General features: G+C 72.7%; 54 protein-coding genes (2 of these 54 only partly in view). 19 read left to right on the forward strand and 35 right to left on the reverse strand.

Going from position 1 to position 56,784, the window contains the following annotated elements; all coding sequences use genetic code 11:
• The 5 genes from ADL05_RS25240 to ADL05_RS25260 form a co-directional block, all read right to left on the reverse strand.
• Positions 1–12: the start of an HAD-IIA family hydrolase gene (locus tag ADL05_RS25240; protein ID WP_053619499.1), read on the reverse strand. It extends 795 nt beyond the left edge of the window; only the first 12 of its 807 coding nucleotides appear in the window; its start codon is at positions 10–12; the stop codon falls past the left edge of the window.
• 55 nt (positions 13–67) lie between these two features.
• Entirely contained in the window at positions 68–700 is a 633-nt protein-coding gene (locus ADL05_RS25245; RefSeq protein WP_053619500.1) for a hypothetical protein, read from the reverse strand.
• An 18-nt stretch (positions 701–718) separates the two neighbouring features.
• Positions 719–1,465 carry an SCO1664 family protein gene (locus tag ADL05_RS25250; protein ID WP_053619501.1) on the reverse strand — a complete coding sequence of 249 codons (747 nt, stop codon included), beginning with the start codon at positions 1,463–1,465 and terminating at the stop codon, positions 719–721.
• 8 nt (positions 1,466–1,473) lie between these two features.
• Positions 1,474–2,055 carry a DUF3090 domain-containing protein gene (locus ADL05_RS25255; protein ID WP_053619502.1) on the reverse strand — a complete coding sequence of 194 codons (582 nt, stop codon included), beginning with the start codon at positions 2,053–2,055 and terminating at the stop codon, positions 1,474–1,476.
• Positions 2,056–2,270: 215 nt separating this feature from the next.
• Entirely contained in the window at positions 2,271–3,119 is an 849-nt protein-coding gene (locus ADL05_RS25260) for an MSMEG_4193 family putative phosphomutase (RefSeq protein WP_082376888.1), read from the reverse strand.
• Between the two features lie 143 nt (positions 3,120–3,262).
• Between ADL05_RS25260 and ADL05_RS25265 the strand changes: the two genes are divergently transcribed.
• Complete coding sequence (locus ADL05_RS25265) at positions 3,263–4,210, forward strand: aldo/keto reductase (protein ID WP_197285928.1); 948 nt, start codon at positions 3,263–3,265, stop codon at positions 4,208–4,210.
• Positions 4,211–4,227: 17 nt separating this feature from the next.
• On the opposite strand, the gene ADL05_RS32200 is transcribed toward ADL05_RS25265, so the two are convergent.
• Entirely contained in the window at positions 4,228–4,359 is a 132-nt protein-coding gene (locus ADL05_RS32200; protein ID WP_255351866.1) for a hypothetical protein, read from the reverse strand.
• Between the two features lie 59 nt (positions 4,360–4,418).
• Between ADL05_RS32200 and ADL05_RS25270 the strand changes: the two genes are divergently transcribed.
• Positions 4,419–6,149: a helix-hairpin-helix domain-containing protein gene (locus ADL05_RS25270; RefSeq protein ID WP_053619504.1), complete on the forward strand. Its 1,731-nt coding sequence runs from the start codon at positions 4,419–4,421 to the stop codon at positions 6,147–6,149.
• 278 nt (positions 6,150–6,427) lie between these two features.
• Here the strand turns inward: ADL05_RS25270 and ADL05_RS25275 are convergent, their stop codons facing one another.
• The 5 genes from ADL05_RS25275 to ADL05_RS30815 all read right to left on the reverse strand — a co-directional run bounded on the left by ADL05_RS25275 (position 6,428) and on the right by ADL05_RS30815 (position 9,794).
• Positions 6,428–7,015 carry a Uma2 family endonuclease gene (locus ADL05_RS25275; protein ID WP_197285929.1) on the reverse strand — a complete coding sequence of 196 codons (588 nt, stop codon included), beginning with the start codon at positions 7,013–7,015 and terminating at the stop codon, positions 6,428–6,430.
• A gap of 117 nt (positions 7,016–7,132) precedes the next feature.
• Positions 7,133–7,894 carry an SDR family NAD(P)-dependent oxidoreductase gene (locus tag ADL05_RS25280; protein ID WP_053619506.1) on the reverse strand — a complete coding sequence of 254 codons (762 nt, stop codon included), beginning with the start codon at positions 7,892–7,894 and terminating at the stop codon, positions 7,133–7,135.
• Positions 7,895–7,978: 84 nt separating this feature from the next.
• Entirely contained in the window at positions 7,979–8,743 is a 765-nt protein-coding gene (gene fabI / locus ADL05_RS25285; RefSeq protein WP_053619507.1) for an enoyl-ACP reductase FabI, read from the reverse strand.
• Positions 8,744–8,824: 81 nt separating this feature from the next.
• Positions 8,825–9,529 (reverse strand): beta-ketoacyl-ACP reductase, encoded by a 705-nt coding sequence (locus ADL05_RS25290; protein ID WP_053619508.1) that lies wholly within the window; start codon positions 9,527–9,529, stop codon positions 8,825–8,827.
• Between the two features lie 121 nt (positions 9,530–9,650).
• Complete coding sequence (locus ADL05_RS30815) at positions 9,651–9,794, reverse strand: hypothetical protein (RefSeq protein WP_156366029.1); 144 nt, start codon at positions 9,792–9,794, stop codon at positions 9,651–9,653.
• Between the two features lie 24 nt (positions 9,795–9,818).
• On the opposite strand from ADL05_RS30815, the gene ADL05_RS30820 reads away from it, so the two are divergent.
• Positions 9,819–9,965 carry a hypothetical protein gene (locus ADL05_RS30820; RefSeq protein WP_156366030.1) on the forward strand — a complete coding sequence of 49 codons (147 nt, stop codon included), beginning with the start codon at positions 9,819–9,821 and terminating at the stop codon, positions 9,963–9,965.
• Positions 9,966–9,987: 22 nt separating this feature from the next.
• Here ADL05_RS30820 and ADL05_RS25295 read toward each other — a convergent pair whose 3' ends face one another.
• Positions 9,988–10,647, reverse strand: a complete 660-nt coding sequence (locus ADL05_RS25295) for a response regulator transcription factor (RefSeq protein ID WP_053619509.1) — start codon at positions 10,645–10,647, stop codon at positions 9,988–9,990.
• Complete coding sequence (locus ADL05_RS25300) at positions 10,644–11,891, reverse strand: sensor histidine kinase (RefSeq protein WP_053619510.1); 1,248 nt, start codon at positions 11,889–11,891, stop codon at positions 10,644–10,646. Before ADL05_RS25300 ends, ADL05_RS25295 begins: the two co-directional genes overlap by 4 nt.
• Before the next feature lie 339 nt (positions 11,892–12,230).
• Between ADL05_RS25300 and ADL05_RS25305 the strand changes: the two genes are divergently transcribed.
• The 3 genes from ADL05_RS25305 (at position 12,231) to ADL05_RS25315 (ending at position 17,602) form a co-directional block, all read left to right on the forward strand.
• Positions 12,231–12,995 (forward strand): ABC transporter ATP-binding protein, encoded by a 765-nt coding sequence (locus ADL05_RS25305; protein ID WP_053619511.1) that lies wholly within the window; start codon positions 12,231–12,233, stop codon positions 12,993–12,995.
• Between the two features lie 4 nt (positions 12,996–12,999).
• Positions 13,000–15,702, forward strand: coding sequence for an ABC transporter permease (locus ADL05_RS25310; protein ID WP_053619512.1), 2,703 nt, complete (start codon positions 13,000–13,002; stop codon positions 15,700–15,702).
• A 292-nt stretch (positions 15,703–15,994) separates the two neighbouring features.
• The gene (locus ADL05_RS25315; RefSeq protein ID WP_053619513.1) at positions 15,995–17,602 is read left to right on the forward strand and encodes a DHA2 family efflux MFS transporter permease subunit; all 1,608 of its coding nucleotides are present in this window, start codon (positions 15,995–15,997) and stop codon (positions 17,600–17,602) included.
• Between the two features lie 11 nt (positions 17,603–17,613).
• Here ADL05_RS25315 and ADL05_RS25320 read toward each other — a convergent pair whose 3' ends face one another.
• From ADL05_RS25320 to ADL05_RS31325, 4 genes are all read right to left on the reverse strand, one after another.
• Positions 17,614–17,907 carry a hypothetical protein gene (locus ADL05_RS25320; protein WP_053619514.1) on the reverse strand — a complete coding sequence of 98 codons (294 nt, stop codon included), beginning with the start codon at positions 17,905–17,907 and terminating at the stop codon, positions 17,614–17,616.
• 82 nt (positions 17,908–17,989) lie between these two features.
• Entirely contained in the window at positions 17,990–18,808 is an 819-nt protein-coding gene (locus tag ADL05_RS25325; protein WP_053619515.1) for a polyprenol monophosphomannose synthase, read from the reverse strand.
• A 173-nt stretch (positions 18,809–18,981) separates the two neighbouring features.
• Positions 18,982–19,788: a DeoR/GlpR family DNA-binding transcription regulator gene (locus ADL05_RS25330; RefSeq protein ID WP_053619516.1), complete on the reverse strand. Its 807-nt coding sequence runs from the start codon at positions 19,786–19,788 to the stop codon at positions 18,982–18,984.
• Between the two features lie 59 nt (positions 19,789–19,847).
• Entirely contained in the window at positions 19,848–19,997 is a 150-nt protein-coding gene (locus ADL05_RS31325) for a hypothetical protein (protein ID WP_197285930.1), read from the reverse strand.
• 102 nt (positions 19,998–20,099) lie between these two features.
• On the opposite strand from ADL05_RS31325, the gene ADL05_RS25335 reads away from it, so the two are divergent.
• The gene (locus ADL05_RS25335) at positions 20,100–20,870 is read left to right on the forward strand and encodes a 4'-phosphopantetheinyl transferase superfamily protein (RefSeq protein WP_053619517.1); all 771 of its coding nucleotides are present in this window, start codon (positions 20,100–20,102) and stop codon (positions 20,868–20,870) included.
• Between the two features lie 18 nt (positions 20,871–20,888).
• Here ADL05_RS25335 and ADL05_RS25340 read toward each other — a convergent pair whose 3' ends face one another.
• Positions 20,889–22,040, reverse strand: a complete 1,152-nt coding sequence (locus ADL05_RS25340; RefSeq protein WP_053619518.1) for an acyl-CoA dehydrogenase family protein — start codon at positions 22,038–22,040, stop codon at positions 20,889–20,891.
• A 226-nt stretch (positions 22,041–22,266) separates the two neighbouring features.
• Here ADL05_RS25340 and ADL05_RS25345 point away from each other — a divergent pair, with 226 nt between their 5' ends.
• Positions 22,267–23,193, forward strand: a complete 927-nt coding sequence (locus ADL05_RS25345; protein ID WP_053619519.1) for a LysR family transcriptional regulator — start codon at positions 22,267–22,269, stop codon at positions 23,191–23,193.
• A 243-nt stretch (positions 23,194–23,436) separates the two neighbouring features.
• Complete coding sequence (locus ADL05_RS25350; RefSeq protein ID WP_053619520.1) at positions 23,437–24,765, forward strand: ABC transporter substrate-binding protein; 1,329 nt, start codon at positions 23,437–23,439, stop codon at positions 24,763–24,765.
• Positions 24,766–24,799: 34 nt separating this feature from the next.
• Here the strand turns inward: ADL05_RS25350 and ADL05_RS25355 are convergent, their stop codons facing one another.
• The 6 genes from ADL05_RS25355 to ADL05_RS25380 form a co-directional block, all read right to left on the reverse strand.
• Entirely contained in the window at positions 24,800–25,480 is a 681-nt protein-coding gene (locus ADL05_RS25355) for a TVP38/TMEM64 family protein (protein ID WP_053619521.1), read from the reverse strand.
• Positions 25,481–25,487: 7 nt separating this feature from the next.
• Positions 25,488–26,543 (reverse strand): AI-2E family transporter, encoded by a 1,056-nt coding sequence (locus ADL05_RS25360; protein WP_231640904.1) that lies wholly within the window; start codon positions 26,541–26,543, stop codon positions 25,488–25,490.
• Between the two features lie 17 nt (positions 26,544–26,560).
• On the reverse strand, positions 26,561–27,907 hold the full coding sequence (locus ADL05_RS25365; RefSeq protein ID WP_231640905.1) for a HAMP domain-containing sensor histidine kinase: 1,347 nt from the start codon (positions 27,905–27,907) through the stop codon (positions 26,561–26,563).
• A gap of 293 nt (positions 27,908–28,200) precedes the next feature.
• Entirely contained in the window at positions 28,201–29,055 is an 855-nt protein-coding gene (locus tag ADL05_RS25370; protein WP_053619524.1) for a TIGR03943 family putative permease subunit, read from the reverse strand.
• Positions 29,052–30,113, reverse strand: coding sequence for a permease (locus tag ADL05_RS25375; RefSeq protein WP_197285941.1), 1,062 nt, complete (start codon positions 30,111–30,113; stop codon positions 29,052–29,054). Before ADL05_RS25375 ends, ADL05_RS25370 begins: the two co-directional genes overlap by 4 nt.
• A 265-nt stretch (positions 30,114–30,378) precedes the next feature.
• Positions 30,379–31,941 carry a sodium:alanine symporter family protein gene (locus ADL05_RS25380; RefSeq protein WP_053619526.1) on the reverse strand — a complete coding sequence of 521 codons (1,563 nt, stop codon included), beginning with the start codon at positions 31,939–31,941 and terminating at the stop codon, positions 30,379–30,381.
• Between the two features lie 263 nt (positions 31,942–32,204).
• On the opposite strand from ADL05_RS25380, the gene ADL05_RS25385 reads away from it, so the two are divergent.
• Entirely contained in the window at positions 32,205–33,560 is a 1,356-nt protein-coding gene (locus ADL05_RS25385; RefSeq protein ID WP_156366031.1) for an MFS transporter, read from the forward strand.
• A gap of 92 nt (positions 33,561–33,652) precedes the next feature.
• Here ADL05_RS25385 and ADL05_RS25390 read toward each other — a convergent pair whose 3' ends face one another.
• From ADL05_RS25390 to ADL05_RS25415, 6 genes are all read right to left on the reverse strand, one after another.
• Positions 33,653–35,197: a DEAD/DEAH box helicase gene (locus ADL05_RS25390; RefSeq protein ID WP_082376891.1), complete on the reverse strand. Its 1,545-nt coding sequence runs from the start codon at positions 35,195–35,197 to the stop codon at positions 33,653–33,655.
• 355 nt (positions 35,198–35,552) lie between these two features.
• On the reverse strand, positions 35,553–36,392 hold the full coding sequence (locus tag ADL05_RS25395) for an enoyl-CoA hydratase/isomerase family protein (protein ID WP_053619528.1): 840 nt from the start codon (positions 36,390–36,392) through the stop codon (positions 35,553–35,555).
• 252 nt (positions 36,393–36,644) lie between these two features.
• Entirely contained in the window at positions 36,645–36,851 is a 207-nt protein-coding gene (locus tag ADL05_RS25400; RefSeq protein WP_082376892.1) for a helix-turn-helix domain-containing protein, read from the reverse strand.
• Between the two features lie 207 nt (positions 36,852–37,058).
• Positions 37,059–38,657: an ABC-F family ATP-binding cassette domain-containing protein gene (locus ADL05_RS25405; protein WP_053619529.1), complete on the reverse strand. Its 1,599-nt coding sequence runs from the start codon at positions 38,655–38,657 to the stop codon at positions 37,059–37,061.
• A 238-nt stretch (positions 38,658–38,895) separates the two neighbouring features.
• Positions 38,896–40,212 (reverse strand): AI-2E family transporter, encoded by a 1,317-nt coding sequence (locus ADL05_RS25410; RefSeq protein ID WP_082376893.1) that lies wholly within the window; start codon positions 40,210–40,212, stop codon positions 38,896–38,898.
• 124 nt (positions 40,213–40,336) lie between these two features.
• Positions 40,337–40,744 (reverse strand): YccF domain-containing protein, encoded by a 408-nt coding sequence (locus ADL05_RS25415; RefSeq protein WP_053619530.1) that lies wholly within the window; start codon positions 40,742–40,744, stop codon positions 40,337–40,339.
• Between the two features lie 775 nt (positions 40,745–41,519).
• On the opposite strand from ADL05_RS25415, the gene ADL05_RS25420 reads away from it, so the two are divergent.
• Positions 41,520–41,819 carry a WhiB family transcriptional regulator gene (locus ADL05_RS25420; protein WP_017588640.1) on the forward strand — a complete coding sequence of 100 codons (300 nt, stop codon included), beginning with the start codon at positions 41,520–41,522 and terminating at the stop codon, positions 41,817–41,819.
• A gap of 120 nt (positions 41,820–41,939) precedes the next feature.
• Here the strand turns inward: ADL05_RS25420 and ADL05_RS25425 are convergent, their stop codons facing one another.
• Both ADL05_RS25425 and ADL05_RS25430 read right to left on the reverse strand, forming a co-directional pair.
• A complete protein-coding gene (locus ADL05_RS25425) occupies positions 41,940–43,241 on the reverse strand; it encodes a phosphoribosyltransferase family protein (RefSeq protein WP_053619531.1) in 1,302 nt (433 codons plus the stop codon).
• 138 nt (positions 43,242–43,379) lie between these two features.
• Positions 43,380–43,940, reverse strand: coding sequence for a GNAT family N-acetyltransferase (locus tag ADL05_RS25430; RefSeq protein WP_053619532.1), 561 nt, complete (start codon positions 43,938–43,940; stop codon positions 43,380–43,382).
• Between the two features lie 378 nt (positions 43,941–44,318).
• Between ADL05_RS25430 and ADL05_RS25435 the strand changes: the two genes are divergently transcribed.
• Positions 44,319–45,500, forward strand: a complete 1,182-nt coding sequence (locus tag ADL05_RS25435) for an MFS transporter (protein ID WP_369800998.1) — start codon at positions 44,319–44,321, stop codon at positions 45,498–45,500.
• 96 nt (positions 45,501–45,596) lie between these two features.
• Here ADL05_RS25435 and ADL05_RS25440 read toward each other — a convergent pair whose 3' ends face one another.
• The 3 genes from ADL05_RS25440 to ADL05_RS25450 all read right to left on the reverse strand — a co-directional run bounded on the left by ADL05_RS25440 (position 45,597) and on the right by ADL05_RS25450 (position 49,437).
• A complete protein-coding gene (locus tag ADL05_RS25440) occupies positions 45,597–46,526 on the reverse strand; it encodes a hypothetical protein (RefSeq protein ID WP_053619534.1) in 930 nt (309 codons plus the stop codon).
• A gap of 29 nt (positions 46,527–46,555) precedes the next feature.
• Positions 46,556–48,022, reverse strand: a complete 1,467-nt coding sequence (locus ADL05_RS25445; protein ID WP_053619535.1) for a hypothetical protein — start codon at positions 48,020–48,022, stop codon at positions 46,556–46,558.
• A gap of 404 nt (positions 48,023–48,426) precedes the next feature.
• Positions 48,427–49,437, reverse strand: a complete 1,011-nt coding sequence (locus ADL05_RS25450) for a YihY/virulence factor BrkB family protein (RefSeq protein WP_053619536.1) — start codon at positions 49,435–49,437, stop codon at positions 48,427–48,429.
• Between the two features lie 395 nt (positions 49,438–49,832).
• Between ADL05_RS25450 and ADL05_RS25455 the strand changes: the two genes are divergently transcribed.
• The 7 genes from ADL05_RS25455 to glgX all read left to right on the forward strand — a co-directional run.
• Positions 49,833–51,530 (forward strand): nitrite/sulfite reductase, encoded by a 1,698-nt coding sequence (locus tag ADL05_RS25455; RefSeq protein ID WP_053619792.1) that lies wholly within the window; start codon positions 49,833–49,835, stop codon positions 51,528–51,530.
• A 54-nt stretch (positions 51,531–51,584) separates the two neighbouring features.
• Complete coding sequence (locus tag ADL05_RS25460; protein WP_053619537.1) at positions 51,585–51,782, forward strand: hypothetical protein; 198 nt, start codon at positions 51,585–51,587, stop codon at positions 51,780–51,782.
• Positions 51,779–52,480 carry a phosphoadenylyl-sulfate reductase gene (locus ADL05_RS25465; RefSeq protein WP_053619538.1) on the forward strand — a complete coding sequence of 234 codons (702 nt, stop codon included), beginning with the start codon at positions 51,779–51,781 and terminating at the stop codon, positions 52,478–52,480. Before ADL05_RS25460 ends, ADL05_RS25465 begins: the two co-directional genes overlap by 4 nt.
• A gap of 52 nt (positions 52,481–52,532) precedes the next feature.
• A complete protein-coding gene (locus tag ADL05_RS25470) occupies positions 52,533–53,291 on the forward strand; it encodes a sirohydrochlorin chelatase (RefSeq protein ID WP_053619539.1) in 759 nt (252 codons plus the stop codon).
• Between the two features lie 29 nt (positions 53,292–53,320).
• Positions 53,321–53,992 carry a pyridoxal 5'-phosphate synthase gene (locus tag ADL05_RS25475; RefSeq protein WP_053619540.1) on the forward strand — a complete coding sequence of 224 codons (672 nt, stop codon included), beginning with the start codon at positions 53,321–53,323 and terminating at the stop codon, positions 53,990–53,992.
• A gap of 229 nt (positions 53,993–54,221) precedes the next feature.
• Positions 54,222–55,853 carry an acyl-CoA dehydrogenase family protein gene (locus ADL05_RS25480; protein ID WP_053619541.1) on the forward strand — a complete coding sequence of 544 codons (1,632 nt, stop codon included), beginning with the start codon at positions 54,222–54,224 and terminating at the stop codon, positions 55,851–55,853.
• A 301-nt stretch (positions 55,854–56,154) separates the two neighbouring features.
• On the forward strand, positions 56,155–56,784 hold the start of the coding sequence (glgX, locus tag ADL05_RS25485) for a glycogen debranching protein GlgX (RefSeq protein WP_053619542.1). The gene runs 1,533 nt beyond the window's last position; 630 of the gene's 2,163 nt are visible here — the first part of the coding sequence; the start codon lies at positions 56,155–56,157; its stop codon lies off the right edge, out of view.

Raw genomic sequence — 56,784 nt, forward strand, 5'->3', positions numbered from 1 at the left:
CACGTGCCCCATTGTGCCGTCCCTGAGCTGCGGGCCGCCATTCCTACTCCCCAGTAGTGGTCCGGGCTCACACGTGGACCCGGTGGCCGAGCCGCTCCTGGAACCCCGTGGCGAGCCTGTCGCCGCGGTCGCCGCGTGCCGAGAGCCGGACGGTGCGGCCGTTGGCGTGGTGCAGGTCCACGGTCACGCGCCGCCCCGACCGGGTGATCCGCGCCGAGGCCACGTACTCGTAGTACACCTGCGCGGGGTAGGACGCGCGCAGGGCCCGCTCCTCCTCCCACTCCCCGCGGCGCCGGGCCTCCTCCGACGTGTCGCGCTTCCACACCGCCCGGCGCACACCGGGGATCAGCAGCAGCAGGAAGAGCGGCAGGCACAGCAGGCACAGCGTGATGACGACCCAGGCCACGGCCGTTCCCGCGAACTCCCTGGCACCGGCGACCACGCCGATCACCACCAGCACCAGCAGGCACAGGGCCAGCGGTATGGAGTAGAGCACGAGGTCGTCGGCTCCGGCGGTGTCCGCCCACCAGGGCAGGGCGAGGCCGGGCACGAGGCCGATCAGGGCGACGAGTCCGGCCCAGGCGCCCAGGAGTTCGGTGCGCTCACGCGCGGTCAGGGGGCGCACCGCGTAGCCGCGCCGGTCGATCAGCACGCGGACCAGGCCGCCGGGGGTGGAGCGGACGTTCTCTACGACGGTCAAGGGGACTCCGAAGGGGAATCAGACCGGCGGCCAGGGCACGGAGGGCCAGTCGGGCGCCGGGTAGGGGTGCACTCGGTGGTGGATCAGCAGCTCGACCCGGCGCCGGAGGGCGAAGGCCTCCGGCCCGGTCAGGTACCGCGCCAGTTCGACGGACAGGGCGCTCTCCGGGTTCCGCAGCGCGTCGCGGACCCCCGCCAGCGCCTCCAGCGCGTCCTCGGTGAGCGGCTGCCCCTGCCACTGCCACAGCACGGTGCGCAGCTTGTACTCCTCAGCGAAGGAGACACCGTGGTCGCACCCGTAGAGGTGCCCGCCGGGGGTGGGCAGCAGGTGGCCGATCTTGCGGTCGGAGTTGTTGATCACCGCGTCGAAGACCGCCATCCGCCGCAGGTCGCGGTTGTCGGTCTCGCGGGACAGGGCGACGAGGTCGACGGTGGTGTCACCGTGGACCCACAGCTGCACCATGCCCTCGCCGAAGGGGCCGTCCCGGTGCACGGTGGGCGGCACGACCGACCACCCCAGGGCCTCGGAGACGGCGTAGGCCAACACCTCGCGGCCGGCCAGGGTGCCGTCGGGGAAGTCCCACAGCGGGCGCTCCCCGGCCACCGGCTTGTACACGCACACGGCCGAGCGGACCCCGTCCGACACGGTGCAGTACAGCGTGGCGTTGGAGGCAGCGGTCAGGCGCCCCTCCACGGTGAGCTCGCCCGTGCGCACCAGGCCCAGGCCCAGATCGGGGGTCAGCCCCTCGAAGGCGTCAGCGGTCATGGGGGGCCTCAGACGAGGCGGTCCGGACGGTAGCCGTTCTGCCGGGCGCAGATGTGGCCGTTGGGGTCCAGGGGACGGCCGCACAGCGGGCAGTCGGGGCGGCCCGCGGAGACGACCTTGAGCGCCCGCCCGGCGAACGCGCGCGCGGCTCCCGGCGTGAGGTAGACGCGCAGGACGTCCCGGTGCGCCGGAGCGTCCTCGGCGAAGACCTCCAGCTCCTCCTCGTCGTCCTCGACGACGTCCTCGCCCGCGGTCTCGTCGATCTCCTGGGCCTCGATGATCACCCGTGCGGCCTCGGCGTCCCAGGCCAGCGCCAGGGTGCCCACGCGGAAGTCCTGCTCGATGGGCTGTTCCAGCGGCCCCTCGTCCTCCGGCGGCTCGGAGTCGTCGGGCGGCGCGCCGAAACGGCGGTGCACCTCTTCCAGCAGCTCCTCGATCCGGGTCGCCAAGGCCTCGACCTGGGCCTTTTCGAGGACGACGCTGGTGATGCGGCCTTCCCCCACGGCCTGCAGGAAGAACGTGCGGTCTCCCGGCTGGCCCACGGTTCCGGCGACGAACCGTTCCGGCGGGTTGAACTGGAATACGGGCATGCCAAGCACCTTAAGGGATAGCCGTGGCAGGACGCGAAAACCCCCGGGGCGCAGCAGCGCGCCCCGCCGCCGGGCGGGCTCCGGATCGCGCGGGCGCCCCGCCCCCGGGTGACCGGCCCCTCGGGCGGTCGCGCGCGGGACCCCGCGGTGCCCTGAGCGGGGGCTCTCGGCGGGGCGCGTGAGCAGGCCCCCGGTGTGCCCCGGCGTGCGGGTCCTCAGGGTTCCTCGGCGTCCGCCTCGCCGCCGCCCGCGCCGCCGCCGACCGCCGCGTCCCCCCGGGCCTCGGCCCGGGTGGGCAGGCTGCCGACCAGGTTCTCCCCCGTGTCGTTGAGCGCGTTGAGGAACGGCCGGGTCCGGGTGTAGGTGATCGACGTCACCGACCCCGGGTCCACCCGCAACCGCTGGAACATGTCCAGGTGCAGGCCCAGGGCGTCGGCCACGATCGCCTTGATGATGTCGCCGTGGCTGCACACCGCGTAGACCGGCGGCGGCGCGTCCTCCCCGGCGGCTCCGTGCTCCTGGAGCAGGCGGGTGTTCCAGTCCCGCACCGCGGCCACGGCCCGCGCGGAGGAGGCGGCCAGCGACTCCCCTCCCGGGAAGCGGGCGGCGCTGGGGTGGTCCTGGACCACCCGCCACAGCGGTTCCCCGGCCAGTTCGGACAGGGTCCGGCCGGTCCAGCTGCCGTAGTCGCACTCGATGAAGCGCTCGTCGGTCGTGACGGCGGTGTCCAGGTGGCGGGCTATCGCCTGCGCGGTCTCCTGGCAGCGTTCCAGCGGGCTGGAGACCAGCGCGGCCGGGCGCAGTCCGCTCAGCCGGCGGGCCGCGTCGGCCGCCTGGTCGCGGCCGGTGTCGTTGAGGTGCAGCCCCGGCGCGCGCCCGGCCAGGCGCGGTCCGGTGGCGTCGGTCATCCCGTGCCGGACCAGCAGCAGCGTGATCGCGGCGGGCGGGGGCGGCGCGGGCCGCCCGGGCTCCGGGGAGGGCTGTGGCCCGGGGGCGGGCCGGTCAGCGGGAGGGGGCGCCGCGGCCGCGGAGGGCGCGCCCTGGGGTGCCGTGGATGTCGCCATGGGCACAGGGTAGGACCTGGGCCGGTCCCCCGCACCGCATCGACACCGCGGGCCGCCGTGGGCCCGCTCCCATGGCGCGCGGGCGGTCCCGGCGCGGGGAGGATCCCCGGACGGCCCGGCCCTGACACGGTACTCTCCGCCGCATGGAACAGCGACAGGTGGGCAGATCAGGACTCTGGGTGTCACGCACCGCCCTGGGCACGATGACCTGGGGGCAGGACACCTCCGAGGAGGAGGCTGGGCAGCAGCTCACCGCGTTCGTGGACGCGGGCGGCACGCTCGTGGACACCGCGGACATCTACACCGGTGGGCAGAGCGAGCGGATCCTGGGGCGCCTGCTGCGCGGCTCGCTGCGCCGCGAGGACGTGGTGGTGGCGACCAAGACCGGGCACACCCCCGAGGCCTACCGCCCCGTGGACGGCTCCCGCCGCCACCTCCTGGCGTCCCTGGACGCCTCCCTGCGCCGGCTGCAGACCGACTACGTCGACCTGTGGCAGCTGCACGTGTTCGATCCGGCCACGCCGCCGGAGGAGTCGCTGGCGGCCATGGAGACGGCCGTCGCCGCCGGGAAGGCGCGCTACGTGGGCGCGGGCGACCTGGAGGCGTGGCAGTTCTCGACCCTGGCGACCTGGCAGCGCGCCCGCGCGGGCCGGGTCCCGCTGGTGAGCGTGGGCTCGGAGTACTCGCTGCTCAACCGGAGTGCCGACCGGTCGCTGCGACCGGCCGCGGCGGCGGCGCAGGCGCACGTGATCGCGTGGTCGCCGCTGGGGCGCGGGGTGCTCAGCGCCAAGTACCGCAACGGCGTCCCGCCGGACTCCCGCGGCGCCTTCCCCCACATGGCGCCCTACGTCGAGCCCTACCTGGACGACCACAGCCGGCGGGTGGTGGAGTCGGTGTGCACGGCCGCCGAGGGCCTGGGCGTCTCCCCGCTGGCCGTCGCGCTGAGCTGGGCGCGCGACCAGGAGGGCGTGGCCGCGGCCGTCGTGGGCCCGCGGACCCTGCCCCAGCTCCAGGAGATCCTGGGCCTGGAGGGCGTGGAGCTGCCGCCCGAGATCCGCCGCGCCCTCGACGACGCGACGTCGGCCCCCTGAGGCGCCGCCCCCGGGGGTCACCGGCCGCCGGTGGCGGGCGGGAGCAGGACCTTCTGTGCGAACACGGCCTCCGGGGCGTACCGGGCGTTGGGGGCGCGCGGCCGCGACGGGGCCGGTTCGCGGATCGCGCGGATGACCACCGGTGTCACCGCGACTCGGTACGCTCTCCCAGAGTCCGCGAAGTGCGCAACGAGGGGAACGGCCCCAGGTGTCTGAGGCAGTCGAACAGGTCAGTGCAGTCCTCGACCGGATGGGCGCGCCCCCCGCCCTGGCGCCCCGGCTGGCGGCCGCGCTGGGGCCCGGGGGCGCCGCCGAGCTGGACGCCAACCCCTGGCTCCTGCTGCGCCTGCCCCAGGTGACCGTCGAGCAGGCCGACTTCTGCGCCCGCAGGCACCTCGGCGAGGGCGCCCGGCCCGGCGACCCCCGCCGGCTGAGCGCCCTGACCGCCCACGTCCTGCGGATGGCCGCGCGGCGCGGGCACACGGTCGTCGAGGAGAAGCGGCTGGCCACCGTCGTGGGCCAGCTGGGCGTGCCGCGCCCGTCGGACGCGCTGGAGGCCGCCGTGGCCGACGAGAGCGCGGTGGTCCTGGAGAGCATGGAGGACACCGACGACGACTTCGACTTCGAGGAGGGCGGGGTTCCGGAACTGCCGGACCCCGAGCGCTACTACGCCCTGCCCGACGTCGGCCACGCCGAACAGCGCCTGGGCGACCAGCTGTTGCGCCTGATGAGCGGCAACGAGCCCATCATGGACTCGGCGACCGCCGGAGAGACCGTCGACGAGGCCGCCGACAAGGGCGGGTTCACCGTCACGGAGACGACCCGGCAGGCGCTGGTCACCGCGACGCTGCGCCCGGTCACCGTGCTGTGGCACGGGCCGGGCGACGCGGGCGAGGTGGCGCGGGCCCTGCTGTGCCTGGGCGCGATCGCCGCCGACAGCCAGGTGGGGATCGCCGTGGCGGCACCCACCGCCCAGGCCGCGGCGGCGCTCAACGCCGACCTCGCGGCCGCCGCCGAGGAGCCGCCGGTCCGCGCGGTCTCCCTGCCCGAACTGCTCTCCCAGGCTCCGCTCGAGGCCGGGCTGGTGGTACTCCAGGAGTCGATGTCGGTGGGGGTGGCGCGCGCCGCCGAGCTGGTGTCGGCGTGCGGCGACGACACGCACCTGGTCCTGCTGGCCGATCCCCGCCAGGCGCCGTCCGCCACACCGGGCCAGGTCGCGGTGGACGTGGCCGCCTCCCGGGCCGCCCACGCGGGCGAGGTGGCCGCCCCCGGCGAGCCGGGCCCGATCGCCGAGCTGGCCCTGGGCGTGGCCGACGGCGACGTGCCGGAGGTGGCCGCTCCCGACCGCGAGATCGTGCGGGTCCCCGCCGCCTCGGCGGAGGAGGCGGCGCACCGGGTGGTGCAGCTGCTCACCGACTCGATCCCGCGCGCACTGGGCGTGGATCCCGAGCACACGCAGGTCATCGCCTCCCGCGAGGACGGCCCGGCGGGTGCGCGCGCGCTCAACGCGGCGTGCAAGGAGCGGCTGAACCCGGGGCCGGGCGCGCACGGCGGCCTGGACGTGGGCGACCGCGTGCTCCTGGCGGCCGACGGGCCGGGGTACGGCCCCGGGGACACCGGTTACCTGCGCGAGGCGGGCGGGCGGACCGTGGTCGAACTGTCCGACGGCCGCGAGGTGGAGGTCGCCGACCCCTCCGCGCTGCGCCCGGGGTGGGCGGTCACCGTGGCCGCCGCGCACGGGGGCCGCTGGCCCGCGGTCGTGGGAGTGTTCCCGCCCGAGGTGCCGGTGTCGCGACCGCAGGTGTACACGGTGCTCACCCGCGCCGTGCGCCACGTGTCGCTGGTGGACGCCACCGGCGGCGCGCTGGCCACGGGTGTGCGCGACAACGCGGGCGCCCACCGCACGACCCGTCTGGCCCGCATCCTGCGCGAGGGCTGAACGAAGGCGAGCCGTCCGCCGCGGCGGGCGGACGGCCGGCCACGGCAGGCGGGCGGTCGATGGAGTCCGCCGGGCCCACGGGCCGAGCGGCGCAGCGGTCGCGGGACGTGCCGAGCGAAGCCGGTGGCCGGTCGGCCGCGGTCATCGGCCGTCGTACTGGCGGCACCGGCCCGCGAACACCGCCGCCACCTCGGTCTGCGGCCGTCGTGGGCACGGCGGTGACGGCCGTCCGGCTCACACGACACCTCCGTCCCGGGCCACGGTGACGGCCCAGTGCGTCAGGTCCCGTACCTGGGGAAGACGGAGGTGTCGATCCGGACGTCCTTGAGCGGTTCGGGCAGGACGACCTCGTCCCCGAACTCGGTGTCGTGGTGGGCCCGGTACTCGCCGCCCTGGGGATCCCAGTACACCCGCGTGGTCCCGTCCCGCGGATCGATGACGAGGTGGACGGGGATCCGCCACCGCGCGTACAGGGACGGCTTGACCTTGGTGTCATTGGTGTGGTTGCTGGGAGAGACCACCTCGACCACGCAGTCGACGTCGTCGGGGTCCACCAGCCAGCCGTCCTCCTCCTCGACCGCCACGGGAACGATGAGCAGGTCGGGCGAGGCGAAGTCCTCGCCTTCGAGAGCTTCGATCGAATAGTTCTGTTCCGCGACACGATCTTCCGGCAGTTGCGGAATCAGTTGCCTGTCGAGTCGCCGGACGACAGCCCCGTGCTTCTTCGACGGGGTGGGTGACATCACGATGGCCCCTTCGATGACCTCCACCTTGACTCCTGGCGGAGTATCGAGGCTGTCGGCCAGTTCGCGCAGACTGAACGGGGGCAGACGCGTGTCAGAGGACTCTTCCAGTACAGCGGTCATGGGCTCCCCTTCGTTTCGCTTCGCCATCGTAGGGACCTCCACGGCCGCGTGTTCGGGCTTTCCGTCATCCTGGTCCTACCCACGTTCCGAAAGCAAAGGTGCGCGCGGACCGAAATCTCAGATCCGGTCGAGGAAGGCGCCGTCGACCACCAGGTTGTTGCCCGTGACGTAGCTCGCGGCGGGGCTCGCCAGGAAGGCCGTCGCACGGGCGACCTCCTCGGGGCGGCCCAGGCGTCCGTAGGGGATGCGCTCGCGGATGCTCTCGTAGAACGCCGGATCGTTCTCCCTGCGCCTGGCCCAGCCGCCGCCCGGGAACTCGATGGGGCCGGGCGAGACGGTGTTGACCCGGATCCCCTCCGGCGCCCACGCGCGGGCGAGCGAGGAGGCGTGGTGGTTGAGCGCGGCCTTGACCGCACCGTAGGAGTGCGGTCCGGCGGGCACCGTGGTGTGCAGGGCGGAGGTGGTGGAGATGAGGACCACCGAGCCGCCGCGCTCGGAGGCGGCCAGGTACGGGTGGGCGGCCTCGGCCAGGCGCACGAACGGCAGCAGGTCGGAGTTGAGGCCGCGCTCCCACTGGTCCGGCGTCCTCGCGCTGCCGCCGGAGACGTTGGAGACCAGCACGTCCAGACCCCCGAGGTAGGCGGCGGCCTCGCCCAGGAACGCGGTGAGGGCGTCGTGGTCCGCCACGTCCACCGGGTCGGCGTACACGCGCGCCCCCGTCGAGGACAGCTCCCCCGCGGCCTCGGCGAGGGGGGCCGGTGTACGCGCGCAGATCGCCAGGTCGGCGCCCTCCTCGGCGAACACCTGGGCGATGGCGCGCCCGATCCCCCGGCTGGCACCGGTGACCAGTACCCGTGCCCCTGACAGTCCCAGATCCATGGAGTTCCTTTCCCGAACGGGCGGGCACGCCCGGTGCCCGCCCTGGCGGTGGTGGTCCTGGCCGGGGCCCGTGGCCCCCGCGGTTCAGGCCCCGGTGGAGTGGAAGCCGCCGTCCACGTGCACGGTCTCGCCGGTGGTGGCCGGGAACCAGTCCGAGAGCAGCGCCACGACCGCCTTGGCCGCGGGCTCGGGGTCGCTGACGTCCCAGCCCAGCGGAGCGCGCTCGGGCCAGTGCTTGGCCAGGTCGGCGAAGCCCGGGATACTGCGCGCGGCCATGGTGCTCAGCGGCCCGGCCGAGACCAGGTTGACGCGGATGCCGTCCCCGCCCACGTAGCGGGCCAGGTAGCGCGCGGTGGAGGTCAGCGCGGACTTGGCCACGCCCATCCAGTCGTAGATCGGGTAGGACACGCTGTTGTCGAAGTCCAGGGCCACGACCGAGCCGCCGTTCTTCATCAGCGGCGTCAGGGAGGTGGTCAGCGACTTCAGGGAGAAGGTCGAGGTGTGCATGGCCGTGGCCACGTCCGACCACTCGGTGTTGAGGAAGTTGCCGCCCAGCGCCTCCTGCGGGGTGAACCCGATGGAGTGCACGATGCCGTCGAGCCCGTCGACGTGCTCGCCCACCCGGGAGGCGAGGCTGGCGAGCTGCTCGTCGTCGGTGACGTCCAGTTCCAGGACCGGGGGCGTCTCGGGCAGGCGCTTGGCGATGCGCTCGACCAGGCTCATCCGGCCGTAACCGGTGAGGACGACCGTGGCGCCCTGCTCCTGGGCGAGCCTGGCCACGTGGAAGGCGATGGAGGAGTCGGTCAGCACCCCGGTGATGAGGATGCGCTTACCTTCGAGGAGTCCCATGGTGTCCTGTCTGTGAGAGGGGCCGGCGGGGTCCGGCGGTGGCGGGGTCCGGCGGCGGGGAGGTGCGTGCGGAACGGACCCTCAGTGGCCCATTCCCATGCCGCCGTCGACGGGGATGACGGCGCCGCTGATGTAGGCACCGCCGGGACCGGCGAGGAAGCCGACGGTCCTGGCGATGTCCTCCGTGCTGCCGATCCGGCCGAGCGGGATGTTCTTCTTGATCTCCGCCTGGCGGTCCTCGGACAGGGCCGAGGTCATGTCGGTCTCGATGAAGCCCGGGGCCACGACGTTGACCGTGATGTTGCGCGAACCCAGTTCGCGGGCGAGCGAGCGGCCGAAGCCGACGAGGCCGGCCTTGGAGGCCGCGTAGTTGGCCTGGCCGCCGGAGCCCATCAGGCCGACCACCGAGGAGATGAGGATGATGCGCCCGCCGCGCTTGCGCATCATGCCCCGCACGGCGCGCTTGGCGACGCGGAAGGCCCCCGTGAGGTTGGTGTCCAGGACCGAGGAGAAGTCCTCCTCGCTCATCAGGGCCAGCAGCTGGTCCTTGGTGATGCCCGCGTTGGCGACCAGGACCTCGACCGGGCCCTGGGCCTCCTCGACCTCCTTGAAGGCGGCATCGACCTGGGCGGAGTCGGTGATGTCGCAGCGCACCCCGAACAGGCCCTCGGGCGCCTCGCCGGAGCGGTGCGTCACCGCGACGTCGTCGCCGCCCGCCGCCAGCTCACGGGCGATCGCCAGTCCGATTCCGCGGTTGCCGCCGGTGACCAGGACCGAGCGCGACATAGATGCTCCTCTGCTGCCGAGGCTGCGGTGAACAGCCAGGATGTCGGGGGTGGGATCGCCTTGCAGGGTACCGAGCTACCGACCGGTAGCCGCAACCGAGGTCAGTCCCGCGACACCGCGGTCACACACCCCGTAGACGCGGCTCGGCCCCGTGCGCCCACTGCGGACCCACGCTCAGGCCCCCGTCCGCGGTGGCGCGGGCGGGGATGCCCTGGTCGGCCAGCCGCGCGGCGGCCGCGTCCTGGTCGGTGACGGAGACGGTCACCGACGTGAGCGCGGTCCGGTCGCGGTGGCGCTCGCAACGCGCCTCGGTCTCCGCAAGCCGCCCCGGTGGGACGGACATCACGGTGCCGACGAGGGCGACCGCCCCGGCGCCGACCCCGTGGACGCCGTCGACGAGGCTCTGGGCGCCCTGCGCGCCGGCCTGGAGCTCTGACCGGCCCCGCCGAGCCCCTGGCTCAGGCCCACCCCGCGTCGTGGGCGAGGATCGCCGCCTGCACCCGGTTGGTCATCCCCAGTTTGGCGAGGATCCGGCTGACGTGCGCCTTCACCGTCGCCTCCCGCATGCCCAGGGCCCGGCCCGCCTCGGCGTTCGAGCGCCCCTGGGCCACGGCGATCAGGACCGCCCGCTCGCGTTCGCTCAGCGCGGCCAGGCGTTCCCTGGCCTGGGCCCGACCGGCCGCCGACCCGCCCTCGGCGGGCGCGGCGAACCGTTCGAGCATGCGCTTGGTCACGCTCGGCGAGAGCATCGCGTGGCCCTCGTGCACGGTGCGCACCGCGGAGATGAGGTCCCGGGGCGGGGTGTCCTTGAGCAGGAAGCCCACGGCTCCGGCGCGCAGCGCGTCGTGCACGTACTCGTCCAGGTCGAAGGTGGTGAGCAGGACCACCCGGGGCGCGCGCGGCATCTCCGTGAGCCGGGCGGCCGCGGTGATCCCGTCCGTCCCCGGCATGCGGATGTCGAGCAGGACGACGTCGGGGACGAGTTCCCCCGCCATGCGCACCGCCTCGGCGCCGTCGCCCGCCTCGCCCACGACCTCGATGTCGGGGGCGGCGTCCAGGATCATCCTGAGTCCGGAGCGGACCAGGAGTTCGTCGTCGACCAGGAGCGTGCGGATCAACGCGGCCCTCGTTCCGTTCCGGTGTGGTGGTCGATGGGCACGATAGCGCGCAGGCGCCACCCCCCGTCGAAGCGGCGGCCCGAGGTCAGGGCCCCGCCCGCCAGGGTCACGCGCTCGTGCAGTCCCGTGAGCCCGAACCCGCTGACCGGTGGGGGCGCGGACGTGACGGTGGCCGGCCCGTTGGCCACCTCGACGGCCAGGCCGTCGGGCACCGTGCGCACGTCCACCGAGACCCGCGCACCGGGCGCGTGCTTGGCGGCGTTGGTCAGCCCCTCCTGCACCACGCGAAAGGCCGTGCGCTGGACGTGGGCGGGCAGGTCGGGGACCACGTCCTCGCCCGTGCGCACCACGGTCATCCCGGCACCGCGCCAGTCCTCCACGAGCCGGTCCAGGTCGGCCAGCACCGGCTGCGGCGCGGTGGGCGCCGCGGCTCCGGTGTCGTCGCGCAGCACGCCCAGGATGCCGCGCAGTTCGGCGAGCGCCTCCCGCCCGGTGGTGCGGATCACCCCGGCCGCCTCGGCGGTGCGCTCGTCGGGCGCCGAGACCTCCAGGCCGCCCGCGTGCAGCACCATCAGGCTGACCCGGTGCGCGACGACGTCGTGCATCTCGCGGGCGATGCGGGTGCGTTCGGCCCCGATGGCCTGCTCCGCCATGAGGTGCTGTTCGCGTTCGAGGCGCTCGGCGCGCTCGTGCAGGCGGTCGACCAGCTGGCGCCGTGTTCCCACCCACAGTCCGAAGGTCGTGGGGACGACGAGGAAGATCGCGACGTTGACGAAGAGGGCGATCCCGGAGACGTCCACCCCGATGCTCATCGCCAGGGTCATCAGCGCGAACCAGCCCGCCAGCAGGCGCCGGTCGTCGAAGTGGACCGCGTAGGAGTAGAGCGCGAACGCCGCCGGGACCAGGTCTCCGAAGGCGAGGAGCAGGACGGACGCCAGGCCGAGCAGCCACATGGGACGGCTGCGGCGCAGCAGGACGGTCACGCAGAACATCCCCGTGGGGACCAGGCCCAGGAAGAGGACGATGGCGAGCGCGACGGCCGCCATGTGGCGTTGGGGCAGGGAGTCCAGCATGCCCTGGACGAGTCCCATCTGCGGCATGACCTGCAGGAAGAGGACGAACGGCGCCAGGCCCAGGGCGTAGACCCAGTCGGCGATGCGCAGCCGGCGCCGCCACCACCACTCGGTGTTGTGGCGCCACAGCCCGCCGAGCTCCCGCGCCTGACGCGCCATCCGCTCCCTCATGCGCCGGATTCTATGGCCGGACCGGCTCGGATCCGCTCGTGCGCCGGGGGCGCGCCGCCCGCGTCCGATCGTCGGTCCCGCCCGTGTCAGCGCAGGTCGGCGTCGGTTCCGGCGCTCTGGCGCGGACGCGGCCCCGTCGGCGACCCCCGACGAAAGTCGGTACCCCCACCAGACGAAGGAGTCGCGAACCCGCCCCGCACCATGCCTTTGGCCGAGGCGCGGATCGGCCCACAGGCGGACGCCGCGACCCGTGGCGGCTCCTAGCGTGGAGATCACGCCGAGACGGACACCGGTTCGGCTCGGTCCCCACACCCGTATTCGCATCAGGAGTTGTCAGCCGTGACAGAGCCCATCGCCACGTCCGTCCCCACGGTCACCTCACCACCGGTGGTGGTCGCGCGGGGGCTCACCAAGACCTACGACACCGGGGCCAGCCAGGTACACGCCCTGGCCGGGGTGGACGTCGAGTTCCACCGTGGCGCGTTCACCGCGATCATGGGCCCCTCCGGCTCGGGCAAGTCCACGCTGATGCACTGCCTGGCGGGGCTGGACACCGCCACCTCCGGCACCGTCCACCTGGGCCGCACCCAGATCACCGGCCTGCGCGACGCCGAGCTGACCCAGCTGCGCCGCGACCGGATCGGCTTCATCTTCCAGTCGTTCAACCTGCTGCCGATGCTCACCGCGGAGCAGAACATCCTGCTGCCCTCGCAGATCGCCAAGCGCGCCGTGGACCGCCAGCGCTTCGACCACATCATCGACGTGGTCGGCCTGCGCGACCGCCTGTCCCACCTGCCCGCGAAGCTCTCGGGCGGCCAGCAGCAGCGCGTGGCCGTGGCGCGGGCGCTGCTCAACGCTCCTGAGGTGGTCTACGCCGACGAACCGACCGGCAACCTGGACTCGCGGTCCGGCTCGGAGGTGCTGTCCTTCCTGCGCGACTCCGCCCGGGACCTGGACCAGACCATCGTCATGGTCACCCACGACCCCGTCGCCGCCTCCTACGCGGACCGCGTCGTCTTCCTGCGCGACGGCCGCCTGGTCGACGAGGTCACCGACCCCACCGCCGAGCTCGTCTCCGCGCGCCTGCTGAAGCTGGAGGCCTGAGCGCATGCTGCGCACCACACTCGCGGGACTGAGGCTGCACAAGTCCCGCTACGTCACCACGGTCCTGGCCATCGTGCTCGGCGTCATGTTCGTCTCGGGCACGATGGTCTTCGCCGACACCCTCAACGCCAACTACGAGGAGTCCGTCATGGGCTCCGCGACCGCGGTCGACGCGATCGCGGTTCCGCCGGAGCAGGAGCAGACGGGCGACCCCGCCGCGGAGCCGGCCGAGCCGGCGCGGCTCACCGACGACCAGCTGGACCACGTCCGGGCCCTGCCGGAGGTCGCCGGGGCCGACGGGATGGTCCAGGGGCAGGCCGTCCTCCTGGATGACGAGGGGCGCGCGTTCGGCTACACGCCGCCCGCCGCCCTGGCCCTGGGAGAGGTGACCCGTTTCTCCCCCGACGAGGGCAGTCTGCCCACCGACGGAACCGAGATCGCCCTGGCCACCTCCACCGCCGACCAGACGGGTTTCGGGGTCGGCGACACGGTGACCGTGCTCGACGCCGACATGGAGGAGCGCGAGTTCACCGTCTCGGGCCTGGTCAACTTCGGTGTCGACCCGGCCTTCACCTACGGCGGTGCCCTGGTCCTGGACCCCGGCACCCTGGAGGAGATGACCGGCACCACCGGGTACGCCGAGATCGACGTGGTGGCCGCCGAGGGCCACACCGACGAGCAGGTGGCCGAGGCCGTGGCCGGGGTCCTGGGTTCGGACGCCGAGGTCAGCACCGGTGAGGAGTTCGGCCTGGCGATGGCCGAGGGGGCGGGGGCCGACACCGAGATGCTGCGCACCGCCCTGCTGCTGTTCGCGTTCATCGCGATGTTCGTCGCCGGGATCGTCATCTACAACACCTTCGCGATCCTCATCGCCCAGCGCCAGCGCGAACTGGCCCTGCTGCGCTGTGTGGGCGCCACCCGCGCCCAGGTCTTCCGGTCGGTCCTGGCCGAGTCCGTGGTCGTGGGCCTGATCGCCTCCGCCCTGGGCGTCCTCGCCGGTGTGGGCGTCGGCATGGCCGGCGCGGCCGTCGGCGGCCCGCTCATGGGCATGGACGGCGGGGTACCGGTCGTACTCACGCCCGTCGCGATCCTGACCGGTCTGGTCGTGGGCACCGTCGTGACGGTGTGCTCCGCCCTGGTCCCAGCCATCCGCGCCACCGGGGTCGCTCCCCTGGCGGCACTGCGCACCAGCGCCACGTCCGCCGGCCTGGAGAAGGGCACCGGGCGAGTCCGGGTCGTGTTCGGGCTGCTGGCCTTCGCGATCGCCGCGGCGATGGTGGCGTCGACCCAGATCTCCGGTCCCGACCAGACGGGCCCGTTCGTCGTGACCGGCGCCGCCCTGGTCGCGTTCGTGGGCGTGGTCGTCCTGGGACCGCTGATCGTCCGCGGCTGTGTGCGGCTCGTCGGCGTCCCGATGCGCAGGGTGGGCGTGGCCAGCATGCTCGCCGTGGACAACTCCACGCGCAGCCCGCGCCGGGCGGCCACCGCGATGATCGCCCTGACCGTGGGCGCCACCCTGATCACGGGCTACTCCGTGGTCAGCGCGAGTGTGGAGTCGACGATGACCCGCCAGCTCGACGAGAACTTCCCCATCGACTACCAGATCACCCCGCAGTTCACGATGGAGGGCACGTCCGCTCCCGACGCGGACACCGGGCCCGGTGAGGGGGCCGCCGAGGACGTCGACGCCCCGCCGGAAGCGGAGGGCACCGAAGGCGCCGGAGGCGCGGAGGACACCGAAGGCACGGAAGGCACGGCTCCGGAGTCCGGCGAGGGGTCCGTTCCCGCGGCCGCCGTGGAGGTGGTCCCCGACTCCGTGTTCGAGGACCTGGAGTCCGAACCGACCGTGGCCGTGGTCAGCGGCCGGCGCAACGCCTTCGTCGAGACGGAGGACGGACGCTTCCTCAGCGTCAACACCTATCCCGGTTTCGACGCGGAGGACCTGGGCCTCGAGTCCACTGCGGGCGACCTCGCCGATCTCGGCCCCGGTAAGATCGCCCTCCCCGAGGACGATGCCGACGGCACCGGTATCGGTGACGCCTTCGCCCTGCCCCTGGAGGACGGCACGGAGGTGTCCCTGGAGGTCGTCGCACTCCTGGACCCCATGATGTCGATGGGGATACTCCTGGACGAGCAGGACTTCACCGAGGCCTTCCCGGAACTGACGGGGAACGACGCCGTCATGGTCCGCGGCACTGACGACGCCGACCCCGCCGAACTGCGCGAGGCCGTCTATGACGCGGTCGACGACCACCCGACCCTGCAGGTCGCGTCGATGGCCGAGATGCGCGGACAGCTCTCCGAGATGATGGACATCGCGTTCTACACGATCGCGGCGATGCTGGGATTGGCGATCCTCATCGCGGTCTTCGGCATCTCCAACACCATGGCGCTGTCGGTGCTGGAGCGCACCCGCGAGTCCGCCCTCCTGCGGGCCCTGGGCCTGGCCCGCGGCCAGCTGCGCCGCATGCTGAGCCTGGAGGCCGTGCTGCTGTGCCTGATCGGCGCCGGCGTGGGCATCGGGCTGGGCGTGGTCTTCGGCTGGGCCGCCGTGGAGGCCACGCTGCCGAACGCGATGCTGTCGGTCCCCGGCGCCCAGATCGGGGTGTTCATCGTGATCGCCGTCCTGGCCGGGCTGCTCGCCTCCGTCCTTCCGGGCCGGCGGGCCGCCGGGACGTCCATCACGGGCGCGCTCGCCAGCGAGTGACCGTCGTTCCACGGTGACGCGGCGCGGGCCCCTCCGGTCGGAGGGGCCCGCGCCGTACTGTGTGTCCGTGGGGGTGTTCAGCGGCTTCTCGGCCTGTTGCGCGACGCCCACGCACGACTCTCGCTGCGTTCTCATCGGTCAACAGCCGTCAGGAGGGGCCCACGCTGTGCGACAACGGCGAAGCCGCACAGTAGGGGAGGTCCCTTCTTCGGCCAGGCGAGAGCCGCACCGGGACTCCGCTCACCACGGGCGGCATCCACCGAACACGACCTTGGCACGAGGGAGGTCCACTGTGGGTACGACGGCTCCGGTCACGGCCGGAACGGTGGAGTGGGGCACGCCCACCGCCCGCTGGACGCTGACCGCGACGGTCCTGGGCTCGGGCATGGCGTTCCTGGACTCCACGGTCGTGACCGTGGCGCTGCCCGCCATCGGGGACGACCTCGGCGCGGGCCTGTCCGGTCTGCAGTGGGTCGTCAACGGGTACATGATCACGCTGTCCGCGCTGATCCTGCTCAGCGGATCGCTCTCCGACCGGTTCGGACGGGTGCGCCTGTTCATGGCCGGGGTCGCGGTGTTCGCCCTGGCGTCGGTGCTGTGCACCTTCGCGCCCACCCTGGAGTGGCTGGTGGCGGGAAGGGTCGTCCAGGGGCTGGGCGGCGCGATGCTGACCCCGGGCAGCCTGGCGATCCTCCAGGCGGGGTTCCGCGAGCAGGACCGGGCCCGGGCGATCGGCGCCTGGTCGGGGCTGACCGGCGTCGCCGGGGCGGTGGGGCCGTTCGTGGGCGGATGGCTCGTGCAGATCGGCGACTGGCGGCTGATCTTCCTCGTCAACGTCCCGATGGCCGCGGCCGTGCTGCTGATCGCCTGGTTCAAGGTGCCCGAGTCCAGGGACTCCGGAGCCGACCAGGGCTTGGACTACACGGGCGCCCTGCTGGGCGTACTGGCGCTGGGCGGGATCACCTACGCGCTGATCCAGTGGGGCGCGGCGGGAACCACCCCGGCGGTGGTGGCCGCGGCCGTGGTCGGCGTGCTCTCCCTGGCGGCCTTCGTCCTGGCCGAGGCGCGCGGACGGCACCCGATGCTGCCGCTGGGCATCTTCTCCTCGGCCTCCTTCACCGTCACCAACGCGGCCACGGTGCTGGTCTACGGGGCGCTGGGGCCGATGCTCTTCCTCCTCGTCATCTTCCTGCAGGAGGTGGGCGGGTACTCGCCCGTCGCGGCGGGCGCGGCGTCCCTGCCGATCACGGCGCTGATGCTGCTGCTGTCGGCGCGCTCGGGCAAGCTGGCCGCGCGGATCGGCCCCCGTCCGCAGCTGGTGGCGGGGCCCCTGCTGCTGGCCGGCGGCTTCCTGTTGCTGTCGCGGCTGGAGCCGGAGGCCCCCTACCTGACCGGCGTGCTACCGGGGGTGCTGCTGATCGCGCTGGGGCTGGCGTCGGCGGTGGCGCCGCTGACCGCGACCGTCCTGGCCTCGGCGCCCGAGCGGCACGCGGGCCTGGCCTCGGGGGTCAACAACACCTTCGCGCGCAGCGCCCAGCTCATCGGGGTGGCCGCCGTTCCGGTGGCGGCGGGGATCAGCGGCGGCGGCCAGGGGGCCGACGGCTCGGCGAGCGCGGCGGCGATCGCGCAGGGCTTCGGTCCGGCGATGCTGATCCTGGCGGGGATGTGCGCTCTGGCCGCGGTGTGCGCCCTGGCGCTGCCGCGCCGGTCGGCGCTGCTGGCGGAGCGGAGGATGGAGGAGGAACAGGGACAGGAGGACGGTCGGAGTTCGCCGGAGGCGTCCGAACCGGAGCCGCCCACGCCGCCGTCGCGGTTCTGCGGGGCCACGGAGCCGCCGTGGCAGTCCTGCCCGGGGTCGAGCGCGGGCGCCGGCCACGACGCTCCCGGCGGCGCTCGCTAGCGGCTCACCATCTAGAGGTCCTCGGGCCGGTCCTCGGCACCGGACCCGACCTGGGTCTCGGGGACGACGCTCACCGCGTCCTCCTCGGCGCTGCGCACGGCGCCCCAGCGCTCGTGGGGCACGACGTCCCGGCGCTCGGCGCGCACCTCGGCGTTGATGCCCCACTCGCCGCGGCTGTCGTCGTCCTCGAAGTCGTAGCCGAGGATGTTGAAGTCGGGTTCGATCTCGTGCTCGCTCTCGGCGATCTCGCTCTCCTGGGGGTCGTCCCCCATGTCGGCGTCGACGTCGTAGGGTCCTTCGCTCACAGTGTCCCCCTCCTTACCCCGATGCTTCGATGATCGCAGGTCACGGGGGACATGTCAGCTTCCTGGCGTCGGCGCCCGCGCCTCAGGGGCGCTGGTGCTCCGCACGGCGCAGGCGCAGCGGGCGCAGGGCGGCTTCGAGGGCCACGGCGGCGTCGAGCTTGCTCTCGCCCTCGACGCGGTCCTCGAAGTGGATGGGGATCTCCATCATCTTCCGGCCGCGGCGGTAGGCGCGGTAGTGCATCTCGACCTGGAAGGCGTAGCCGGTGCTCTCGATACCGGGCAGGTCCAGCACGCGCAGCGCCGAGGACCGCCAGATCTTGAACCCCGCGGTGACGTCGCGCACGGGCATGGCCAGGAGGGTCTTGACGTAGGTGTTGGCCCATCCGCTGAGCAGGCGGCGACGCAGTCCCCACCGCTCGGACAGGCTGCCGCCGGGAACGTAGCGGCTGCCGATCACCACGTCGGCGTTCGTGGAGAGCAGGGTGCCCAGCAGCTGGGGGACGTAGCCCACCGGGTGGCTGAGGTCGGCGTCCATCTGGACCACGAACTCGGCGCCCTCGTCCAGGGCGTGCGTCATACCCGCCACGTAGGCGCGGCCCAGGCCGTCCTTGGCCGTGCGGTGGACCACGCTGATCCGGCCCCGGTGCTCGACGGCGAGCTTGTCGGCGACCTCCCCGGTGCCGTCCGGCGAGTTGTCGTCGACGACCACGACCCGCAGTTCCGGCAGGTCCAGCGCCATGAGCTGGGCGACCAGGCGCGGCAGGTTGGCCGCCTCGTCGTAGGTGGGGACCACGACGGTCAGCCGCGACCGCGACCAGGGGGCGGGCAGGGCGACGGGCGGCGGAGTCACGTGGACCGGCCCGGACGAGGGCCGGTCCGGGGGCGTCGACTGGGAGGGCATGCGCGGCGGCTCCTGGGTGTGGACAGTGAAGAGGACGCTAAGTCGCAAACCACCCGTTACGCGCCAATCGCGCAAGGGGCGTGAACGGTAGGGTACGCGCTCGCCCGCACCCGGCACGAGGGGGACGCCTCGGCGCACGCGGCCGGAACCGGCCTGTCCCGACCGCGCACACGTCACTGCCCCCGCGCGTCCATGACGACGGCGACGTGCACGAGGGCGCCGGTCTCCTCCAGGGTCATCAGGACCTCGGGGTCGGCGCGGTTGTCCGTGACCAGGTGGGCGATCATCTCCGGGGCGACCGTGGGAACCATGGTGTCCGCGCCGATCTTGGTGTGGTCGGCCAGCACGATGACCTCCTCGGCACAGGCCGCCAGGGCCCGGTCGACGCTGGCCACCGCCGGGTTGGGCGTGCTCAGGCCGCGGTCGGCGCTGACCCCGTTGCCGGTGAGGAAGGCCCGGTTGACCCGCAGCCCGTCGAGGAACTGCTCGGCCGCGCCCCCCACCAGGGCCCTGATCGGCCCGTGCAGTGTCCCGCCGGTCATCACGACCTCCACGCCGGCCGCGTTCAGCAGGGCGTCGGCCACGCGCAGGGAGTTGGTGACCACGGTCAGGTCGGTGTGGGAGGCGAGTTCGCGGGCGAAGGCCTCGGCGGTGCTGCCCGGACCGATCGTGACGGCGTCGCCCGGACGGACCAGCCGGGCGGCGGAGGCGGCGATGGCGGCCTTCTCCGCCGCGCACTGCTCGCTCTTGCCCGCGTAGCTCTGTTCGTGTCCGATCCGGCCCGGCAGCGCGGCGCCGCCCCGGCGGCGGTCGACCAGCCCCTCGGCCTCCAGGGCGCGCACGTCGCGCCGGACGGTCACCTCCGAGGCCCGGACCTTGACCGCGATATCACGCAGGGACATGGTCCCGTTGGCGCGGACCAGTTCGAGAATGCGCTCACGGCGCTCGGCGGCGAACGCCGGACGGTTCTCCTCGGCCATGGACGTGGCTCACCTTCACCCGTGCTCGAAACGGTGCGCACGGGTCCTCCCGCGCCTCTTCAGGGTACGGGCCGGTCCTCACGGTCCGCGGCCTCGCGTGCGGCGGGGGGTGTCGGGGGCTTCTCCGTCAGGAGGGTGACGATCACGACGAGTGTGAGGGCGACCAGACCGATGAGGGCTCCGGCTCCGAAGAGCATGACGACGGACATTCTGGCCTCCCGAGGGATGGGCTGACCTGCCATTAACCGAATTCCCGGTTTAGCTTGGCCTCACACCACCGAACGCCCGGAAGATGCGGCGAGAATGGGTGCATGACGGTCGACTCCACACCCCTGGCACCCACCGTCTGGTGGGCCCGTACCTCCGACGCCGACTCCCGCCTCCTGCGCCTGCTCGACGAGGGCGAGCAGGCCCGCAACGCGCGCTTCCGCCAACAGGCCGACCGCGACCGGCACCTGCTGGGCCGCTCACTGGCCCGGCTGGCGCTGGCCGACCTCGCCGGCTGCCCTCCGGAGAAGGTCACCTTCGACCTGCGCTGCCGCTCCTGCGAGGACAAGGCGCGCACGGGGGCGCGCGGCGGCGACGAGGAACCGCACGGCAAACCGCACCCCTCGGGACCGGCCCAGGGCTGGGAGGTCTCGGTGAGCCACTCCGGCGACTGGGTGGCCCTGGCGGTGAGCGAGGGCGTACCGGTCGGCATCGACGTCGAGGGCGTCACGGCGGCGCGCGACGTGGAGGGGCTGGCCGACTACACGCTGGCCGAGGAGGAGCGCCGGGCCTGGCTTCTCCTGCCCGCGCAGGAGCGGGCGACGGCGTTCTTCGGCTACTGGGCGCGCAAGGAGGCCCTGCTGAAGGCCACCGGCCTGGGGCTGTCGGGCGGCCTGCGCCGCGTGGCCGTCTCCCCGCCGCACACCCCCGCACGGCTGCTGTCCTGGGAGGGCGGCGGAGGGCCGGACGCGGCGTGGCTGTCCGACCTGGACCGGGGAACGGCCTACCGGTCGGCCCTGGCGGTGCTGACCGACCGGCCGGTGGAGTTGGTCGTGCGCACCCCGCGGGAGACCGCCGCCCTGCTCGGCTCCTAGAACGGGCGCGCCCGGGGCTCAGGACCGGGACAGGTGGCGGCTGATCACCATGCGCTGGACCTGGTTGGTGCCCTCGACGATCTGGAGCACCTTGGCCTCGCGCATGTACCGCTCCACCGGGAAGTCGCGGGTGTAGCCGTAGCCGCCGAACACCTGGACGGCGTCGGTGGTGACGCGCATGGCGGTGTCGGTGGCCATGAGCTTGGCCATCGCGGCGCGCTCGCCGAAGGGGCGCCCGGCGTCGCGCAGGCGGGCGGCCGCCAGGTACAGCTCACGGGAGGCGGCGACCTGGGTGGCCATGTCGGCCAGCATGAAGCCCACACCCTGGAAGTCGCCGATGGCCCGGCCGAACTGGTGGCGTTCGCGCGAGTAGGACACGGCCGCCTCCAGCGCCGCCTGGGCCACGCCGACGGCACAGGCCGCGATGCCCAGCCGCCCGGAGTCCAGGGCGGCCAGCGCGATGCCGAAGCCCTGGTCCCGCGGTCCGATCAGGGCCCGCTCGTCGAGTTCGACGCCGTCGAACAGCACGCCGGAGGTGGGCGAGGAGTTCATCCCCATCTTGTGCTCGGGGGCGGCCGCGCCCAGGCCGGGGGTGTCGGCGGGCACGTGGAAGCAGCTGATCCCCTTGGCCCCGGAGCCGGGCTCCCCGGTGCGGGCGAAGAGCGTGTAGTAGTCGGCGCGGCCCCCGTGGGTGATCCACGCCTTGGCCCCGTCGACCCGGTAGCCCCTCCCGGTGTCCTGGGCCCGGGTGGTCAGGGCGGCGGCGTCGGAGCCGGAGGAGGCCTCCGACAGGCAGTAGGCGCCGAGCAGGTCGCCGCCGAGCATGTCGGGCAGGTGGGCGGCCCGCTGCTCGTCGGTGCCGTAGGCGGCCATCGGATAGCAGGACAGGGTGTGCACGCTCACGCCCAGGCCGACCGCGAGCCAGCCGCGGGCCAGCTCCTCCACGACCTGGAGGTAGACCTCGTAGGGCTGGTCGCCGCCGCCGTGGTCGGAGGAGTAGGGCAGACCGAGCAGGCCCGCGGCGCCCAGGGTGGCGAAGACCTCGCGCGGGAAGACCCCGTTCTCCTCGTCGCCCGCCGCGCGCGGCAGCAGCTCCTTGTCCACGATCTCCCGGGTCAGGTCGAGCAGCTGCTCGGCCTCCGGGGTGTGCAGTGTGCGTTCGACCGCCATGACCCTCTCCCTGCGTGCGCGCGGACCCACCCACGACCAGATTTAGTAGGTCGTCCAACTATATGGTGACGAACGGCACCTTATCTCACCCACCGAGACAGCGGAACGGCCGAGCCCTCGACACCGGGCGCCGCGCGGACCCGTATCGCTGGACGGAGCGCGCCGGGACACCCGCGCGAGGCGTACGCCTGTACATCGGCACCCTTCCCGTCCTAGATTCCCTCGCATGGACCTCGAACTCCGCCACCTGCGCACCCTCTGCCTCCTGGCCGACACCGGCAGCGTGACCAAGGCGGCCGCGGCGCTCTCCACGTCCCAGCCCGCCCTGACCACGCAGTTGCAGCGCATCGAGCGCGAGGTCGGCGGCCCCCTGTTCCACCGGGGGCGCTCGGGCGTCAAACCCACGGAGCTCGGAGAGTTCGTCCTGGTCAGAGCGCGTTCCGTCCTGTTGTCCATGGACGACCTGGTCAACGACATCACCGCGCGCGGCGCCTCGCCCTCCACCCTGCGCATCGGCGGCGTCGGATCGCTCGCGCTGGAGCTGTCGGCGCGGATGTCGGACGTGGTCCCCCACGTGCCGGTCCAGGTCCGCACGGAGTACTCCCCCAAGCTGGTCACCGACCTGGTCCGGGCCGGGCGCCTGGACGCGGGCACCACGATCGACTACGCGGACCGCGACCCCTCCACGGACGGCCCGCTGGCCTGGGCGATGCTGGCCGTGGAACCGCTCCACGTGGCCCTGTGGGCGGACCACCCGGCCGCGGACTCCCCCGTCGTCCGGCTCGCCGACCTCGCCGACAGCCCCTGGGCGCTGACGCCCCCCGACGGCGCGGGCTGGCCCGACTGCTTCTACCTCGCCTGCCAGCGCGCCGGCTTCACCCCCGACGTGCCCTTCCGGCTCTACGAGCGCTCGGAGATCCGCGACCTCGTCTCCGACCGCCGGGCGATCGCACCCTGCCAGTCGGACTTCGAGACCGGGGCCAACGTGGTGGTCCGCCCGCTGGCCGGCGCCCCGATCCAGCTGCGCCACCTCCTGGTCTGGCGCCGTGACGGCGCCGTGCACCAGTACGCCGACCAGATCGCCCGGGCGGCCCGCCGGATCCTGGACCGCGGCCCCCGCGACACCACCGAACCGGTCGGCTCACCGCTCTGACCGGCCGCCGCCGGCTCCGGGGACCGTACCCCGAGGCAACGTTGTCCCGCCTCCGCCCCAGGTCAGCGGGGTTCGACCCGTGCGCCCGCAAGTGCAGTGGCTCACGACACACGTAGGCTACTCGCTGGTAAGGTACCGACCAGTAGGTGTGCCTCCCCCACCACCGGGTCCACCTCTCGTCATCCCCCCGGGGGTCCGCTTCCCGCTCAGGCGGACACAGCACTACAGGTTCAGGACACCACCATGCGATCACTGAAGGCACTCGCCTGCGCGCTCACCGTCGCACTCCTCGTCTCCTCCTGCTCCGGCGGCGCGTCCGACGACGAGGCGACCGGCGCCGCGTCGGACGAGACCATGGGCGTCACCGACGACACCGTCGTCATCGGGACCCACCAGCCGCTCACCGGATCCGCGGCCCCGGGCTTCCGCCACGTGTCCACGGGGGCGCGGGCGGTCTTCGACTACATCAACGACAACGGCGGCATCCACGGGCGGCGGATCGACTACCAGGTGCAGGACGACGGGTTCGACCCCGCGCGCACCGCCGAGGCCACCCGGGTCCTGATGGAGGACCACGAGATCTTCGCGATGCTCGGCGGTCTCGGCACCCCCACGCACGAGGCCGTCATCGGCGACCTCAACGAGGCGGGCGTGCCCGACCTGTTCGTCTCCTCCGGCGCGCTGGCCTGGGACCAGCCCGAGGAGTACCCCTACAGCTACGGCTTCCAGGTCGACTACACCAAGGAGGCCAAGATCCAGGGCCACTTCCTCGCCGAGAACTTCGCCGGCGAGGACGTCGCCCTGCTCTACCAGAACGACGACGTGGGCCCCTCCTCGCACGCGGGCATCGAGCAGTACCTCACCGACGAGATCGTCGCCTGGGAGTCCTACGACCCCGGCGTGCCCGAACTCGGCGGCCAGATCTCCGAGATGAAGGCCAGCGGCGCCGACGTCGCCGTCTGCTACTGCATCCCCGCCTTCCTCGCGCAGGCCGTCCTGGAGGGCGCCTCGGTCGGCTACGAGCCGCAGTGGATCGCGCCCAGCTTCGGCGCCGACGTCCAGATCGCCACCGGGATCATCGAACAGTTCTCCGAGGGCACCCCGGCCGAGGACATCCCCTCCGAGGCCTTCCTCGACGGGCTCATCATCACGTCGTTCCTGCCCCCGGTGGCCCACGCCGACGACCCCTGGACCGCGTTCTTCCGCGAGATCCACGAGGAGTACAACGAGGGCACGCCCTTCACCGACACCACGGTGTACGGCATGGCGCAGGCCGTCCTGTTCGCCCAGGTCCTCATGGAGACCGGCCCCGACCTGACCCGCAGCTCCCTCATCGACACCCTGCACTCACGCGAGTGGACCGGCCCGGGCCTGGTGCCGTTCCAGGCGACCGAGGACGACCACAGCGGCTACTCCGGTGTCATGGTGACGCAGCACCACGCGGACGGGGAGCTGGAGATCCTGCAGGAGCCGATGGCCACCGACAGCGACGGCGGGCAGATCGTGCCCTTCGAGCTGGACCGGCCCTCCCCCGACGAGGTCGTCCTCTTCGACGGCGCGGGCGACGAGTAGCGCCGGAGTAGACGACGGCCCCGGCGGGCGGGCCTCAGGCGCCCGCCCGCCGGCCCCGCGCGGCGCGGCGCGAGCGGAGCCACCACAGCGCCGCGATCCCCACCGCGGCCACGGTCCCGCCGATCGCCACCGGCAGGCCCACGTCCGTCCCGCCGTCCCCGACCAGCACCAGCGCCGCCGTCGCCGGGATCCCGCCCAGGAGCGTGCCGAGCGCGAAGGGCAGCGCGCCCACCCGCGTCAGGCCGAACCCGTAGTTGACCGCCTGGTAGGGGACCACGGGCAGCAGGCGCAGCTGCAGCACCGCCACCAGCGCCCGGCGGCCGGTCAGGCCCTCCAGCCACGCCAGGACGCCCGGCGGCAGCCGCCGGGCGATCATCTCGCCCGCCGCGTAGCGCGCCACCCAGAACTGCACCAGCGCCGCGGCCACCCCGCCCGCCAGGGCCAGCGCCAGGCCGGGCAGGAGCCCGAACAGCAGACCGCCCGCGGCGTTGAGCAGCGGACGCGGCACCAGGGCGAACACGGCCAGGACGTAGGCACCGAGGTAGACCGCCGCGCCCGCGGCGCCGGCGGCGGCGACCCAGGCCCGGACCGCCTCCGCGTCGGGTCCGTAGCGCCAGGCGGCCAGCAGTGCCACGACCCACACCGCGACCACGGCGATCCGGGCCGCCCGTCCCCCGGGCTCCCGCCGCGTCCTCTCCCCCGTGAGTTCGTCCACCCGCGGCTCAGCGACGGTCCAGGCGCGGGAAGACGACCTTGTTGAGCACGATCGTCAGCGCCGCCGCGGTGGGGATGGCCAGCAGGGCGCCGACCAGACCCATCAGCGTGCCGCCGACCAGGGCGGCGGTGATGTTGGCGGTCGGGCTGACGTCCACCGCCTGGCGCATCACGCGCGGCGAGACGACGTAGCTCTCGATCTGCTGCCAGACGAGGAAGAACGCCAGGGCCGCCAGTCCGAGCCACGGATCGCTGACGGCCACCACCAGGGACGCGGCCAGCGCCCCGATCGTGGTCCCCACCAGGGGGATGAGCGCGGTCAGCCCCACCACCAGGGCGAGCGTGAGCGCGTAGGCGGAGCCGATCGCCCAGATGAAGAGGAAGGCCACCGTCCCGCTGATCGCGGCCACGATGAGCTGGCCCGCGATGAACGCGCCGATGCGCTGGACGATCTCGTCGCCGATCTCCCGCACCCCGTCGCGGTTGGAGCGGGGCACGAGCCGGTAGATGAGGTCGAGGATGCCGTGCAGGGACGCCATGAAGAACAGGGTCAGGATCAGCACGGTGAACGTGGCGAACAGCGCGTTGAACACCACCTGGCCCACACCGACCAGGCCCCCGAACAGCTGCGATCCGAAGTCGGCGTCGGACAGGGCGGCCTGGACCCGGTCCACGATGTCGTAGTGCTCCTCCAGGTCCGCGAAGAACGGATTGTCCTGGAGCTGCCCGAGGGTCTGGGGCAGGTGGGTGACGAAGCTCGTCACCTGCGCGGTCAGCGGCGGGATGATCGCCCACACGAACACCACGGCGAAGAGGACCAGCGCCATGCAGATGGTGAGGATCGCCGCCCACCGCGGCATGCGCAGCCGGCGGCGCAGGACCTCCACCGCCGGGTTCAGGCCGACCGCGAGGAACAGGGCGACCAGGATGTACACCAGGACCGCCCGGACCTCGATCAGCGCCTGGACCAGGATCCACGCGCTGAGCACGCCCAGGGCGCCCACGAAGCCGAAGAGGAAGTAGTTGGGTCGGCGGGGCGGGCCCTCTCCGGTCGTCAGCGCCAACGGGCCCGCGCCCCGCTTCACCTCGTCGCCCGCGGGGCGTCGGGGATCCTCAGTGTGAACATCGCGCCTCCGAGCAGGTCACTGTGTCCGGCCACGAGCGTACCGCCGTGGGACCTGGCGATCTCCCGTGAGATGGGCAGCCCCAGCCCGCTGCCGCCCGGATCGCGCTCCCTGGACTCGCTCAGGCGCGCGAAGCGCTCGAAGACCCGTTCGCGGTCCTTCTCGGGGATGCCGGAGCCGTCGTCGTGCACCTCGACCACGGCCGCGCCGCCCACGCGTTCGACGATCACGTCCACGCGCGAGCGCGCGTGCCGTTCGGCGTTGGCGAGCAGGTTGGTCAGGACCCGGACGAGTTGGAGCCGGTTGCCGCGCACCCACACCGGACCCGAGGCGTGCACCCGCAGCGTGTGGCGCCCGCGACGGTTCCCGAACTCGGTGGAGACCAGGGACGACAGGTCCACGCGCTCGCGCTCCCGACCCGTCGAGGTGTCCAGACGCGCGAGTTCGAGCAGGTCGGCGACGATGTGCTCCAGGCGTTCTGTGTCGGCCAGGAGGCTGGTCAGCAGGAGTTCGCGCGAGCGCGGGTCGGGGTCGGGGTCGGAGAGTTCGACCTCCAGCTTGGTGTGCATTCCGGTGATGGGGTTGCGCAGCTCGTGGGAGGCGTCGGAGACGAACCGGCGCTGACGGGTGACGGCCTCTTCCAGCCGGTCCAGGCCCGCGTTGGCCGTCCGGGCGAGTTCGGAGATCTCGTCCTGGGTGCAGGGGACGGAGAGCCGTCCGTGCACCCCCGACCGGGTGATCCGGTGGATCTCCTCGGTGATCTCCCGCACCGGCCGCAGGGCGCGGCCGACACCGAACCAGATGATGACCGCCGTGCAGGCGAGCAGGGCCACGCCCAGCGCGCCGAACGCCAGTTCCGGGAGCAGGTTGTCGAGGACGGCCGGCGGCCGGGTGGCGGCCAGCACCAGGACGTCGCCGTAGGCGGTGTCGTCGATCTCGTAGCCGACGACCAGGACGCACTCGCCCGGACCGGCCCCGATCGCGGTGCCGCAGGCCGTCGTGTCCACCCGGAAGTCGGGGTTCGTGTCGTCCTCCCGCGCCATGGCGGGCCGTCCCTGGAGGGCGTCGCTGGCGGCCAGGACCTCCCCGGTCCCCCGCTCGACGATCTGAAGCCGCAGGACCAGTCCGGCGGTCGGGATCGCTCCCGGGTAGCGTTCGTCCACGATCTCGTCGGCGACCAGGCGGGCCGCCTGCGCGGCGTCGTCGCGCAGTTCCATGACCAGGGTGCGGTGGACGAGGATGACCGTCAGCACCACCCCGAGGCCGAGGGCGACCCCGACGGCGGCGACCGCGCCGAACGTCACACGGGCGCGGATCGACCGGGGGCGCAGCCCCCTCCCAGCCCTCCTGAGTCCACCGGTCCGCTTCCACACCCGCCCATTGTCACCCAGAGCGCACAGGAAACAACGAATGGCGCACGGTGTGGCGCCCTGCCCAGGCCCGTCCGCCCGGCGCACGGCTCACCCTGGTACACAGGCTCCCGCCGCGCGGCCCTCCCCCGCCGCGGGGGTCCTCGCGGCGCACGACCCGCGGCGCCCGGCTCACCGGCAGGCGGGCTCCCACCTGCCGCACGGTGACCCGGGCGCTTCCCCGGTGCCTACTCGTAGGGGTCCGGCGGGTTCTGCACGGGCTCGCGCGCGATGACCTCCAGCTCGTGCTGGGAGACGTCCTCCAGCGCGCCCTCGGGTTCGACCCAGGTCCCGCGGACCCGCCACCAGCTGTCCTCCTCGGGGATCTCCCCGTCGTCGATCAAGACCTTGTTGACCACGGCGTCCGCGGCGCAGCACGCCATCTGCAGGCGGGCCAGGTACCAGCCCTCGCCGTCGGGGTCGGGCACGGCGAAGCCCGTCAGCTCGACCTCGCGGCCGACCAGGGTTCTGTCCTCGTCGATCCAGGCGCGCATGATGAACGCCTGGATGTCCATCTCCACGACCTCGCCCGGCGCGGCCTCCTCCAGCCCGTCGTCGAAGCGTCCCGAGCGGGCGCTGTCCCGAGGCGGCGCGGCCGACTCGGCGCTGGTCTCCACCGTGTAGGCGCCCAGCGCGGGCGGCGCGACGACGAAGACCGCGAGCACGGGGAGCAGCAGCATCCACGCGATCCCGGGAGCGCGCGCGTGGTCGTGTCCGTGGCCGTCGCCGTGCCCGTAGCGCTCGGCCACGGCGGTGGCGTCGTCCGCGCCCGAGGCGGCCGTCGTACCCGGCGCACCCGGCGCCGCCGTGGCGGCCGTGCGCGCGCCCTCGGCGTCCGCCTCGTCCCGGTCGGCGTCGCCCTCACCGCGCAGCTCGGCGGCCACCACCAGCGCGCCGAGGACGACCATCACCACGCCCGCGGCGATGAGGAAGGGCCCGAAGGCCGGCTTGACCCAGTTCAGATACAGGTCCGTGGGGATCGTGCTGGTCAGCGCCGCGGCACCGAGCAGGACGAGGGTCAGACCCTGGCCGATGCGGTTCACAACAGGAGCCCTCCGATCAGGAACGTGCTGAGCAGGCCCACCACCACGCACAGCGGGGCGAAGCGGACGGCGAAGCGCCAGCCGAACATGCCCGCCTGCATCGCGATGAGCTTGAGGTCGACCATGGGGCCGATCACCATGAACGCGAGCTTGGCCGTGGGAGAGAAGTCGGTGAGGCTGACCGCCACGAAGGCGTCGGCCTCGGAGCAGATGGACAGCAGGATGGCGAGCAGCGCCAGGACGAGCACGGAGACGATCGGCATCCCCGCGACCGTCAGCAGCCACTCGCGCGGCACCAGGACGTTGAGGCTCGCGGCGGCGAGTCCGCCGACCACCAGGTAGCCGCCCGCGTGCATCATGTCGTGCACCATCGAGTCGCGGAAGATCACCCACTTGGACGTGCCCGGCGCGTGCTCGCTCACGGGCAGGCGCAGCCAGTCGGCGCGGCCGAAGCGGACCCAGATCCAGCCGATGACCACCGCGGCCAGCAGCGAGGCTCCGAACCGGCCCAGCACCATCTCGGGCTGGCCCGCGAAGGCGACCGCGGTGGCGATCATGACGACCGGGTTGATGGCGGGCGCCGCCAGCAGGAAGGTGAGAGCCGCGCCGGGCGCGACCCCGCGTCTCATCAGGCTGCCGGCGATGGGCACCGAGGCGCACTCGCAGCCGGGCAGCACGGCACCGGACAGCCCCGCCACGGGGACGGCGCGGTTCGCCTTGTCGGGGAAGAAGCGCTCGTAGGCCGAGGTGGGGACGAACGCGGTCAGCGCGGCCGAGAGCGCGACACCGAAGACCAGGAACGGCAGGGCCTGGAAGCTGATCGCGGTGAAGATGGTCGCCCACGCCAGGAAGGCCTCGCTGGTGAGCGAGTCGGAGAGCCAGGCGTGGGCCAGGGCCATCGCCGTGATGAACAGCGCGAACAGCCAGACCGTACCGGTCCTGCGCGAACTGCGCCGCCGCCCCCAGTCGGAGGGCGGCAGCTCCTCGTCGCGGTTCCAGCCCTCGGCGAGGGAGTCGCCGAGGGACGCTTGCGTCGTCGGGTCGGCACCTGGCGTCATCCGGTCAGGCACGTGGGTACTCCGAAGTATGGGGTGGGATCTCCACGCATGGTAGCCGAAACGGTTTTCGTTCGGTGCCGGACGGACGACGCCTGTGGACGAGCGCCGCGCCGGCCGCCACCGCGACCGCGGCACACCTCGGACCGGCACCCCCCGCGGAACTCCGGCAGGGCTTCCCCCGGCAGTCCGCGTGCGGTCCCGCCGGGGCCGTTCCCCGTCGGCCGCACGCGGTGCGGCCGTCCGGACGCGGACGGCCGCACCGCGTTCAGCGCTCCCCCGGGCGGCCGTCCCCGGAGCCGCCGCCCTCGGGGCCGTCCTCCGGTCCCCGCGGGCGCGGCGAGGACTCCGCCGGGTCGGCCGGGGCGGTCCCCTCGCTCCGGTCCACGTCCTCGGGCAGCGCCCCGGCGGGGTCGCCCCAGCACTCGACGTTGCGCAGGTCGGGCATCTTGGACAGCGTGAACTGCGGGTCGAGCCCGTTGCGGTACTGGCGGCTGTAGTCGGCCAGCAGGCGGAAGGCCACGGCCGACAGCGGGGCGATCGCCAGCAGGTTGATGGTGGCCATCACGCCCATCGACACGTCCGCCAGGCTCCAGACGACGGTCAGCGGCGCGATGCTGCCGATGAACACCGCCGCCAGGACGGCCCAGCGGAAGTAGGTCATGTACCGGGCGTCGGCGGCGAGGAACATCAGGTTGGACTCGCCGTAGTAGTAGTTGCCCAGGATCGACGTGAAGGCGAGCAGGAACAGGATGACGGTCAGCGCGTGGATCGACCAGTCGCCCAGGCTGCCCTGGAGCGCGGTCTGGGTGACCTCGGCGCCGCCCCCGGTCCCGTACTCCGGCTCGCCGATCAGGACGATGAACGCCGTCACCGAGCAGATCAGCAGGGTGTCGAAGTACACGCCCAGGCACTGGACCAGCCCCTGCTTGGCCGGGTGGGAGACCGAGGCGGTGGCCCCGGCGTTGGGGGCCGAGCCCAGCCCGGCCTCGTTGGAGAACATGCCGCGGCGCATGCCCTGCACGATGGCGGCGCCCACGCCGCCGGAGACGAACTCGCGGACCCCGAAGGCGGAGGCGAAGATGTCGCCGATGACCCTGGGCACCTCGCCGATGTTGAGGACCACCACGGCCAGACCGAGCAGGATGTAGGCCACGGCCATCAGCGGGACGAGCGCCTGGGCCACGTGGGCGATGCGGCGGACGCCACCGAAGATCACCAGTGCCACCAGCGCGGTGAGGAGGATCCCGACCACCACCGCGAGGAGGAGTCCCCCGCCCAGTCCGAACGCGTCCGAGGACGTGCCCACCGCGCCGGAGATGCTGTTGGCCTGGACGGAGTTGAACACCAGCGAGAACGTCACGGTGATGACGACGGCGAACAGGGCGCCCATCCACCGCTGGCCCAGACCGTGCAGCATGTAGTAGGCGGGACCGCCCCGGAACCCGGTCGCGGTCCGCACCTTGTACAGCTGGGCGAGGGTCGACTCGACGAACGCCGCCGACCCCAGGACCGTCGCCATCAGCCACATCCAGAAGATCGCCCCGGGACCGCCGAGGACGATCGCGGTGGCCACGCCCACGATGTTGCCGGTGCCCACGCGGGAGGCCGCGGAGATCGCGAAGGCCTGGAACGAGGAGATCTCCCGCATCCCGTCGGGGGCCACGCCGGGAGCTCCGCGGATGACGCGGAACATCTCGGGCAGCAGCCGGATCTGCACCACGCCCGACCGGATCGTGAAGTAGACGGCCAGGATGATCAGGAGCGGGATGAGGAAATAGCTCCAGAAGAAGTCGTTCACGGCGACGATGGCGTCGTTGAGGACGTTCACGCGTTCCCCTTCAAGGCGACGAGGTCACCCCTGCGCTGGTGAGGGGCCGTTCCGTCACTGTCCACGCCGCTTCGGGAAGCGCGCCGCCCGGACACGCGAAAAGCCGGTAAAAGGAGGTAAAGGACGTTTCGCGCGATCCGGCGCGCGGAACTCCCCGCGCGGGCGCGCGCCGCCGGTCATCCGAACCGCACACATGTCGACGGGTCGCCGTGTGGGGACCTCCACCATGGCCAGCCGAATGTGATCTGCCTAACGTTCGGCACATGGAACCGAACACCTCCCCTGCCCCCGCCCCCGAACAGCCGCGGACACCGTTCGTGCGCGTGGTGACCGCCAGCCTGATCGGCACGACGATCGAGTGGTACGACTTCTTCCTGTACGGCGCCGCCGCGGCGCTCGTGTTCAACCACGTCTTCTTCCCGGACTCCGACCCGCTGGTCGGCACGATGCTGGCGTTCACCACGTACTCCGTCGGGTTCGTCGCCCGCCCCCTCGGAGGCCTGGTCTTCGGCCACTACGGCGACCGGATCGGACGCAAGCGGCTGTTGGTCATCAGCCTGCTGATGATGGGCGGCGCCACGTTCGCGATCGGCCTGCTGCCCACCTACGCCGCGGTGGGCGTGGCCGCGCCGCTGCTGCTGACGCTGCTGCGCGTCGTCCAGGGCTTCGCGCTGGGCGGCGAGTGGGGCGGCGCCGTCCTGCTGGTCTCGGAGCACGGCAAGCCGAGCCACCGCGGGTTCTGGGCCTCCTGGCCGCAGGCGGGGGCGCCCGGCGGCAACCTGCTGGCCACCGCCGTCCTGGCGGTGCTGGCGGTCGTGATGACCGACGACGCCTTCCTCGACTGGGGCTGGCGGATCCCGTTCCTGCTCTCGGGCGTCCTGGTGCTGGTGGGGCTGTGGATCCGCCTCGCGGTCACCGAGTCCCCCGTGTTCCGCCAGGCGCGGGAGCGCGCCGAGCGGACGGGTCGGCCCGAGCGCGCGCCCATCGTCGGCGTGCTGAGGGACCACTGGCGCGAGGCGCTGATCGCCATGGGCGTGCGCATGGCCGAGAACGTCTCGTACTACATCGTCACCGCGTTCATCCTCGTCTACGCCACCCAGCAGGCGGGACTGCCCAACGGGCAGGTCCTCAACGCCGTCCTGGTCGCCTCGGCCGTGCACCTGGTGACCATCCCGGCCTGGGGCGCGCTGTCGGACCGGATCGGACGGCGCCCGGTGACCGCCGTCGGCGCGGCGGGCGTCGCCGTGTGGGGCTTCGCCTTCTTCCCGCTCATCGACATCGGCGCGTTCTGGTCGGTGGCACTCGCGGCCACCGTCGGCCTGGTCCTGCACGGCGCCATGTACGGCCCGCAGGCGGCCTTCTTCTCCGAACTGTTCAGCACGCGGGTGCGCTACTCCGGCGCGTCCGTGGGGTACCAGCTGGCGTCCATCGTGGCGGGCGGCCTGGCGCCGCTGATCGCGACCGCGCTGCTGGCCTCGTTCGGCACAGCGACGCCGGTCGCGCTGTACATGGCCGGGATGGCGGTGCTGACCCTGGTCGCGGTGGCGGTCGCCAAGGAGACGCGGGGCCGGGACCTGAGCGAGGTCTCCGCCGTCGCCGACCGGACTGTCCGAGAGTAGTCACCGACCCCGGTAACAGCACTCGGGCCCGGCGAGAGATCGCCGGGCCCGAGTGTGTCGTTCCATGGGCGGCCTCGGCCGCCCGGGGTGGATCAGCGCTGCGGCGCCGAGTCGAAGCGGCTGCCGCCGCTCCGGTTGCCGCCGCGGTAACCGCCGCCACCGCGGGTGTCGCCACCCCGGTAGCCGCCGCCGCTGCCACCCCGGTAGCCGCCGCCACCGCCGCTGCCGCGACGCTCGCCGCGGTATCCGCCCTCGCTGCGGAAGCCGCCTTCGCCGCCGCCTTCGGAGCGCTCACCGCGGTATCCGCCCTCACCGCGGTCGTTGCGGGGACGGTCGCCGCGGTATCCACCGCGGAATCCGCCACCGCCACCGCCGCCGCGGTAGCCGCCACCGCCGCCACCGCGGTACCCGCCCCGGCGGGGACCGCCGCGGCCGCGGCGCTCGCGCACCGGCTCCGGCGGCTCGATCCACGGCTCCCAGGACGGCTCCTTGGCTCCGGTCACCTCGGAGAGGAGCTCGTCACCCGGGTTGACCAGGTGCTGCTTGGCGTCGACGCCGGCGTCGCTGAGCAGGCGGCGGGCCATGCGGCGCTGGTTGGGCGCCACCAGGGAGACGACCGTGCCCGCCAGCCCGGCGCGCGCGGTACGGCCGCCGCGGTGCAGGTAGTCCTTGTGTCCGGTCGGCAGGTCGATGTTGACCACCATGTCGATACCGTCGACGTGGATGCCGCGAGCGGCGACGTCGGTGGCGACCAGGGCCTGGATCTTGCCTTCCTTGAACTTGGCGAGGGTGCGCGTACGCACGCTCTGCGTCTTGCCGCCGTGCAGCGAGGCGCAGGGCACACCGGCCTGGATCAGCTGCTCGCTGATCGTGTCGGCGCGGTACTTGCTGCGCACGAACAGGATCGTGCGGCCCTCGCGCGCGGCGATGAGGGTCACGATCTTGTTCTTGTCGCGGGGCAGCACCTTGAGCAGGTGGTGCTCCATCGCGGTGACCTGCGAGACCGGCGGGTCCACGGAGTGGGTCTGCGGGTCGTTCATGTACCGGCGCACCAGCTTGTCGACGTCGCCGTCGAGGGTGGCCGAGAACAGCAGGGTCTGACCGCCAGGCGTCACCTGGTCGAGGAGCTCGCTGACCTGCGGCATGAAGCCCATGTCGCACATCTGGTCGGCCTCGTCCAGCACCGAGATCTCCACGTCGCCCAGGTCGCAGGCGCCCTGCTCGATCAGGTCGGTGAGACGGCCCGGGGTGGCGACGAGGACGTCGACACCGCGGCGCAGTTCGTTGATCTGGCGGGTGTAGGAGCTTCCTCCGACGACGTCGCCGACGCGCACGCCGAGCACGCGGGAGTACTGTCGCAGGGCGTCGCGCACCTGGTGCGCGAGCTCGCGGGTGGGCACCAGGATCAGGGCCCGGGGGCGGTTCGCGGAGGCGCGGCGCTCGGCGCAGCGCATCAGGACCGGCAAACCGAAGGCCAGGGTCTTGCCGGATCCGGTACGGCCGCAGCCGAGGACGTCGCGGCCCTCGATGGCGTCCGGGATCGTGGCTGCCTGGATCGGGAACGGGGTGGTCACACCGTTCTTCGCCAGCTCGTCGACGATGTCCTGGGGAAGCCCGAGGCTGTCGAAAGCAGGCATTACGGCAGTGTCCGTCAAGTGACGTGTACCTTCCTCATCGTTTGGCGGCGTTTCGAGGAAGGCTCCACACGGCCTCGGAGGACCCAGCGAAGAAATCACACAAACGCGCCTGATCACACGCGGATGCGGCCCCTACCTGAGTGGGGCTTCTGCACTCCTTGGGTTCAAGAGTGGCGTCGACGGAATCGACACATTCTCCGCGTCTTGTGCGGCCCGGCGCGCTCGGATGCGCGCGGCATTCATCGACCGCTTGGTGAAGCGTACTAGAGATCGCTCCGGATCGGGGACGGGATGGGTGATTTTCCCCGGTGATACGAGTCTCCCCCAGCCCGTCCCACGGGCGTCGCAGCGCCGGTCAGCCCTGTCCCGCGGCCATGCCGGCGGCCAGCGCGGTGAGCCTGCCGACCTGGGCGCGCCGCTCGGCGGCGACCTGCTCTTCGAGCGTGTTGTCCGGGGCCTGCCGGAGCAGGGCCTTGGTGGCGGTGGCGGCGTCGCGGTCGGTGGCGAGCACGGCGGCGACCGCGTCGTCCACCGCGCCGGGAAGCTGGTCGGCGGGGACCACCAGCTCGGCGAGTCCGAGGTCGCGGGCCTCCTCCGCGCCGACGCGGCGGGCGGTCAGGCAGATCTCGACGGCGCGGTGGACGCCGACGATGTCCACCAGGGGCTTGGTCCCGGTGAGGTCGGGGACCAGGCCGAGCGCGGGCTCCTTCATGCAGAACCTGGCGTCGTCGGCCAGGATCCGCAGGTCACAGGAGAGCGCGAGCTGGAAGCCGGCCCCGATGGCGTGGCCGCGCACGGCGGCGATCGTCACCAGGTCGGGGCGGCGCAGCCACAGGAACCCCTCCTGGAGCTCGGCGATGTAGCCCTCCAGGTCGGCCGGGTCGGCCGAGCCGTCGGCGAGGCCCGCGACGATGGAGCGCTCGCCGTCGACTCCCTCGGGCGTGAACATGTTGAGGTCGATCCCGGCGGAGAAGATGTCGCCCTCACCGGAGATCACCACGATTCGGACATCCGCGGGGAGGGTCCGGCCGATGTGGGCCAGCGTCGTCCAGGTCCGTCCGGTCATCGCGTTGCGCCGCTCGGGACGGCTGATGGTGATCCGCGCGACCTGTCCCTCCACCGCGAGCCTGAGCCCGGCGCGGGTGAGCTCGTCCTCGGTGGGCGGGGTGCCGGACGCGTTCGACGCCTGTGCCATGTCTTCCTCCGTCGTGTTCGGTGTCACCCCCGAGATTACTCGCCGGTAACTCCATCGGCCCACCCGCCACCGGCCCGGAGCGCTACGCGCGAGAAGGGCCACCCTCAACGGACGGCCTGCGGCCGCGGTTATGCCCGCCCGTCACCCGCCACCGGCCCGTGCGGCCGCGGTTATGCCCGCCCGTCACCCGCCACCGGCCCGGAGCGCTACGCGCGAGAGGGGCCACCCTCAACGGACGGCCTGCGGCCGCGGTTATGCCCTGCGGGTGGCGCCGCCCCGGCCGCGCAGTTCCGCGCCCGCCTCGCTCAGCAGCCGGTGGACGAAGCCGTAGGAGCGGCCGGTGGCGTCGGCCAGCACCCGGATGCTCTCGCCCGCGTCGTAGCGGCGCTTGAGCTGCGCCGCGAGTTCGGCCCGGTCCTCACCCGACAGCCGGATCCCCTTCTTCGCACCGTTGGTCACTGGGCCCTCCTCGTCTCGGGTCAACCCTGTCCGGAACAGTCACATGATCGGGCATGCTCCCCGCCGTCCGCCACATCCGGCGGACGCGGCACGCGGCCCGGCTTCGGGAGACCGGTTTTCGGAACGGCACGATCTCCGACCGCAAAGAAGGGGAGTGGACCTCCCGGGGTTCCGGGCGTCCACTCCCCCGCGGTCGCGTCGCGCGGATCAGGCCAGCGCGATGAGGTCCTCGAACTCGGCGTTCCACACGTCCTCGACACCGTCGGGCAGCATGATGACCCGCTCGGGCTGGAGCGCGGTGACCGCGCCCTCGTCGTGTGTCACCAGCACGATCGCGCCCTTGTAGTTGCGCAGCGCCGCGAGGATCTCCTCACGGCTGGCCGGGTCCAGGTTGTTGGTGGGCTCGTCCAGGAGCAGCACGTTCGCGCTGGAGACGACCAGGGTGGCCAGCGCCAGCCGGGTCTTCTCACCGCCGGAGAGCACCCCCGCCGGCTTGTCGACGTCGTCGCCGGTGAACAGGAACGAGCCGAGCGTGCGTCGGGCCTCGACCTCGGGCAGGTCGGGCGCGGCGCTCATCATGTTCTCCAGCACCGTGCGGGACACGTCCAGCGTCTCGTGCTCCTGGGCGTAGTAGCCGAGCTTGAGCCCGTGCCCGGGTACGACACGGCCGGTGTCGGGCTTCTCCACCTGGCCGAGCAGCCGCAGGAGCGTGGTCTTGCCGGCCCCGTTGAGGCCGAGGATGACCACGCGGCTGCCCCGGTCGATGGCCAGGTCCACCCCCGCGAAGATCTCCAGGGAGCCGTAGGACTTCGACAGGCCCTCCGCCATCAGCGGGGTGCGCCCGCTCGGCGCCGGGTCGGGGAAGCGCAGCTTGGCCACCTTGTCGGACTTGCGCACGCCCTGCACGCCGTCCAGCAGTTTGTCGGCGCGGTTGAGCATCTGCTGGGCGGCCCGCGCCTTGGAGGCCTTGGCCCGGAAGCGGTCCGCCTGCTTGCGCAGGGTGTCGGCCTGCTTCTCCGCGTTGGCCAGCTCGCGGCGGCGGCGCCGCTCGTCGGCCTCGCGCTGGGTCAGGTACTGCTTCCAGCCCATGTTGTAGATGTCGATGGCGCTGCGGTTGGCGTCGAGGTAGAACACCTTGTTGACCACGTGCTCGACCAGTTCCACGTCGTGGCTGATCACGATGAGCCCGCCCTGGTGCGACTTGAGGAAGTCGCGCAGCCAGACGATGGAGTCGGCGTCCAGGTGGTTGGTCGGCTCGTCCAGCAGCAGCGTGTCGGCACCGCTGAACAGGATGCGCGCCAGCTCGATCCGGCGGCGCTGGCCACCGGAGAGGGTGCTCAGCGGCTGGGAGAGCACGTTGTCCGGCAGGCCCAGGCTGGAGGCGATGGCCGCGGCCTCGGACTCGGCGGCGTAGCCGCCCAGCACGTGCAGCCGCTCCTCCCAGCGGGCGTAGGCGCGCACGCCCTTGTTGCGGGTCTTCTCGTGGTCGCTGGCCATCTTCTTCTCGGCCTCGCGCAGCCCGTTCAGGGCCTCGTCGATGCCGCGTGCCGAGAGCACCCGGTCCTTGGCGATGACGTCGAGGTCGCCGGTCCGCGGGTCCTGGGGCAGGTAGCCGATGGTTCCGGAGGAGGTGACGGTGCCGTCGGTGGGCACACCCTCTCCGGCCAGCACCTTGGTCATCGTGGTCTTGCCCGCTCCGTTGCGGCCGACCAGGCCGATCCGGTCACCGGCGGCGACCCGGAAGGAGGTCGGCTCCAGCAGGAGTCGAGGTCCCACGCGCAGTTCGAGGTCGGTGGCGATCAGCATGACAGGGGCTTCCTAGAGGTGGAGTGCGGGTGTGGTCGCGGCGACGGCGCCCGGACACGGACGGACAGGAGGTCCGGTGGGAGCGGGAGGGGCGTCGGGCGGCCGACCGACCCAGCCTAACGGCACGGGACGCGGTCCGGCCAAGCGCGGGAGCGCCGGAGAACGCGGTGCCCGCCCTGGTGCCCGCCCTCCGACCCAACGGAAGGCGGGCGCCGGTCATTCCCCGGGGCGCGGGGCCTCAGTCCTCGTCGGCCGCCTTGTCCCCGTCGGAACGGCGTTCGGCGGGTTCCGTGGCGGGCGTCGGGATCCCGTCGGTCGCGGGCGGCTCCTCGTGGTGCGCGGGCGGGCGGTTGCGCAGCAGCGCGGCGAGCACCGCAGCGATGGGGGTGGCCAGGAACAGCCCGGGGATCCCGCCGACGATGCCGCCGACGGTCAGGGCGATCAGGACCACCGCCGAGGGCAGTTCGAGGGCGTGGCCGTAGATGCGCGGCGCGAAGACGTTGCTCTCCAGCTGCTGGACGACCACCACCACGGCCACCACGATCGCGGCCACGACCCAGCCCTCGGTCACGAACGCGACCATGGCGGCGAGGAGCCCGGTGAGGAACGCGCCGATGATCGGCAGGAAGGCACCGACGAAGGTGAGGACGATCAGCGGGATCGCCAGGTTGGTGTCGATGAGGATCACCAGGGCGATGCCGATGCCCACGGCGTCGAAGAGGCCGACCATGGCCACCCCGCGCACGTAGCGGCCCATCACGCCGTAGGAGACGTTCCCGGCGTGGATCAGGCCGGGGCGGGACCTGGGCGGCAGCAGGGTGGCGATCCAGTCCATGAGCTCGTCGCCCGAGTGCACGAAGTACACGGTGAGGGCGATGATGAGGACGATGCCGAGCAGCACGCGGAACACGGCGGTCGTGGCGGTCCACGCGCCGCCCAGGAGCTGGTCGGTGTTCTCCGTGATGAGGCCCTGGGCCTGGGCCCACGCGCTGTTGATGGCCTCGGTGATGAGGGCGGGGTCGAGCCCGAAGGGCACTTCGAGGTTCTGCAGCTCGACGACCGCGTCCGTGACGCTGTCGACCAGGGGTCCGAAGCCGTTGACCGCCGGACCGACGATCATCGTGATGACGCCGCTGAAGACCAGCAGGCCGACGAGGATGCTGATCGCCGTCGACGGTCCCCGGCCGAATCCGCGCCGGTTGATCGGGTTGGGCCGGCGCAGCCAGTTGGCCATCGGCATCAGCAGCGCGGTGAGGAAGACCGCGATGATCACCGGCAGGGTGACCACCGAGAGGTAGGTCAGCGCGTAGACGAGCAGGCCCGCGACCACACCGATGATGAGCATGCGCCAGGCCACGTCGCTGATGCTGCGCAGCAGGTCGCCGGCCCCCATGTCGTCGTTCGCCTCGGAGGCCGCCGGGTCGGGCTCCGCCTCGGGGCCCGCGTAGTCCTCCGCGAGTTCCTCGGCACGGGCCGCGAGGCGCTCGGCCCGGGCCCTGCGGGCGGCGATCCACTTGTTCAGGAGCGCCCACACTCCCGGCCGCTGGGCTTGCACATGGACTCCATTCTCTGGGGTGGCGTGAGGGACCGTCGGGTCGCGACGGATGTGGCGACCACCGGATGGGGAGATCCCCGAACGCTACACCTGGTTCTCCCGGTGCGGCAGGGGGATCGCCCATTCAGAACTGCCAGGGCTCCCGCATCTGCCCGCTGTGCACGATCTCGTTGCCGAAGGGCGCCAGGGCGACGGGGATCATCTTCAGCGAGGCCCAGGCCATGGGGATGCCGATGATCGTGATCGCCAGGCCGATGGCGGTGGCGATGTGTCCGAGCGTCAGCCACCATCCGGCGACGATCACCCAGATGACGTTGAGGACCGTGCTGCCCCCGCCGGCTTCCGGCTTGCGGACCATCTCGCGGCCGAAGGGCCAGAGCGCGTAGCTCGCCATGCGGAAGGAGGCGATGCCGAAGGGAATGGTGACGATGAGGACGCAGCAGATGATTCCGGCGAAGACATAGCCGACCGCCAGCCAGAATCCGGCCACGAACAGCCAGATGATGTTGAGGATGAGCCGCAGGAGGGCCACGGTGATCCGACTCCTTGTTCAGGTGCGGGGGTACGGCCGCTCGTGGGCCGCACTCGTGTTCTACCGTCTGTGACGCCCGCGCACCACGACCTGTTGCGCCCGGTGACCCTGGTCGTTCCCCTAAGGGGCGCCGTTGTTCCTGCCCATGCGAGGGTCGGCCCGTTCGACCGCGGGGGACCCGCGCCGCCGCGCGCGGCGTGTCGGATGGGGCGGAAGCGGACACCCGGGCCCGCGGGGGACGCCGCCGTCACACCGGGCGGTCACTGCGCAGGGTGAGGACATACGGTCACACCGAATCTCGGAACTCTGAGTAGACCGCAATGTGACCCGGGCATCAGGAGAACCCCCTAGGCAGGAGGGTCTTCGCACCATACGATGTGCTGTGTCCTTCACAAGGCACCAGATCTTGGGATTTGCGACAAACTCGGGCAAACGACCGAAGACCAGTCAACGGACATCAGGTTTCGGTAACGGTTGGGCGAGTAATTTCCCTACCCCCCGTGCATGATCGGGAGTGGGGATGGCATGATTACGTACCGGCTCGGACGGAGGCCGTCACCGCCTCCGCCGCCGTTCGTGTGAGAGCACTCCGATACAGGCGGTCAGCGCCGCCGCGGGGTCTCGTGCTTCTCGTGGTCTCAGCCACACCGGGGAACATCGCCACCACCGCGCGGCGTTTGCGTCGTGCGGAGTGACTCACGCCGCATGACCAACTTTTGGTGACTGAAGCTTTTTCCGACAGCTTACTAGTGATTTCAGTAGAGGTGGTTCAAGCATGTCTCAGGTACGTCGGCAGGCCGCGCTGCGCCCCCGCCCGAGCTGGGGGTGGCAGGATGCCGCCGCGTGCCGGGGCGAGGACCTTGTGCTCTTCTTCGGCCCGGACGGCGAACGCCAGCCGGAGCGGGAGATCCGTGAACGCAAGGCCAAGGAGATCTGTGCCGCCTGCCCGGTGCGAACCGACTGCCTGGACTACGCGATCTCGCGTCCGGAGAAGTACGGCACGTGGGGCGGCCTGAACGAGGACGAGCGCGCTTCGGAGCGTCGTCGCCGTATGCGCCGCGCCAACGCCGCCTGACCGCGCGAGGCTCCCGAGTCCGGCACGGCTGATCTCCCCCGGTGGCCCCGGCCCCCGTCATGACCCGCGGCGCCCCGACGTTCCACGTCGAGGGCGCCGCGGGTTTTCGCATGCCCTTCCTCAGTCCGAGCGGGGCGCCAGGTGCTGGTCGAACCAGTCGAGTGCCTCCACCGCCGTGTGCCGCCACTCCTGCGCGCCCTGGAGCAGCTGTTCCGCCCCGGAGACCACCCGCAGGTCGGTCTGCGCGCTCATCCTGCCGCGCGCCCACTCGCTGAGCTCCCGCACGAAGGAGTCGCGGCTCTCCAACAGGATGAGGGCCGGAGCGCGCACCCGCGGCAGACTCGGCTCAGCGAGGTCGATCCGGCCGCCGTACACCACGACCGCGCCCAGGTCCTGTGGACGCTCAGCGGCGGTGACCAGGGCCGCGGGGGCCGCCGCCCCCGCGCCGAACACCCCCAGGGGCTCGGTGGCCGCGTCGGTGGCCCGGCGCAGCCAGGTGACCGCGGCGCTGAGCCGCTCCCCCATCGTCCGGGCGTCGTCGCCGTCGGCCCCGGCCGAGGAGTCCGTCCACAAATCCAGCAGCAGCGTCGCGTAGCCGGCGCGCTGGAAGACCGAGGCGGCGGCGCGCCAGCGGGGATCGGTGCGCCCCTCCCCGAAGGCCATCACGACGGCGCCGCGCAGCGCGGTCGGCATGGTCAGGTCACCGTCGAGGTAGACCTGCCCGGCCCTGATCCGGACCGCGCGGGCGGTGTTCTCCTCGGGCCGCACCCGGCCGCGTTCGGCGAGGATCGCGGTGACGTGGCCGTCGGAGAGCTGGCCGAAGTCCCGGTACCACTCCCCCACCGCGTGGAAGTTGTCGGGCACGCTGAGCACCACCAGGGCGTCGGCCTCCTCGCGCAGCATCTCCACCGCCTCCGGGGAGGCCACGGGAACGGCCAGGACCACCTGGGACGGACCGGCCTGGCGCACCATGCGCAGTGCGGCCCGCGCGGTGCCCCCGGTGGCGACGCCGTCGTCCACCACCACGCAGTCGCGCCCGGCGATGCGCGGTGCCGGACCGTCTCCCCGGTACACGCGGCGGCGGCGGTCGAGTTCGACGCGTTCGGCCGCCACGGTCTCGTCCAGCGCCTGGCGCGGGATGCGCAGCCTGGCCAGGGCCTGGTCGTCGAACAGGACGTGCCCGTCCTCGGAGATCGCGCCGACGCCGGTCTCGGGCCGGCCGGGCAGGCCGATCTTGCGGACCACGAGCACGTCGAAGTCGGCGTCCAGCCTCCGGGCGAGTTCGGCGCCGACCGGAACGCCCCCGCGGGGCAGGGCCAGCACGATGGGGTCCTCGACCGCGTAGGCGCGCACGCGCTCCGCCAGGCGGCGGCCCGCCTCGGCGCGGTCGGTGAAGGGCAGCGACACGGGTACCGGATTCATAGTCTCGCCGGCGCCGGACCTCCTCGGAAAGCCTGGCGCCGCTCCTCTCGGCGTCTCGTGTTGAGCCGTTGGAAAGTGGTACCGGCATACCCCGCGCCGCGACCGTTCCAACCCCGCCCGGCGGCAAAAAGGACGCGCTCAGGTCGCCCGTGCGCCGTTCCGCAGCGCCGCCATGAGGAGTGCGTCGTGCCTGCGGCCCTCCCAGAGCAGGGCGTCGCGCATGCGGCCCTCGACCGCGAAGCCGCAGGAGCGGTAGACCGCGATGGCACGCATGTTGAAGGCGTAGACGTACAGCCAGACCCGGTGCAGCCCGATCTTGTCGAAGGCGTAGTCCAGGACGAGTTCGGTGGCCTCCCTCCCCAGGCCCTGGCCGGCGAACTCGATCGCCGACAGGGCGATGCGGTATCCGGCGCTCTCGTTCTCCGGCGCCACCGAGTAGACCGACAGCTCGCCGAGGTAGCGGTGGTCGCCGGGCGCGGTGATGGCCATGTCCATCCGGTCCGTGCGGCCGGACCTGCTCCCGCACCACTCCCTGGCCTGCGCGTAGGTCAGGTGCCGATGGGTGCCGGTGAGTCTGCGGACCTCCTCGTCGAGGCTGGCCGCGAAGTAGGCCTCCGTGTGCTCCGCGGCCAGGGGCACCAGGCGGACGCTCCTCCCGGACAGGGTCGGTGTGTCTCGCAGAGCGCTCATGTTGATCATGTGTGATCTTCCGGTTCCGTCCGGGAGCCGTGGCTGGCACGTCCCCGGAGTCGGGCGTCGGCGGGCAGGGGCGGAGCGCGCCGGGAGCGGGAGCGGACCGTCGGGGCGCGGACCGGGTCGGGGTCACGGACCGGGTCGGGTCTGTCGGAAGGGAGGGCCGGGCGGAGGGAGGCTGCGCCGGAGGCGTCCGCGGAGGGTGGCGGTGGGTGGTGGGCGGGAGGACGACTGCGGCAGACCCCCTATGTAAATCGGCCGGGGACCCGATGGCAAGCCCCGCCGCACACGGCGGGATGTTCCGGTGTCCGCTTCCGGGCGGAATGGATAGCATCTGCGCGCAACGACGACGCCCCTGGAGCCGCCTTGAGCAGTACGACCGACATGACCGCCACGCCGCCCCCCGAGGCGCGCAGGGCCAGGGTCGCCGTCTCCACCCTCTTCTTCGTCAACGGGTTCACCTACACCAACGCCGTCCCGTGGCTCCCGGTCATCAAGTCCTCCCTGGGCCTGTCCAACACGGAACTGGGGCTGGCGATCGCGGCGATGCCCACGGGGGCCATCCTGACCGGGATGCTGGCGGGCCCGCTGATCCACTGGTTCGGCAGCGGCCGCACGGCGGTGGGGACGAGCCTGCTGTCCCTGGGAGCGCTTCCGTTCATCGCCCTGGCGCAGAACTGGTGGATGCTGGCGGCCGCCCTGTTCGTCCTGGGCAGCGCCGACGCCTGGACCGACTCCGCGCAGAACTCGCACGGACTGCGGGTCCAGCGGCGCTACCGGCGCACCATCATCAACACCTTCCACGCGGTGTGGAGCCTGGCCGCGGTCGCCGGCGGCCTCCTGGGCGCGGCGATGGCCGGTTCGGGGGTGCCGATCCTGTGGCACCTGGGCGGGGTCGCCGTCGTGCTGCTGGGCGTGAACCTCGTGGCGAGCCGCATGCTGCTGCCCGGCCCGGAGAACAGCGAGCGCGGGGACGGCACGAACGGGCACGACGGGCAGCGGCAGCGGATGCCGGTACGCGGCGTCGTCCTGCTGCTCATGCTCGCGGTGCTGCTGATGTTCGCGGGAGGGATCGAGGACTCGGCCGCCTCCTGGGGCGCGGTGTACATGACCACGGAGCTCGACGCGTCGCTGTTCCTGGCCGCGATGCCGTTCGTGGCGTGCCAGGCGATGATGACCGTGGGGCGGCTCCTGGGCGACCGGGTGACCGACCGGTTCGGCGCGGCCGCGGTGGGCCGCGCCTGCGGCCTGCTGGCGGCCGGCGGCATGGCCTTCGCGCTCCTGCTCCCGCACCCGGTGACGACCGTGATCGGGTTCGGTGTGATGGGTCTGGGCGTGTCCACCCTCTTCCCGCTCACCCTGGCGGCCGCCGGGAACGTCCCGGGGGTCCGCACCGGTGACGGGGTGACCATCGTGGGATGGCTCGGCCGCGCGGGGTTCCTGGCCTTCCCACCGGTGGTGGGCATGATCGCCGACACGCTCTCCCTGGGCACCGCGCTGTGGGTGGTCTCGGCCGGCGGCGTGGCGGCCTTCCTGCTGGCCTCCGCCCTGCGCCCGAGGGAGTGAGAGGCGCGCCGCCCCGCTGACACGAGGAGGGCCCCGGCCGTGGAACGGCCGGGGCCCTGACGCACGCACGGCCCCGGAGGACCGTGCCCGCGGGTACTACGCCACCGGGGACTCGCGGCGGGCGCCGGCCCACAGGGCCAGCACGCCGATCCCGGTCACGACCGCGCCCCCGAGGACGAAGCCCTCGAGGTCGATGCCGGTCGTGGGCAGGGGGCCGTTGTCATCGCCGGCCGTGGTGACCGGTCCCGTGCCGGTGCCGGTGCCGGAGCTGCTCGGTGCCGAGCCCTCCGGAGCGCCGGTGCCCGGGGCCGAGGTGCCAGGAGCCTGGCTCTCGTCACCCGCGTCACCACCGGTGCCGGGGCTGCCCCCGTCACCACCATCGCCGCCCGGGTCGCCGCCCGGGTCACCACCGGGGTCACCGCCCGGGTCACCACCGGGGTCACCGCCCGGGTCACCACCGGGGTCACCGCCCGGGTCACCACCGGGGTCACCGCCCGGGTCTCCACCCGGGTCACCACCCGGGTCGCCGCCCGGGTCACCACCGGGGTCTCCACCCGGGTCACCGCCCGGGTCACCACCCGGATCGCCGCCCGGGTCACCACCGGGGTCACCGCCCGGGTCTCCACCCGGGTCACCGCCCGGGTCACCGCCCGGGTCACCACCGGGGTCACCGCCGGTGTCGCCACCGGGGTCACCGCCCGGGTCTCCACCCGGGTCACCGCCCGGGTCACCGCCCGGGTCACCGCCGGTGTCGCCGCCGGGGTCACCGCCCGGATCGCCGCCCGGGTCACCACCGGTGTCGCCACCCGGGTCACCGGGAAGGTCGAGCGGCACGATGTCGGTGACGGTGTCGAGTGCGCCGTCGACGACCGGAACCACAGGCTGGGCCTGCGTCTCCTGAGCCGCCGCGGGGGTGACCTCATCCGTGGTCGCGTCCACGGTGTCCGCGAACACCGGGCCGACCGAGAATCCCGCCATGAACAGCGCGGAGGCCGTCACGGTGAGGACTCGCTTCTTGGGGGTCATCCCACTCCTTTCTTCTTTCATGGGGATTTCTACTGAGAGGGGATGGCATAGAGGTGGTCGTCGTGGACCACGATGGCGTTGTCGCCCAGGAGTCCTTCGGGCTGCGCCGCGCCCTCGACCAGGTCGGAGGGCATGCCCGAGGTGCTGACCGCCACCGGTGCGCCGTCGAGCCGTCCGAAGACCTGGTCGCCGACGGCGATCTCGGGCACGAAGCCGGGGACCACCGCGGTCTCGCCGGACGAGGGGTCCATGACGACGGGACCGTAGGCGACCACGCGGGTCCCGATCGGTCCGGAGCGGTGGCGCACGTCCTCCAGGTCCGCGGGGTCGATGTCGGCGCCGCCGACCGCGCTGCCGTCCTCGCGGTCGTGGAAGGCCAGGTGGACCCCCTCCCCCTGGAGGGGCTCCCAGCGCACGATCACGTACTCGCGCAGGGCGGTGACGATCGCGTCCATCTCACCGGACTCCCGCGGGCGCCGGGCGTGGACCTCCTCGACGCCGCCGTCGGTGTCGACCCACTGCCACGGCCCGTTCACGACCGCGTTGAGGACGCGTTCCCCGTCGGCCACCAGGGGCGCGGACTCGCCCGGGGACTCGACCTCCACGAGTTCGGCGCCGACGGGCACGAACGCGGTCTCCGCCGTCCGCACCAGCACCGAGTCGCCCACGTACTGGGCGGTGGCGTCCGTCGGCAGAGCCACGCTCGTCGGTTCGCCGCCCTCGACGGGCCAGAACCAGAGGGTGTCGGCCGTCTCCAGGACGACCGCGGTCCCGTCCCCGTACTCCACGAAGCGCGGCGCGTCGAGGAACTCCCCGGCGCCCGCGGGCAGGTCGACCGCCCAGCGGCGCTCGCCGTCGGCGCCGAACAGGTTGAGCCGGTCGTCGGGGTCGGTGTAGGCGAGGAGGTCCTCCTCGCGGCTCACTCCCGGGCGGGTGTCCGGGGCCAGCGGTTCGTCGAAGACCACGGTGTCGTCGAAGCCGGGGGGCGCGGGATGGCCGAGGGCGGCGCCGTCCCCGCCCCCGGTCCCGGCCGCCGTGGAGGAACCGACGAGGAACCGTGTCGCCACGGCGCCCGCACCGACGAGCAGCACCAGGGCCAGCACCGCGGCGGCGGCGATGACCAGGGTCCGGCCCCGGGAGGAGCGGCCCTGGCCCTTCGTCGCCGCAGCCGGCGCAGGCTGCGGCGACGGCTGCGCGGGGGGCGGGGGCGACGCGGCGGCGGGCGCCGCCTCGTCCGCCGCCCGCACCACGCCGTCGGGTGTCGCCAGGAGCAGCCAGTAGCCGTTGGCGTCGCGGGCGTCGACCAGCACCGGCTGCCCGATGCGGGCGGCGTGGCCGGTGGCGACGTCCAGCGCGGCACGGCGCGTCTCCTTGGGGGCGGCACCCGTCACGACCTGGCGCTGCCCCTCGATGACGATCTCCGCGCTGTGCTCGTCAGGGGCGATGACGATGACGGCTGTGGGCCGGGACTGCCCCGGTCGGGACGCCCGGCTCATGGTGCCTCCGAAGGCATGGGGAACGTGGACCTGTTCGTGTACGTGGTGACGGGGGACCTCGGTCAACGGTGGGGTCACCGCTGCCCTGGGGGGTTACCGAGCGGTGGCGTTGGCACACGCGTAGTCAATGCTGTTCGAGATGATACTGACTGACGGACGTGTCGCCTATTCCGGCCAGGGTCGTGACAGGCGACCGCAGACAGGGCGCCATGGGACCGCATATCGGTCGTCCTCCCTCTGACCTCGATGTTCGCTGTCGCCTCGATTCCTCGTCGCCCCCTCCTGCGGGACCCGACGTTGAAGTGGACACATTCCGGGTGCCTATGGTTCACGCCGAAAATGGCCGGATCTGGCCAGGCCCCCGCGGGCTCACCGCGGTCATCGTTCCCGTGGCACCGGCGCGGTCAGCGCCCGTGGTACTCGTCGATCGTGTCGATGACCGCCTGCTCCCGGCGTTCGACGAGGCGGTTGGCCCGCTCGAAGCCGCGGGTGGCGATCTCCGCCCGGGCCGCGGCCGTGCGCGCGGTCGGCCACATCGCGTCGATCTCCGAGTTCAGGCTGGAGCCCGCCAGCACGGCGATCGCCATGACGTACAGCCACGCCAGGATGGCGATGGGCGCGGCCAGCGACCCGTAGATGCTCACCTGGCCGAACGAGGCGTCCAGGTAGGCGCGCAGTCCGGCCGATCCCGCGATGAGCACCACGGTGGCCAGCAGGGCGCCCGGCAGGTGCCGCCACAGCGGGGTGCGCACCGGAACGCTGAGCGCGTAGAGGAAGGTGACCGCGGTGACGGCCAGGAACACCACGATCGGCCAGTAGAAGACGTTGAGCCGCCCCACGGTGACGGGCAGCAGATGGTGGACGAGACCGGGGCCGGCCACGAGGATCGGCAGCACGAGCAGCGCGAAGAGCAGCGCCCCCAGGTAGCCGACGAAGGCCAGGACGCGCTGGCGCAGCCACCCGCGGAGTTCGTCCAGGCCGTAGGAGATGGTGATGGAGCGGATGAACACGTTCATGGCGCGCGAGCCCGACCACAGGGAGACCAGGAAGGTCACCGACAGCAGGCCGCCCTGGACGCCGCCCAGGAAGTCGTCCACGAGGGGCTCCACGACGCTGCCGACCGTCGCCGGCGTCAGGACCCGGGCCGCCAGGTCCAGGATCCACAGCCGGATCTCCTCGACGAGGTCCTCGCCGAGCACGGCGGCGAGCGGCCCCAGCGCCCCGACCAGGCACAGCAGCAGGGCGGGCAGGGAGATCAGGGAGAAGAAGGCGGACTCGGCGGCCAGTCCGACGACGCGGTCCCTGGCGAAGGCCCGGATGGTCCGCGTGGTGAGCAGGAGCGCGTTGTGCGTGCGGGGGTGACCGCGCAGCCACGCGCCGACGGCCCTCCACAGCCCTTCCCAGAATCCCACCACGGGAGAACGCTATCGGCCCCGGGCGCGGCCGTGCGCGCCGCGGCTCCCCCCGGGGGTGACCTGACTCACCCCGCGCGCTCCCGTCTGGACAAAGCGCGGATCCCCGTGACATTCTCAATGCATGATCGCTGCTCTGGACCCCATGCTCTGCGTGCGCCGCCACGTGGACTTCCTTCGGGTCCGTAGTGCCATCTGTTGCAGCGTCGGTTAATCTCGCCGCCTTTTTGACGCACCCGTGATTCAGGTGTGCGCGCGGCCCCGGCGCTCTCCCTTCTTCGATTCCCACTCACGTGGACTCACTCCTGTTCGCCCGGCACGACGACGTGCGGCGCTGGAGCCAGTGGTGCGGGCGCCGGGACCGTGAGCACCCCGCGACCCCATCGGAGACACCCGCGATGCCTCCCTCTTCCGCGCAGCCCGGCAAGTCCGCGACGGCAGCCAAGCCACGGCGCCGCCGTGGCGAGGGCCAGTGGGCCCTCGGCTACCGTGAGCCGCTGAACAAGAACGAGGAGAACAAGAAGAACGACGACGGACTCAACGTCCGCGACCGGATCGTCAACATCTACTCCAAGGCGGGTTTCGACTCCATCGACCCCGCCGACCTTCGCGGGCGCTTCCGCTGGTTCGGCCTCTACACCCAGCGCGCCCCGGGCATCGACGGCGGCAAGACGGCCGTGCTGGAGCCCGAGGAGCTCGACGACCGCTACTTCATGCTGCGCGTGCGCATCGACGGCGGACAGCTCTCGGCGGCGCAGCTGCGCGCGGTCGCGGAGATCTCCCGCGACTACGGGCGCGACACCGCCGACATCACCGACCGCCAGAACGTGCAGTACCACTGGATCCGGGTCGAGGACGTGCCCGCGATCTGGGACAAGCTGGAGTCGGTGGGCCTGTCCACGATGGAGGCCTGCGGCGACACCCCGCGCGTCATCCTGGGCTGTCCGCTGGCCGGCGTGGCCGAGGACGAGGTCCTGGACGCCAGCCCGGAGATCTTCCAGATCAACGAGGACCACATCGGCAGCCCGCTGTTCTCGAACCTGCCGCGCAAGTTCAAGACGTCGATCTCGGGCTGCTCGTCGTACTGCACGAACCACGAGATCAACGACGTGGCCTTCGTCGGGGTGCGCAACGAGGCGGGCGAGGCCGGCTACGACCTGTTCGTCGGCGGCGGCCTGTCCACCAACCCGATGTTCGCCCAGCGTCTGGGCACGTTCGTGCGCCCGGACCAGGTCAGCGAGGTCTGGGCGGGGGTCTGCTCGGTCTTTCGCGACTACGGCTTCCGCCGGCTGCGCACCCGCGCGCGGATCAAGTTCCTCATCAAGGAGTGGGGCGCGGAGGAGTTCCGCCGGGTGCTCCAGGACGAGTACCTGGGCTACGAGCTGCCGGACGGCCCCGCGCCGGAGCTGGACCCGGGTCTGGAGCGCGACCACGTGGGCGTGCACCGCCAGCGCGACGGCAAGTTCTACGTCGGCTTCACGCCCAAGGTCGGGCGGGTCTCGGGCACCACGCTGCTGCGCGTGGCCGAGATCGCCGAGGAGCACGGGTCGGACCGCATCCGCACCACCGCCGACCAGAAGCTCGTGATCCTCGACATCGACGAGGACCGGGTCGACTCCATCACCGCGGCGCTGGAGGCGGAGGACCTCCAGGTCACCCCGAGCACCTTCCGCCGCCAGACGATGGCGTGCACCGGGATCGAGTTCTGCAAGCTGGCGATCGTGGAGACCAAGGGCCGCGCCGCCACGCTCATCGACGAGCTGGAGAAGCGGCTCCCCGACTTCGACGAGCCGCTGACCATCAACGTCAACGGGTGCCCGAACTCCTGCGCCCGCATCCAGGTCGCCGACATCGGCCTCAAGGGCCAGCTGATGATGAACGACCGCGGCGAGCAGGTCGAGGGCTACCAGATCCACCTCGGCGGCGGCATGGGGCTGACCTCGTCCTTCGGCAAGAAGATCCGCGGGCTGAAGACCACCGCGGACGACCTGCCGGACTACGTCGAGCGCGTCCTGCGCCGCTACCAGGCGCAGAAGCAGGACGGCGAGGCGTTCGCGACCTGGGTCGGCCGCGCCGACGACGCCGACCTGACCTGAGCCGTGGCGGGCCCGCGGGCCCGCCACGCCCACCGACGAAGGAAGAGGTGCGCCATGTCCGAGAGGGCCGCGCCCTACTACTGCCCCTACTGCGGTGACGAGGACCTGGTGCCCGAGGAGGGCGCCGCCGTGCAGGGCGAGGGATACCCCTGGGCCTGCCTGTCCTGTGCCCGCGTGTTCCGAGTGAAGTACGTCGGGTTGCGCTCCGCGTCGCTGAGCGCCCCCTCCAGACCGACGGAAGGGAATTCATGAACGCCACGATCACCCCGGTGGGCGGCCCCGAGCTGGCCGAGCGGGCCGCGCGCGAACTGGAGGAGGCCTCCGCCGCCGAGATCATCACCTGGGCCGCGCGGACCTTTCGCGATGGGCTGTGCATGACCTCCTCGATGGCCGACGCCCTCATGGTCGACCTGGCGTCCAGGTCGGTGCCCGGGATCGACGTGATCTTCCTCGACACCGGCTACCACTTCCCCGAGACCATCGGCACCCGCGACGCCGTGGCCTCGGTCTACGACATCAACCTCATCAACGTCGAGCCCGTCCGGACCGTGGCCGAGCAGGACCTGGCCCTGGGCCCGCGCCTGCACGGGCGCGACCCGGCGATCTGCTGCCACCTGCGCAAGGTGGAGCCCCTCCAGCGGGCGCTGGAGCCCTACAGCGCGTGGCTGACGGGCCTGCGCCGCGAGGACTCGGTGACCCGCCGCGACACCCCGGTCGTGCAGTGGGACCGGCGCCGGCGGATGACCAAGGTCAACCCGATCGCGCGGTGGACCCAGGACCAGGTCGACACCTACATGGCCGAGAACGGGGTCATGGTCAACCCCCTGCAGTACGACGGCTTCCCCTCGATCGGCTGCGAGCCGTGCACCCGGCGGGTGGAGCCGGGCGAGGACCCGCGCAGCGGCCGCTGGGCGGGCACCGGCAAGACCGAGTGCGGCATCCACGTCTGACCGCGGGCGGGGGCCTGCGCGCCCCCGCCCTCCCGACGCTGCGACGGAGACGATGAGTACGACCCTGCTGGCCGTGGCCCACGGCAGCGCCGACCCGCGGTCCGCGGCGGCGGTGTCCGCGCTGTTCGAGCGCGTGCGATCCCTGCGCCCGGGCCTGGACGCGCGCGTGTGCTACCTCGACCACACCGCTCCCGGCGCCGAGGAGGCGCTCGCCGACCTCGCGGCGTCCGGCGCGGGCGAGGTCGTCGTCCTGCCGACGCTGCTCACCGCGGCCTTCCACAGCAAGGTGGACCTGCCCGGGGTCCTGGCCGGGGTCCGCGAGCGCAGTCCCTGGCTGCGCGTGCGCTACGCCGACACCCTGGGCCCGCACCCGCTGCTGCTGGAGGCCGTGGAGCGCCGCCTGGCCCAGGCGGGCGCCACCGCGGACCCGGGGACCGCCCTGGTCCTGGCCTCCGCCGGTTCCAGCGACCCCGAGGCCAACGCCACCATCCGGGCGATGGCGCGGCGGCTCGCCGAGCGCGGGCCCTGGCGCGAGGTGGTCGCCGCCTACGCCTCGGCGGCCTCGCCGAGCCCCGGGGAGGCGGTGGCCGACCTGGTCGGCGGCGGTGCCGGGCGGGTGGCCGTGGCCACCTACCTCCTGGCGCCGGGCTTCTTCGCCGACCGGGTGCGCGAGCAGTCGAGGGCGGCCGGGGCCCACACGGTGTCCGAGGCGCTGGGCGACGTCCCGGAGCTGGCCCGCGTCGTGCTGGAGCGCTACGACGCCGCGCTCGCCGGCTCCCTTGCCTCCACCGGCCGCGCGCTCGGACACTAGGGCGTACACGACGATCCAGGGAGGCACTGTTGACGGACGCACGGGGCGGGATCAGGGATCTGCTGCGGGGGCTGCCGGTGTTCGCCGGTCCGACGCCCGCGTTCGACCCGGCCGAGGCGCCGTCCGACCCGGCGGAGCTGTTCGTCGCGTGGTTCGCCGAGGCGGTGGACGCGGGGGTGGACGAGCCGCACGCGATGACGGTGTCCACGGTCGACGACCTGGGGGCGCCCTCCTCACGGGTGGTCATCATGAGGGACTTCACGCCCGAGGGCTGGTGGTTCGCCACCACGACGACCTCGCGCAAGGGCCGTGACCTGGCCGCGAACCCGGCCGTGGCGCTCGGCTTCCACTGGGTGCCCCAGGGGCGCCAGGTCCGCGTGCGCGGCACCGCCGAGCTGGCCAGCGCGCAGGAGTGCGCCGACGACTTCCTCGCCCGCCCCCTGGAGTCCCGGGTCGCGGGGCTGCACGGTCACCAGAGCGAGCCGCTGTCCGACCTCGCCGAGATCGACCGCGCCGCCGACCGGAGCCGCCGGCGCCTGGAGGAGAACCCGGACCTGGTCCCGGACGACTGGGGCCTGTACCTGGTGACCCCCGTCGAGATCGAGTTCTGGCAGGGCGACCCGGACCGGCGCCACACCCGGCTGCTGTACGAGCGCGTCGAGCCGGGCGCGGCCTGGCACCGCACCCTGTTGTGGCCCTGACCCGGCCCTGACCCGGGTCCCGGGCGCGGTAGCTCGGCGGGTCCGGCGGGTCCGGCGGGTCCGGCGGAGCGGCGGGCCCTGTGGCGCGGCGCGCCACGCCCCCAGGCCGGGTGCGCCTCGCGCCTCCCTGGCCAGGGGCGCCCGAACCCGACCGAACCTGATTCGGTTCAGCGGGCCGGGCACGGGTACGATGCGGTCACTCTCCATCCCGGATCCGAAGGACGCGACGATGCCCCCGACGCACGAGGTGTTCAACCAGGCCGCTCCCCTCGGCGACTACGCCGCCGCCGACGACCCCGCCCTGATGGAGGGCCTGCGGCGGGAGGGCGCGGAGTGGGCGGAGCCGGAGGTCCGCGCGGTCGGTGACGCCGCCGGGTCCGAGCGGGTGCGCGCCTGGGGCGAGTCGGCCAACGCCTATCCCCCGGTCCTGCGCACCCACGACCGCTACGGGCACCGGATCGACGAGATCGACTACCAGCCCGCCTACCACGTCCTCATGGACCAGGCCGTCGAGCACGGCATGCACGCCGCGCCCTGGGCCGACGAGCGCCCCGGCGCGCACGTGGCGCGCGCCGCCAAGTTCTTCCTCTGGTCACAGGCCGAGAGCGGGCACGGGTGCCCGCTCTCGATGACCTACGCCGTGGTGCCCGCGCTGCGCCACGCGCCGGCGCTCGCCGAGCAGTACGAACCGCTGCTGACCTCCCGCTCCTACGACTTCGGCCTGCGCGCCCCCCTGGGCAAGCGCGGCCTCATCGCGGGCATGTCGATGACCGAGAAGCAGGGCGGCTCGGACGTGCGCGCCAACACCACCCGGGCGGTGCCCACCTCCGAGGGCCACTACCTCCTCACCGGGCACAAGTGGTTCACCTCCGCCCCGATGAGCGACTTCTTCCTCACGCTGGCCCAGGCGCCCGAGGGACTGAGCTGCTTCCTGGTCCCCCGGGTCCTGCCCGACGGCTCCCGCAACGCGCTCCTCGTCCAGCGGCTCAAGGACAAGCTCGGCAACCACTCCAACGCCTCGGCCGAACTGGAGTACGACGGCGCGGTCGCCCACCTGGTCGGCGAGCCCGGCCGGGGCGTCCCCACCATCATCGAGATGGTCAACTGCACCCGCCTGGACTGCGTGATCGGCTCCGCCTCGGGCATGCGCGCCGCCCTGACGCACGCGCTGCACCACGCCGAGCACCGCGCCGCGTTCGGGCGGACGCTCGTCGACCAGCCACTGATGCGCAACGTCCTGGCCGACCTCGCGCTGGAGTCGGAGGCCGCCACCACCCTCATGACCCGCCTGGCCGGGGCCGTGGACCGCTCGGTGCGCGGCGACGGGGCCGAGACCGCGTTCCGCCGCCTGGGGGTGGCGGTCGGCAAGTTCTGGGTGACCAAGCGCCAGCCCGTGCTCGCCGCGGAGGCGCTGGAGTGCCTGGGCGGGAACGGCTACGTCGAGGAGTCGGGCATGCCGCGGCTCTTCCGCGACTCCCCGCTCAACTCCATCTGGGAGGGCTCGGGCAACGTGGCCGCGCTGGACGTGCTCCGCGCGATGGCCCGCGGCCCGGAGTCGCTGGAGGCCTTCCTCGGCGAGGTGGGCGCCGCCTCCGGCGCGGACGACCACTTCGACGCCGCCCTCAAGCGCCTGCACCAGGTCCTGGGCGACCCGGACGAGGCCCAGTACCGCGCGCGCTCGGTCGTGGAGCTGATGGCCCTCACCCTCCAGGCGTCCCTGCTGCTGCGGCACGCGCCGACGCCGGTGGCCGAGGCCTTCACGCGCACACGGCTGGGGGGCGAGTGGGGCCGGGTGTTCGGCACGCTGCCGCGCGGCGTCGACACCGGCCTCATCCTGGACCGCGCCCGCCCCCGCCGCTGAGCGGGAGCCGCGCCGGGCCTGTCCGCCCAGAGAGAATTCGTGGTTTTCGCCAATCCCGAATACCCCAACAAACCCAGATAATTCCTGTGACATACCACCCTTTTCGCCACTCCTGCGATGATCATCGGCGCTGGTCGGCATACTTCGGTGACGGGAGCGGAAGTAAGTAGTCGTCACCAACGCAACCGCCCGCTTTCGGACGGGTCGTCGGCCGGTGCGCCCCTCCCGGAATCGGGATCGGGGGAGGCGCGTCCGGCCCACGGCCTCCGAGGGCCCCGATACCAAGAGACTGACGACGCCTATGGTGGAAGTCTGGCCAGGTAGTTCCTATCCGCTCGGTGCGACCTACGACGGGTCCGGCACCAATTTCTCCCTCTTCTCCGAGGCGGCCGAACAGGTCGAACTGTGCCTGTTCGACGACGACGGCGAGGAGACCCGTATACCGCTGACCGAATACGACGGATTCGTTTGGCACGGGTACCTCCCGGGTGTCGGCCCGGGACAGCAGTACGGATACAGAGTCCACGGCCCCTACGCACCGGAACAGGGGCTGCGGTGCAATCCGCACAAACTTCTCACCGACCCGTACGCCAAGGCCCTCAACGGCCAACTCACCTGGCACGAGTCGCTGTTCAGCTACCACTTCGCCGATCCCGACCGCAAGAACACCGCCGACAGTGCCCCCTACGTGCCCAAGTGCGTGGTGGTGAGCCCGTTCTTCGACTGGGGCAACGAGTCCCGTCCGCGCACGCCCTACCACGAGACGGTCATCTACGAGGCGCACCTGCGCGGCCTGACCATGCGCCACCCGGGCATCCCCGAGCACCAGCGGGGCACCTACTCGGGCCTGGCGCACCCGGTGATGATCGACTACCTCACCTCGCTCGGGGTGACGGCGGTCGAGCTGATGCCCGTGCACCACTTCGTGCCC

The sequence above is a fragment of the Nocardiopsis sp. NRRL B-16309 genome, from assembly GCF_001279585.1.
Lineage (GTDB): Bacteria > Actinomycetota > Actinomycetes > Streptosporangiales > Streptosporangiaceae > Nocardiopsis.

Excerpts from the sequence above, each read along its gene's own strand:
- ADL05_RS25465 (WP_053619538.1), top strand. The coding sequence starts at position 51,779 with ATGAACGCCACGATCACCCCGGTGGGCGGCCCCGAGCTGGCCGAGCGG.
- ADL05_RS25470 (WP_053619539.1), top strand. The coding sequence starts at position 52,533 with ATGAGTACGACCCTGCTGGCCGTGGCCCACGGCAGCGCCGACCCGCGG.
- ADL05_RS25290 (WP_053619508.1), bottom strand. The coding sequence starts at position 9,529 with ATGTCGCGCTCGGTCCTGGTCACCGGCGGCAACCGCGGAATCGGACTG.
- ADL05_RS25275 (WP_197285929.1), bottom strand. The coding sequence starts at position 7,015 with ATGACCGCTGTACTGGAAGAGTCCTCTGACACGCGTCTGCCCCCGTTC.
- ADL05_RS25385 (WP_156366031.1), top strand. The coding sequence starts at position 32,205 with ATGGAACCGAACACCTCCCCTGCCCCCGCCCCCGAACAGCCGCGGACA.
- ADL05_RS25330 (WP_053619516.1), bottom strand. The coding sequence starts at position 19,788 with ATGGCCGAGGAGAACCGTCCGGCGTTCGCCGCCGAGCGCCGTGAGCGC.
- ADL05_RS25375 (WP_197285941.1), bottom strand. The coding sequence starts at position 30,113 with ATGACGCCAGGTGCCGACCCGACGACGCAAGCGTCCCTCGGCGACTCC.
- ADL05_RS25345 (WP_053619519.1), top strand. The coding sequence starts at position 22,267 with ATGGACCTCGAACTCCGCCACCTGCGCACCCTCTGCCTCCTGGCCGAC.
- ADL05_RS25310 (WP_053619512.1), top strand. The coding sequence starts at position 13,000 with ATGCTGCGCACCACACTCGCGGGACTGAGGCTGCACAAGTCCCGCTAC.
- ADL05_RS25425 (WP_053619531.1), bottom strand. The coding sequence starts at position 43,241 with ATGAATCCGGTACCCGTGTCGCTGCCCTTCACCGACCGCGCCGAGGCG.
- ADL05_RS25440 (WP_053619534.1), bottom strand. The coding sequence starts at position 46,526 with ATGACCCCCAAGAAGCGAGTCCTCACCGTGACGGCCTCCGCGCTGTTC.
- ADL05_RS25265 (WP_197285928.1), top strand. The coding sequence starts at position 3,263 with ATGGAACAGCGACAGGTGGGCAGATCAGGACTCTGGGTGTCACGCACC.
- ADL05_RS25250 (WP_053619501.1), bottom strand. The coding sequence starts at position 1,465 with ATGACCGCTGACGCCTTCGAGGGGCTGACCCCCGATCTGGGCCTGGGC.
- ADL05_RS25350 (WP_053619520.1), top strand. The coding sequence starts at position 23,437 with ATGCGATCACTGAAGGCACTCGCCTGCGCGCTCACCGTCGCACTCCTC.
- ADL05_RS25340 (WP_053619518.1), bottom strand. The coding sequence starts at position 22,040 with ATGGCGGTCGAACGCACACTGCACACCCCGGAGGCCGAGCAGCTGCTC.
- ADL05_RS25255 (WP_053619502.1), bottom strand. The coding sequence starts at position 2,055 with ATGCCCGTATTCCAGTTCAACCCGCCGGAACGGTTCGTCGCCGGAACC.
- ADL05_RS25435 (WP_369800998.1), top strand. The coding sequence starts at position 44,319 with ATGACCGCCACGCCGCCCCCCGAGGCGCGCAGGGCCAGGGTCGCCGTC.
- ADL05_RS25325 (WP_053619515.1), bottom strand. The coding sequence starts at position 18,808 with ATGCCCTCCCAGTCGACGCCCCCGGACCGGCCCTCGTCCGGGCCGGTC.
- ADL05_RS25445 (WP_053619535.1), bottom strand. The coding sequence starts at position 48,022 with ATGAGCCGGGCGTCCCGACCGGGGCAGTCCCGGCCCACAGCCGTCATC.
- ADL05_RS25335 (WP_053619517.1), top strand. The coding sequence starts at position 20,100 with ATGACGGTCGACTCCACACCCCTGGCACCCACCGTCTGGTGGGCCCGT.
- fabI (WP_053619507.1), bottom strand. The coding sequence starts at position 8,743 with ATGGGACTCCTCGAAGGTAAGCGCATCCTCATCACCGGGGTGCTGACC.
- ADL05_RS25300 (WP_053619510.1), bottom strand. The coding sequence starts at position 11,891 with ATGAGGGAGCGGATGGCGCGTCAGGCGCGGGAGCTCGGCGGGCTGTGG.
- ADL05_RS25280 (WP_053619506.1), bottom strand. The coding sequence starts at position 7,894 with ATGGATCTGGGACTGTCAGGGGCACGGGTACTGGTCACCGGTGCCAGC.
- ADL05_RS25395 (WP_053619528.1), bottom strand. The coding sequence starts at position 36,392 with ATGGCACAGGCGTCGAACGCGTCCGGCACCCCGCCCACCGAGGACGAG.
- ADL05_RS25455 (WP_053619792.1), top strand. The coding sequence starts at position 49,833 with ATGCCTCCCTCTTCCGCGCAGCCCGGCAAGTCCGCGACGGCAGCCAAG.
- ADL05_RS25390 (WP_082376891.1), bottom strand. The coding sequence starts at position 35,197 with ATGCCTGCTTTCGACAGCCTCGGGCTTCCCCAGGACATCGTCGACGAG.
- ADL05_RS25420 (WP_017588640.1), top strand. The coding sequence starts at position 41,520 with ATGTCTCAGGTACGTCGGCAGGCCGCGCTGCGCCCCCGCCCGAGCTGG.
- ADL05_RS31325 (WP_197285930.1), bottom strand. The coding sequence starts at position 19,997 with ATGTCCGTCGTCATGCTCTTCGGAGCCGGAGCCCTCATCGGTCTGGTC.
- ADL05_RS25480 (WP_053619541.1), top strand. The coding sequence starts at position 54,222 with ATGCCCCCGACGCACGAGGTGTTCAACCAGGCCGCTCCCCTCGGCGAC.
- ADL05_RS25260 (WP_082376888.1), bottom strand. The coding sequence starts at position 3,119 with ATGGCGACATCCACGGCACCCCAGGGCGCGCCCTCCGCGGCCGCGGCG.
- ADL05_RS25460 (WP_053619537.1), top strand. The coding sequence starts at position 51,585 with ATGTCCGAGAGGGCCGCGCCCTACTACTGCCCCTACTGCGGTGACGAG.
- ADL05_RS25430 (WP_053619532.1), bottom strand. The coding sequence starts at position 43,940 with ATGATCAACATGAGCGCTCTGCGAGACACACCGACCCTGTCCGGGAGG.
- ADL05_RS25405 (WP_053619529.1), bottom strand. The coding sequence starts at position 38,657 with ATGCTGATCGCCACCGACCTCGAACTGCGCGTGGGACCTCGACTCCTG.